Origin of the sequence: Phocaeicola coprocola DSM 17136 (assembly GCF_000154845.1) — a bacterium.
GTDB classification, from domain to species: Bacteria; Bacteroidota; Bacteroidia; order Bacteroidales; family Bacteroidaceae; genus Phocaeicola; species Phocaeicola coprocola.
This window is the reverse complement of record NZ_DS981497.1, coordinates 1-57,671: the sequence shown is the minus strand read 5'-3', so window position 1 is coordinate 57,671 and position 57,671 is coordinate 1. Positions and strand designations below refer to the sequence as shown.

At 41.7% G+C, this 57,671-nt stretch carries 57 protein-coding genes and 2 pseudogenes (1 of these 59 running past the window's edge); 40 read left to right on the top strand and 19 right to left on the bottom strand.

Going from position 1 to position 57,671, the window contains the following annotated elements:
* Positions 1-158: the 5' end (the start) of a TrkH family potassium uptake protein gene (locus BACCOP_RS14750; RefSeq protein WP_007570508.1), read on the bottom strand. 1,348 nt of this gene lie to the left of the window's left edge; only the first 158 of its 1,506 coding nucleotides appear in the window; it begins with the start codon at positions 156-158; its stop codon lies beyond the left edge, outside the window.
* A 164-nt stretch (positions 159-322) separates the two neighbouring features.
* On the opposite strand from BACCOP_RS14750, the gene BACCOP_RS14745 reads away from it, so the two are divergent.
* Positions 323-2,413 carry a coiled-coil domain-containing protein gene (locus BACCOP_RS14745; protein WP_007570506.1) on the top strand — a complete coding sequence of 697 codons (2,091 nt, stop codon included), beginning with the start codon at positions 323-325 and terminating at the stop codon, positions 2,411-2,413.
* Here BACCOP_RS14745 and BACCOP_RS14740 read toward each other — a convergent pair.
* From BACCOP_RS14740 to BACCOP_RS14730, 3 genes are read right to left on the bottom strand one after another with little or no spacing between them, the layout of a single operon-like run.
* Complete coding sequence (locus tag BACCOP_RS14740) at positions 2,410-3,000, bottom strand: aminotransferase class IV family protein (protein ID WP_007570504.1); 591 nt, start codon at positions 2,998-3,000, stop codon at positions 2,410-2,412. The genes BACCOP_RS14745 and BACCOP_RS14740 overlap by 4 nt on opposite strands.
* Positions 2,984-3,976, bottom strand: a complete 993-nt coding sequence (locus BACCOP_RS14735) for an aminodeoxychorismate synthase component I (protein ID WP_007570502.1) — start codon at positions 3,974-3,976, stop codon at positions 2,984-2,986. The genes BACCOP_RS14740 and BACCOP_RS14735 overlap by 17 nt, the downstream gene beginning before the upstream one ends.
* Complete coding sequence (locus BACCOP_RS14730; protein ID WP_007570500.1) at positions 3,973-4,338, bottom strand: YbaN family protein; 366 nt, start codon at positions 4,336-4,338, stop codon at positions 3,973-3,975. The genes BACCOP_RS14735 and BACCOP_RS14730 overlap by 4 nt, the downstream gene beginning before the upstream one ends.
* A 116-nt stretch (positions 4,339-4,454) precedes the next feature.
* Between BACCOP_RS14730 and yihA the strand changes: the two genes are divergently transcribed.
* The gene (gene yihA / locus BACCOP_RS14725; RefSeq protein WP_040312137.1) at positions 4,455-5,057 is read left to right on the top strand and encodes a ribosome biogenesis GTP-binding protein YihA/YsxC; all 603 of its coding nucleotides are present in this window, start codon (positions 4,455-4,457) and stop codon (positions 5,055-5,057) included.
* Positions 5,058-5,246: 189 nt separating this feature from the next.
* Here yihA and abc-f read toward each other — a convergent pair whose 3' ends face one another.
* From abc-f to BACCOP_RS14695, 6 genes are all read right to left on the bottom strand, one after another.
* Positions 5,247-7,112, bottom strand: a complete 1,866-nt coding sequence (abc-f, locus tag BACCOP_RS14720; RefSeq protein ID WP_007570496.1) for a ribosomal protection-like ABC-F family protein — start codon at positions 7,110-7,112, stop codon at positions 5,247-5,249.
* Between the two features lie 35 nt (positions 7,113-7,147).
* Complete coding sequence (locus tag BACCOP_RS14715; protein ID WP_040312136.1) at positions 7,148-7,969, bottom strand: DUF3805 domain-containing protein; 822 nt, start codon at positions 7,967-7,969, stop codon at positions 7,148-7,150.
* Positions 7,970-8,032: 63 nt separating this feature from the next.
* Positions 8,033-8,410: a VOC family protein gene (locus BACCOP_RS14710; RefSeq protein ID WP_007570492.1), complete on the bottom strand. Its 378-nt coding sequence runs from the start codon at positions 8,408-8,410 to the stop codon at positions 8,033-8,035.
* Between the two features lie 22 nt (positions 8,411-8,432).
* The gene (locus BACCOP_RS14705) at positions 8,433-9,152 is read right to left on the bottom strand and encodes an MBL fold metallo-hydrolase (protein WP_007570490.1); all 720 of its coding nucleotides are present in this window, start codon (positions 9,150-9,152) and stop codon (positions 8,433-8,435) included.
* Positions 9,153-9,164: 12 nt separating this feature from the next.
* Positions 9,165-10,370: a hypothetical protein gene (locus BACCOP_RS14700; RefSeq protein ID WP_007570488.1), complete on the bottom strand. Its 1,206-nt coding sequence runs from the start codon at positions 10,368-10,370 to the stop codon at positions 9,165-9,167.
* Positions 10,371-10,452: 82 nt separating this feature from the next.
* Positions 10,453-10,830 (bottom strand): RidA family protein, encoded by a 378-nt coding sequence (locus BACCOP_RS14695; RefSeq protein WP_007570487.1) that lies wholly within the window; start codon positions 10,828-10,830, stop codon positions 10,453-10,455.
* A 300-nt stretch (positions 10,831-11,130) separates the two neighbouring features.
* Here BACCOP_RS14695 and rho point away from each other — a divergent pair, with 300 nt between their 5' ends.
* On the top strand, positions 11,131-13,158 hold the full coding sequence (rho, locus tag BACCOP_RS14690) for a transcription termination factor Rho (protein ID WP_007570486.1): 2,028 nt from the start codon (positions 11,131-11,133) through the stop codon (positions 13,156-13,158).
* A 41-nt stretch (positions 13,159-13,199) separates the two neighbouring features.
* On the opposite strand, the gene BACCOP_RS14685 is transcribed toward rho, so the two are convergent.
* Positions 13,200-14,417, bottom strand: a complete 1,218-nt coding sequence (locus BACCOP_RS14685; protein WP_007566665.1) for a transposase — start codon at positions 14,415-14,417, stop codon at positions 13,200-13,202.
* Positions 14,418-14,655: 238 nt separating this feature from the next.
* On the opposite strand from BACCOP_RS14685, the gene BACCOP_RS14680 reads away from it, so the two are divergent.
* The 11 genes from BACCOP_RS14680 to BACCOP_RS14625 all read left to right on the top strand — a co-directional run bounded on the left by BACCOP_RS14680 (position 14,656) and on the right by BACCOP_RS14625 (position 24,504).
* On the top strand, positions 14,656-15,300 hold the full coding sequence (locus BACCOP_RS14680) for an ATP-binding cassette domain-containing protein (RefSeq protein WP_007570485.1): 645 nt from the start codon (positions 14,656-14,658) through the stop codon (positions 15,298-15,300).
* Positions 15,301-15,311: 11 nt separating this feature from the next.
* Complete coding sequence (locus tag BACCOP_RS14675) at positions 15,312-16,499, top strand: hypothetical protein (RefSeq protein WP_007570484.1); 1,188 nt, start codon at positions 15,312-15,314, stop codon at positions 16,497-16,499.
* A 14-nt stretch (positions 16,500-16,513) separates the two neighbouring features.
* Positions 16,514-16,924: a secondary thiamine-phosphate synthase enzyme YjbQ gene (locus tag BACCOP_RS14670; RefSeq protein WP_040312135.1), complete on the top strand. Its 411-nt coding sequence runs from the start codon at positions 16,514-16,516 to the stop codon at positions 16,922-16,924.
* A 313-nt stretch (positions 16,925-17,237) separates the two neighbouring features.
* Entirely contained in the window at positions 17,238-18,764 is a 1,527-nt protein-coding gene (gene atpD, locus BACCOP_RS14665) for a F0F1 ATP synthase subunit beta (protein WP_007570482.1), read from the top strand.
* Positions 18,765-18,781: 17 nt separating this feature from the next.
* On the top strand, positions 18,782-19,027 hold the full coding sequence (gene atpC / locus BACCOP_RS14660; RefSeq protein WP_007570480.1) for an ATP synthase F1 subunit epsilon: 246 nt from the start codon (positions 18,782-18,784) through the stop codon (positions 19,025-19,027).
* A 474-nt stretch (positions 19,028-19,501) separates the two neighbouring features.
* Entirely contained in the window at positions 19,502-20,593 is a 1,092-nt protein-coding gene (atpB, locus tag BACCOP_RS14650) for a F0F1 ATP synthase subunit A (RefSeq protein ID WP_040312131.1), read from the top strand.
* Between the two features lie 51 nt (positions 20,594-20,644).
* Positions 20,645-20,899 (top strand): ATP synthase F0 subunit C, encoded by a 255-nt coding sequence (gene atpE / locus BACCOP_RS14645; protein ID WP_007558852.1) that lies wholly within the window; start codon positions 20,645-20,647, stop codon positions 20,897-20,899.
* 12 nt (positions 20,900-20,911) lie between these two features.
* Positions 20,912-21,415, top strand: coding sequence for a F0F1 ATP synthase subunit B (gene atpF / locus BACCOP_RS14640; RefSeq protein ID WP_007570474.1), 504 nt, complete (start codon positions 20,912-20,914; stop codon positions 21,413-21,415).
* A gap of 6 nt (positions 21,416-21,421) precedes the next feature.
* Positions 21,422-21,976, top strand: coding sequence for a F0F1 ATP synthase subunit delta (locus BACCOP_RS14635; protein ID WP_007570472.1), 555 nt, complete (start codon positions 21,422-21,424; stop codon positions 21,974-21,976).
* 51 nt (positions 21,977-22,027) lie between these two features.
* On the top strand, positions 22,028-23,620 hold the full coding sequence (gene atpA, locus BACCOP_RS14630) for a F0F1 ATP synthase subunit alpha (RefSeq protein ID WP_007570470.1): 1,593 nt from the start codon (positions 22,028-22,030) through the stop codon (positions 23,618-23,620).
* 5 nt (positions 23,621-23,625) lie between these two features.
* Entirely contained in the window at positions 23,626-24,504 is an 879-nt protein-coding gene (locus BACCOP_RS14625; RefSeq protein ID WP_007570468.1) for a F0F1 ATP synthase subunit gamma, read from the top strand.
* 73 nt (positions 24,505-24,577) lie between these two features.
* On the opposite strand, the gene gcvP is transcribed toward BACCOP_RS14625, so the two are convergent.
* The 4 genes from gcvP to BACCOP_RS14605 all read right to left on the bottom strand — a co-directional run bounded on the left by gcvP (position 24,578) and on the right by BACCOP_RS14605 (position 29,673).
* Positions 24,578-27,427 (bottom strand): aminomethyl-transferring glycine dehydrogenase, encoded by a 2,850-nt coding sequence (gcvP, locus tag BACCOP_RS14620; protein ID WP_007570465.1) that lies wholly within the window; start codon positions 27,425-27,427, stop codon positions 24,578-24,580.
* 102 nt (positions 27,428-27,529) lie between these two features.
* Positions 27,530-28,168: an MBL fold metallo-hydrolase gene (locus tag BACCOP_RS14615; RefSeq protein WP_007570463.1), complete on the bottom strand. Its 639-nt coding sequence runs from the start codon at positions 28,166-28,168 to the stop codon at positions 27,530-27,532.
* 17 nt (positions 28,169-28,185) lie between these two features.
* Positions 28,186-28,812: a 16S rRNA (guanine(527)-N(7))-methyltransferase RsmG gene (gene rsmG / locus BACCOP_RS14610; protein ID WP_007570461.1), complete on the bottom strand. Its 627-nt coding sequence runs from the start codon at positions 28,810-28,812 to the stop codon at positions 28,186-28,188.
* A 12-nt stretch (positions 28,813-28,824) separates the two neighbouring features.
* Positions 28,825-29,673 carry a DUF3298 and DUF4163 domain-containing protein gene (locus BACCOP_RS14605; RefSeq protein WP_007570459.1) on the bottom strand — a complete coding sequence of 283 codons (849 nt, stop codon included), beginning with the start codon at positions 29,671-29,673 and terminating at the stop codon, positions 28,825-28,827.
* Between the two features lie 169 nt (positions 29,674-29,842).
* Here BACCOP_RS14605 and lipB point away from each other — a divergent pair, with 169 nt between their 5' ends.
* Entirely contained in the window at positions 29,843-30,538 is a 696-nt protein-coding gene (gene lipB / locus BACCOP_RS14600; RefSeq protein ID WP_007570457.1) for a lipoyl(octanoyl) transferase LipB, read from the top strand.
* Positions 30,539-30,887: 349 nt separating this feature from the next.
* Positions 30,888-31,175: pseudogene (locus BACCOP_RS21175) on the top strand (site-specific integrase); the annotation flags it as partial.
* A 708-nt stretch (positions 31,176-31,883) separates the two neighbouring features.
* Here the strand turns inward: BACCOP_RS21175 and BACCOP_RS14590 are convergent.
* The 4 genes from BACCOP_RS14590 to BACCOP_RS21170 are packed head-to-tail and all read right to left on the bottom strand — an operon-like array spanning position 31,884 to position 33,920.
* Positions 31,884-32,462 carry a hypothetical protein gene (locus BACCOP_RS14590; protein ID WP_007570453.1) on the bottom strand — a complete coding sequence of 193 codons (579 nt, stop codon included), beginning with the start codon at positions 32,460-32,462 and terminating at the stop codon, positions 31,884-31,886.
* 28 nt (positions 32,463-32,490) lie between these two features.
* Positions 32,491-33,078 carry a hypothetical protein gene (locus BACCOP_RS14585; RefSeq protein ID WP_007570451.1) on the bottom strand — a complete coding sequence of 196 codons (588 nt, stop codon included), beginning with the start codon at positions 33,076-33,078 and terminating at the stop codon, positions 32,491-32,493.
* 26 nt (positions 33,079-33,104) lie between these two features.
* On the bottom strand, positions 33,105-33,668 hold the full coding sequence (locus BACCOP_RS14580; RefSeq protein WP_148315594.1) for a hypothetical protein: 564 nt from the start codon (positions 33,666-33,668) through the stop codon (positions 33,105-33,107).
* A gap of 48 nt (positions 33,669-33,716) precedes the next feature.
* On the bottom strand, positions 33,717-33,920 hold the full coding sequence (locus BACCOP_RS21170; RefSeq protein ID WP_007570447.1) for a hypothetical protein: 204 nt from the start codon (positions 33,918-33,920) through the stop codon (positions 33,717-33,719).
* Between the two features lie 65 nt (positions 33,921-33,985).
* Here BACCOP_RS21170 and BACCOP_RS21165 point away from each other — a divergent pair, with 65 nt between their 5' ends.
* The 24 genes and pseudogenes from BACCOP_RS21165 to BACCOP_RS14465 form a co-directional block, all read left to right on the top strand.
* Positions 33,986-34,270 carry a hypothetical protein gene (locus tag BACCOP_RS21165; RefSeq protein ID WP_007570445.1) on the top strand — a complete coding sequence of 95 codons (285 nt, stop codon included), beginning with the start codon at positions 33,986-33,988 and terminating at the stop codon, positions 34,268-34,270.
* 1,040 nt (positions 34,271-35,310) lie between these two features.
* Positions 35,311-37,320, top strand: a complete 2,010-nt coding sequence (locus BACCOP_RS14570) for an energy transducer TonB (RefSeq protein ID WP_007570439.1) — start codon at positions 35,311-35,313, stop codon at positions 37,318-37,320.
* Positions 37,321-37,345: 25 nt separating this feature from the next.
* Positions 37,346-38,932, top strand: coding sequence for an energy transducer TonB (locus tag BACCOP_RS14565; RefSeq protein WP_007570438.1), 1,587 nt, complete (start codon positions 37,346-37,348; stop codon positions 38,930-38,932).
* An 8-nt stretch (positions 38,933-38,940) separates the two neighbouring features.
* The gene (locus BACCOP_RS14560) at positions 38,941-39,591 is read left to right on the top strand and encodes a hypothetical protein (RefSeq protein ID WP_040312129.1); all 651 of its coding nucleotides are present in this window, start codon (positions 38,941-38,943) and stop codon (positions 39,589-39,591) included.
* Positions 39,588-40,838, top strand: coding sequence for a TPM domain-containing protein (locus BACCOP_RS14555; RefSeq protein ID WP_007570436.1), 1,251 nt, complete (start codon positions 39,588-39,590; stop codon positions 40,836-40,838). Before BACCOP_RS14560 ends, BACCOP_RS14555 begins: the two co-directional genes overlap by 4 nt.
* Before the next feature lie 35 nt (positions 40,839-40,873).
* Positions 40,874-41,017, top strand: coding sequence for a hypothetical protein (locus BACCOP_RS20500; RefSeq protein ID WP_227994609.1), 144 nt, complete (start codon positions 40,874-40,876; stop codon positions 41,015-41,017).
* A 12-nt stretch (positions 41,018-41,029) separates the two neighbouring features.
* On the top strand, positions 41,030-41,899 hold the full coding sequence (locus BACCOP_RS14550) for a helix-turn-helix domain-containing protein (protein WP_007570434.1): 870 nt from the start codon (positions 41,030-41,032) through the stop codon (positions 41,897-41,899).
* Between the two features lie 24 nt (positions 41,900-41,923).
* Entirely contained in the window at positions 41,924-42,985 is a 1,062-nt protein-coding gene (locus BACCOP_RS14545; RefSeq protein WP_007570433.1) for a hypothetical protein, read from the top strand.
* A gap of 84 nt (positions 42,986-43,069) precedes the next feature.
* Positions 43,070-43,768, top strand: coding sequence for a hypothetical protein (locus BACCOP_RS14540; RefSeq protein WP_007570431.1), 699 nt, complete (start codon positions 43,070-43,072; stop codon positions 43,766-43,768).
* 201 nt (positions 43,769-43,969) lie between these two features.
* Positions 43,970-44,632 carry a hypothetical protein gene (locus BACCOP_RS14535; protein WP_227994608.1) on the top strand — a complete coding sequence of 221 codons (663 nt, stop codon included), beginning with the start codon at positions 43,970-43,972 and terminating at the stop codon, positions 44,630-44,632.
* A complete protein-coding gene (locus BACCOP_RS14530) occupies positions 44,629-45,282 on the top strand; it encodes a hypothetical protein (RefSeq protein WP_007570426.1) in 654 nt (217 codons plus the stop codon). The genes BACCOP_RS14535 and BACCOP_RS14530 overlap by 4 nt, the downstream gene beginning before the upstream one ends.
* Before the next feature lie 292 nt (positions 45,283-45,574).
* Positions 45,575-46,516, top strand: a complete 942-nt coding sequence (locus BACCOP_RS14525; protein ID WP_227994607.1) for a hypothetical protein — start codon at positions 45,575-45,577, stop codon at positions 46,514-46,516.
* A gap of 71 nt (positions 46,517-46,587) precedes the next feature.
* Entirely contained in the window at positions 46,588-48,162 is a 1,575-nt protein-coding gene (locus BACCOP_RS20710) for a hypothetical protein (RefSeq protein ID WP_007570422.1), read from the top strand.
* 233 nt (positions 48,163-48,395) lie between these two features.
* Positions 48,396-49,301: an FmdB family zinc ribbon protein gene (locus BACCOP_RS14515; RefSeq protein WP_227994606.1), complete on the top strand. Its 906-nt coding sequence runs from the start codon at positions 48,396-48,398 to the stop codon at positions 49,299-49,301.
* 50 nt (positions 49,302-49,351) lie between these two features.
* Entirely contained in the window at positions 49,352-50,188 is an 837-nt protein-coding gene (locus BACCOP_RS14510; protein ID WP_235776969.1) for a DUF7738 domain-containing protein, read from the top strand.
* 111 nt (positions 50,189-50,299) lie between these two features.
* A complete protein-coding gene (locus tag BACCOP_RS14505) occupies positions 50,300-50,881 on the top strand; it encodes a hypothetical protein (RefSeq protein WP_007570416.1) in 582 nt (193 codons plus the stop codon).
* A 334-nt stretch (positions 50,882-51,215) separates the two neighbouring features.
* Positions 51,216-51,476 carry a hypothetical protein gene (locus BACCOP_RS14500; RefSeq protein WP_227994603.1) on the top strand — a complete coding sequence of 87 codons (261 nt, stop codon included), beginning with the start codon at positions 51,216-51,218 and terminating at the stop codon, positions 51,474-51,476.
* A 60-nt stretch (positions 51,477-51,536) separates the two neighbouring features.
* Positions 51,537-52,514 carry a hypothetical protein gene (locus tag BACCOP_RS14495; protein WP_007570412.1) on the top strand — a complete coding sequence of 326 codons (978 nt, stop codon included), beginning with the start codon at positions 51,537-51,539 and terminating at the stop codon, positions 52,512-52,514.
* Positions 52,515-52,659: 145 nt separating this feature from the next.
* Positions 52,660-53,634, top strand: a complete 975-nt coding sequence (locus BACCOP_RS14490; protein WP_007570411.1) for a hypothetical protein — start codon at positions 52,660-52,662, stop codon at positions 53,632-53,634.
* A gap of 73 nt (positions 53,635-53,707) precedes the next feature.
* Entirely contained in the window at positions 53,708-54,544 is an 837-nt protein-coding gene (locus BACCOP_RS14485; protein WP_085960434.1) for a DUF7738 domain-containing protein, read from the top strand.
* Positions 54,545-54,587: 43 nt separating this feature from the next.
* Positions 54,588-55,538, top strand: a complete 951-nt coding sequence (locus BACCOP_RS14480; protein WP_007570407.1) for a hypothetical protein — start codon at positions 54,588-54,590, stop codon at positions 55,536-55,538.
* Positions 55,539-55,598: 60 nt separating this feature from the next.
* Entirely contained in the window at positions 55,599-56,432 is an 834-nt protein-coding gene (locus BACCOP_RS14475) for a DUF7738 domain-containing protein (RefSeq protein WP_148315593.1), read from the top strand.
* Positions 56,433-56,444: 12 nt separating this feature from the next.
* Positions 56,445-57,176: a DUF7738 domain-containing protein gene (locus BACCOP_RS14470; RefSeq protein ID WP_007570403.1), complete on the top strand. Its 732-nt coding sequence runs from the start codon at positions 56,445-56,447 to the stop codon at positions 57,174-57,176.
* 284 nt (positions 57,177-57,460) lie between these two features.
* A pseudogene (locus BACCOP_RS14465) lies at positions 57,461-57,671 on the top strand (hypothetical protein); the annotation flags it as partial.

Sequence of the window (57,671 nt, the reverse complement as noted above, 5' to 3'; positions counted from 1 at the left end):
TGTTCCTGATAGCACAGGGAAACACCTGCACATAATAAAAACAGCCCACCTTCTATAAACAATAAAATACCCAATATACGGAATATCATTTTGCGATTAATCAAACTATTCGCCCGATTTCCAGTTAAATATTCATTGTGTGTTATAAAGTCTTGCATTTTTCTTATTTTTCTAAAATGAAGTACAAAACTAATGATAAAGATTGAAATAGATTGGATTTTTCATGCAAAAAGATACAATTTAAACCGCATTTATACTGAACATTCAGAAATATTTACGTAATTTGCAACATTCATTAACCAAATTATCTTTTTACACAGTTATGGGTAAATTCACTTTTCATCTGATCAAAAAGCTGACAGGCATTGATATTGAACAATTACAAAACGACAACGAAGCTTTATTAATAAAGAATCAGCAACTTTCATTTGAAGTCAAAGATGCTAATAAAGAGGCAACTTATAAACGTACTCAGCTAACCGAAACACAGGAAGAGTTATCACTTGCACAAACTGAACTCACCCAATTACAAACCTCAATTGCAGAACATCAGAAAGAGATTTCACTTCTCCAAACTGAAATATCCAGACTTCAATCCGACAAAGCAACCGGATTGGAGAAAATGCAATATTCTGAACAGGAAATTGTTTCACGAGATAATGATATTCAACAATTAAAAAATCAGCTAGCCGATTCTGAAAGACAGAAAGAAGTTCTAGCTACTGATAAGAAAGAACTGGAAGCAAAACTGGCTGAATCAGATAAACAGAAAGAGACTATTGCTGCCGGTAAGAAAGAACTGGAAGAAAAACTGACTGAAGCAGAAAAACAGAAAGAAATTATCACTGCCAGCAAGAAAGAGCTGGAAGAAAAACTGACCGAAGCAGAAAAGCAGAAAGAAACCATCGCTGCCAGCAAGAAAGAGCTGGAAGAAAAGCTAACTGAAGCGGGAAAGCAGATAGAAACCATCGCTGCCAGTAAGAAAGAACTAGAAGAAAAACTGACCGAAGCGGAAAAGCAGAAAGAAACTATCACCGCCAGTAAGAAAGAACTGGAAGCAAGACTAACTGAAGCGGCAAAGCAAAAAGAAACTATCACCGCCAGCAAGAAAGAGCTGGAAGAAAAACTGGCTGAAGTAGAAAAACAAAAAGAAATCCTCGAGGCTAATAAAAAGGAACTGGAAGAACAATCTGAAAAATCTTCACAAGATCTTGCAAAAAACTATACAGCCTTGCAAAGAGAACTTTCCGAAACTCAGGAAAAATTAGATGCTATCCAATCTGAGAATTCAACTTTGAAAGCCAACCTTTCAGAATTGCAGAAAAAGATGCATCTTTTACTAGAGGAAAAGGAACAACTGATTCATGAAAAGGAACAGATGCAAACCGCTCAGCCAGAATCAGACAAGGAAGAACAACCTCTTCCTCAACCTGAGAATGAAAAAGTAACGGCCGAACCGGAAACTCCTCAAAAGGAAGAAGAGCAACAGCCTCATTCTTCGGATATACTGGAAGCTTATCAGGAAATGAAAGCACGGCTGGAAGAAAGTACCTTGCACTATCCATATACTCGAATCACTTCAGAAACAAACGGTTGTCAGTATATTTACGAATCACGTACGCTGCAATTAAAAGCAGAGTTGTTCACCTGGGGAGTAGAAGGGAAAGAAGTGGTGCTAGAAGAAAATCACTTTATCCCATACAACGAGATAGCAAAAATAGAAGGTCTGGAAACACCTTTCGCTACAGACGTCATGACATGCGATTTCTCGGAAGAAGGTAATGGAGAAGAAGTTGCAGAAGCATTGCTTATGGCTATTTGCTGCTATCACCCTATTCACATCACATATCGGGACAAAAACGGACGAATCTCAGAACGCAATTTATACTGGATTTGCTTCCAACCGCAAGGCATATCCAGTGTCAGACTGCCTTATGAAAAAATATTCCGTGATATGTTCGATGGTGAAATAGATACTGACCACATCATGGCCATGTGCGCACACACTCCCGTTCCACGGATATTTATTATCAACCAGATATTAAGCATTCAGATTTATGATGCTTTTGTCACGACACGCAAGGGAATTGATACACAAATAGACGGTATGTATTATGCCGTACTGGCTTCGCAGTCGGAAGCTGCCGATATGATTTATAAATGTCTGCCCGAACAGTTTAAGAAGCTGCCTGCCGTTATCAGTTACCGGGCACATTACTGGATGCTGGAAGGTAACTATCAGAAAGCGATGAAATTATATCTTTCGTTTGCTCCAGACACAGAAGTGGAAAAAGGCAAGACTTGGGCTGCTATGAACATCGCAAACTTCGATAAATTTATCGACAACGATGTGGAAGCCGAAAGATTTTTACAACTGAAAGAAGCGCTGAAAGAAGAAGGTTGGCCTATCTAATAGTCCAACTCCTCACAACCGAGCGTTATCTCTCCAAAGGGAATCATGGCGTTAAACAGACATATCCGGGAATACGAAGAAAGGTTTTCTACGGATATGTCTGTTTCTATTATCTGCTTTCTGTCAAGTAAAAACTGACGCTGCGTTCCTTTCAGCAACGGAAAAGAAGGAGTATGCCATTCTGTTCCGTTCCAGAGGGCGACATTGGCAATCGATGTATCGGTAATCCTGCCATTCTTCACAATCAGTATATCATCTTTCTCCCCACGCAAGGCAAAAAGTTTGTCCAGCATGCTACGGTCTGCACTTTTCAGTTCGTATGCGATATCATCACAGGACACCAGTTTCAAGCTAGAAACCTGCCTTATCGTATATGGAATATATACGACCTCCTCTATGTTCTCTCCATATACTACCCGGCAGCGTGTCCGTTCCTGCCAAGGTTCTGGCTTCAGAATATCCTCCAAAGAAAGTGCGGGACAATTGCCCCACACCCTTTTTCGGGTTGTATTCATACGGGCATTATGACAGGACAGATTCCACACCTTTCCACCTTCTATACGAATTGTTTCAATAAATCGGCACATATATTTTCTGTATCATTTCTTCATATTCACTTCGGGCCGTACTGCGGAATGTAATTCCTCCCCCACTTTTATACACGAATCCACCATCTGTGTGTTCCAGAAAACGGATCATGACAGCACTATCCAGATTCTTACCATCAAAATATCCCATGACTCCGGTATAAAAACCTCTGTCGTATGTTTCTGCCTCACGGATTATCTCCACCGTTTTCTTCTTGGGAGCACCGGTAATAGAACCGGCAGGAAGGAGTTCGAAGAACAACGACCCCAACTTTTCGTGATAGTTTTCAGGTAAACGCCCTCTGATTTCAGAACTCATCTGAAGCAACCTTCCACAATGAGTATGCAGTTCGTCCAGATAGCGGTAGCGCGTAACCGTCACTTCACTAGCCACCCGGCTCAAATCGTTTCGTATCAGATCTGTAATCGTAGCATGCTCTGCCGCTTCTTTTTCATCCCTCAGCAATACTTCCTTCGCATCGGGCAACGAAGCGTCAATTGTTCCTTTCATCGGGAACGAATAAATATAGCCCTCTTTTATACGGACAAAAGTTTCAGGTGAAAACACAACAAAGCGATCATCATACCAAAGCTTATATCGTGCCGTAGCGTGAAGAAATACTTGATATAAAGAAAGATTCGTTTCAACCGGAGTGGCACACGTTAAATTTGTCAGAAATGAATTTCCCGCATACAAATTACGATGTACAATATCAAATGAACGCAAGTATTCTTCATACGATTGCGGATAAGCTTTCCATAAAATATTTTCAGGTTTCAATTCTGATACAGAACATACATTCGCTACCTCAGGAAAAATAAAAGCCAGTTGCCCGGCAGGGATATCATCCAGTTTTGAGACCAGACATTCCGTTTCATCAAAATTAATCAGAAAGAAAAATCGGGTTCTTTCCTTTCCCAACCGGTTCATGCGGGCTATAGCCTCATTGCGGTTACAAAAAGTTAATTTGTTCATCGGGGAGAACGGGTTTTAAAAGACAAAATATAAATAGTAACACCAATAGTCACTACGGCCATTATTCCTTTGAGCCACCAATATGGAAATAAAAAAAGCACACAGTGAATAGCTGTAATCCAAAGTAATGAAACAGAGATAATTTTAGCCCGGAGCGGAATGGCTCTGTCCTCACGAAAACTGCGGATATACGGTCCCAAATACTTATGTTCCAGCAGCCAGGTGTATAAACGTGGCGAGCCTCTGAAAAACAATGCGGCAGAAAGCAGCAAGAAAGGCGTAGTAGGCAGTATTGGAAGAAATATTCCTATAACTCCCAGCACTAAAGATATGGAACCAATGGCAACATAAATATATTTCATTGTACAAATATACGGAGAATGCGGCATATTTCACTGAAAAGACGACTAAATACATCTATATTTTCATTTTGCTTCTTTTTATTCTATCTTTGCAGAGAGTAAAAAAACAAATTAATATGGAAATAACCAGTGCCGAATTTGTAGTCAGTAATTCAAGAGCAGACATGTGCCCTCAGACTAATCTGCCGGAATATGCCTTTATAGGACGCTCTAACGTAGGAAAGTCCAGCCTCATCAACATGCTGACCAAACAGCCAAAATTGGCTATGACATCTGCAACACCCGGAAAGACATTGCTCATCAACCATTTTTTAGTCAATAAGGAATGGTATTTGGTAGACCTCCCAGGATACGGCTACGCACAGCGGGGTAAAAAAATGATGGACAAGATACAAAAGCTTATAGAATATTATGTGCTTGAACGTGAACAGATGACCTGTCTGTTTGTACTGGTAGACAGCCGTCTGGAGTCTCAGAAAATCGATCTGGAATTTATGGAGTGGCTGGGTGAAAACGGTGTACCTTTTGCTATCATTTTTACTAAATCCGACAAACAAAGCAGTGGCAAAACCAAATTCAATGTCAACCGATATATGGAGGTTTTGAAAGAACAATGGGAAGAGCTTCCACCGTATTTCATATCTTCATCGGAAAAGAAAACCGGACGAAAAGAAATTCTGGATTATATAGAGTCTATCAATAATTCACTGCAAAAATAAGTTCCGAAAAACATACCTTCAGATAGTACTAAATTTGTCTGCATGTTTACAAAAAAAATTCTCGATGTTTTTTTTAAATTTGTACGAATTTTAGAAAAACATCGAGAATTTTTTTTCTACTTTTCACCTTTTATTTGGCTAAGCATAAAGACAAAATTATCTCACTGATTTACAAGTATATATAGAAAGCTATGCCTCTATTTCACTCAATTCAAGCCAACGCATTGTTTTCTCGTCAAGTTCATCATTCAGCATCGGAAGACGTTTTGACTTTTCTGTCAGTTCCTCCACACTAAGTGAACCGCTGCATAAAGCCTCCTCCAGTTGTTTCTTTTCTGCTTCCAGATCGGCAATTTCTTTCTCCAGCTGTTCAAACTCTTTTCTTTCCTTAAAAGTCATTCTACGCTTGTCGTTCAAGCGCACACGCTGCGTCTTTTCTTCTTTCGGTTTTACAGCTTCTTTTTCGTGCTCAGCCTTAGCCAGTTTCCAGTCGCGATAGTCTGAATAGTTTCCCGGGAAATCACGTATATCTCCCTGTCCCTTAAATACTAACAGATGGTCTACAACCTTATCCATAAAATAGCGGTCGTGACTGACTACAATTACGCAGCCCTTAAAGCTTTGTAAATATTCCTCCAGCACCTGAAGCGTTACTATATCCAAGTCATTGGTAGGCTCGTCCAGCACCAGGAAATTAGGATTTTTCATCAGCACAGTACACAGATACAAACGGCGGCGTTCTCCTCCACTCAGTTTATAAACATAACTATGCTGCGTTTCGGGAGTAAACAGGAAATGCTGCAAGAACTGAGATGCCGTCAAACGCTTTCCGTTGCCTAGTTCGATAACCTCAGCAATATCTGTTATCACATCTATTACCTTCATCTGTTCATCAAACTGCAGTCCCTCCTGCGAATAATAACCAAAGCGGACGGTTTCACCAATATCGAGCGTACCACTGTCCGGCTTTTCCAGTCCCATCAGGATTTTTATAAAAGTAGATTTTCCTGTTCCGTTATTACCCACAATACCCATCTTCTCATAACGGGCAAAGATATACGAGAAATCGTCCAGAATCTTGATATCGCCAAAGCTCTTGCACAAATGGTCTGCTTCAAAAATCTTCGAACCAATGTACGAAGCTTTCACATCAAGCTTTACATTCGCATCATAAGAACGCTGTTTGGCTACCTTCTCCAGCTCATAAAAAGCTTCCTCACGATAGCGGGCCTTATGGCCACGTGCCTGAGGCATCCGGCGCATCCACTCCAGCTCGGTACGATACAGATTATTGGCACGTGCTATTTCGGCATTAGTAGCATCAATACGTTCCTGACGTTTTTCCAGATAATAACTGTAATTTCCCTTATATGAATAAATCTGCTTTTTGTCTATTTCAATGATTTCCGAACAGACACGGTCGAGGAAATAACGGTCGTGTGTTACCATCAGCAAACTCAGGTTGGCACGATTCAGGTATTCCTCCAGCCACTCAGTCATATCCAGATCAAGATGGTTGGTCGGCTCGTCCAATATCAGCAAATCGGGTTCATTTATCAGCACATTTGCCAAAGCTACACGTTTCAGCTGCCCTCCGGAAAGATGTTTGATTTTCTGATCGAAATGACGGATTTTCAGCTGTGAGAGAATCTGCTTGGCACGGCGCTCATAGTCCCACGCCTTTTCATGCTCCATGCGGGCCAGCAAATCCTCCAATCCCGGATTGCCGGGAGTTTCCATGCACTTTTCGTATTCTTTTATCAGCTCTACCGTACTATTGCCATGATGAAAACAAGCCTCCAGAACAGTAAGTTCTTCGGGATAAGAAGGGCTCTGCTCCAGATATCCTACACGAAGATCACGACGAAACGTAATATTCCCTTCATCGTGCCCTTCCTTGCCTGCCAGAATATTCAACAATGTTGTTTTTCCACTTCCATTCTTAGCAATAAGTCCGATACGCTGTCCCTGTGCAATACCAAATGATATTTCATGAAACAACACCAAATCTCCAAACGACTTTGTCAGATTTTCGACTTGTAAATATGGAATCATTCTTTTTCTTCTAAAATATTAATTGTATAATTTAATTACCAAAGTACAGCTTCTACTTCAGAGCGAATCCGTTCATACTCAGCTTTCAGGTTGCACGGCTGACCATTTTTCACCTTATTCCAAATCAGTCGGGAAGGATACACCATCACATCAGTCTGGGCAAAACGCAAAGCCGGATACTCTTCTTTGCCGTCTATTACAGTTACCCAGTCCATTCCGTCCATTTCATTCACAAGAATAGCACCGAAAGCAAAACCGAAATTCTCCCACGCCGAGCGCTGATTTGCATTAAAGCGTCCGCTATCTATCACTTTCTGTATGCTTTCTATATCAGCCTCACTGGAAGTAAAATCTTTAGTCAGCTGTTTTTTTATGGTAGATACAGCCCAGTCGTATGCTTCATTGATCGCATTAATCTCGAGTACACGTACCGGAATAATTTCTTTCCATGGTTTATCCTTTGCACCACGCACATTCAGCGAAGCTATTATCTGCTCTGCGACTTTGATATTTTCTCCTTTAGGCACAGTAAACGAACATTCAATCGAAATATTTTCTTTACCCGTCACCCAAATGTGGGAAGTATACCACACACCGTTCTCCTGAAAACTTTCCGTCAGATATGCACAACTCCATTTGCCTACCTTGACCAATTTCACTCCACGGCTTTGCTGCATTTCATAATCAATACACTCTTGTGCATATGTATGACTTTCTCCCTGATAAGCTGATATACGGAAATTTCCCATCCATTTATCAGGATTATAAAACAAGAAGCTATCTTCTGTGTCTTCAAACTCACGCCAATCGGACGGATACTCCAATGAGAACCATGAACCGGGGGATATATATTTCATCATAACTGTTTGCTATTTTTACTGTACTACGTATAATTTTCGCTGTGAGGTTTTATCTCGGAATTACTTTACCGGCAGAATTTCAATCCAATAATCATCCGGATCATTGATAAAGTAAAGTCCCATTTTTTCATTTTCGAAACATACACAACCCATCTCTTTATGGAATTTGCGTACTTCATCGTAATCACCTTCTACACGCAGGCAAAGATGGCTTTCATTTTCTCCTAGCTCATAAGCTTCTGTATGGTCGCGCAACCAAGTAAGCTCGAGCAAGAAGTTCGAATGGTCATCAGCCATATACACTAAAATGAATGAACCGTCACTTGCTTCCTTACGATGTGATTCGTGTAATCCCAATGCTGTTTCATAAAACTTGATACTCTTTTCCAGATCAGTTACATTGATATTAAAATGGTCAAATCTTCCTTTTACTTGCATATTGTATATATTTTTTATTAAACTATAAATCTATTTCTCGCCCTCTCGAACGAAGCATAGGCATAGAAGCGCCGTTTTTCTGAGCTATCGGCAGGAAAGCTGCTGCCTTATCGTATGCTTCATCAAAATGCATCGGTACAAAGATAGACGTTTTTATCTGTTCTACAAACTGACGCGCACCACGCATATATTCTGTACCCAAACGAGGATCAACAGGAAACATCACGACATCCATATTGCGAGTATAACTACAGATACAATCCAGTTCAAAAAGAAAATCCCGCTCATATCCTTTCCATTCAACTTCACTGCTTTCATCCATCCAGTGCCAATTATTCAAGTCACCGGCATGAAATATTTTTTTGCCTTCCGCCTCAACAAGAAAAGATATACCCACATCTGTAGACCCGAAAGCATGCACCCGCAATACATCATCTGCATAGCAATCTCCCTTCTTCAACCATACAGCATCCGTTGAAAGAAGTTTCTCCTCATGCAAAATATCCTGCGAGAATATATACACTATATCAGGATGTTTTTCACGAAAGGTTAGTACCTCTTTATTAAAATGATCCGCATGACTGTGACTGGAAAGTACATATAATCTGCCGGGACGCTGCAACAATTCATTATGTACGATGCCACTTGACGGAGAGGCAGAATCTTCAAAGTAATCGAAAATAATGGTATATCCTTCACCTAATAAGGCAAATCCACTATGATATAAGTATATAAGCTTCATAAATATAAAGATTTACTTTCCGATAGGCTGTATATATGCACGGGTAGCCTTATCTATCTCCAAAAACATATAATTTACCTTTCCCGAATGTATCAGTTCTTCATTTTCTTTATAGATACGGGTAGCATATTCCTTCGACTTGTCAAACATAAACCGGGAAATACTTTCCTGCGATTTTCCGGCTACAGTGGAATCCAGTTTTTCTTCCGGAAAGAAATCATCCAGGTTCACATCACCTATCATCGAAGTTTCCAGAAAATGAATATTTTTATGCATGCGATCAGTATAATATCCTACAAACATATGTCCGGGGACACGCACCAGTATCGGATTTATATTGATTGCTTTCAGTAAAGATGCAAAAAGCACACTGCCATCTACACAATTAATTTGCGCCGACTGCAAAGCATCATCAAAAGTGCGGACACGTTGAGTAAAAACAACATTCGAAGACAAACTACTGTTACTGATGGAGCTATATTTGAAGTTTCTTTTCTGCAAAACATACCACAATGCATATACCTGCTTGTCGACAACCTCTTCGCTCTTGCCTTGATACCCCCAAAAACGATTGACGATACGAGCGTTCAACGCTTCACGTAAAATCTGGTCTATTTTAGGATTATCTTCATTCACATAAGCGGCAAAAAAATCTCCTGTATCGTGAAATTTCATGCGGCTGTCTATATATCCCAATAGGCATTCATTTATGCTCCGCACCGAAAATGTGTGCACCCTGCTACCCAATTCGCGTTTATTCAGTTTTAAATGCACAGAAACACTGACTGGAACAGCCTGTTCGTTTTCACGCAAAGCGTTATAATTCCATACAATATCCGGGAAAACCAAATATTCCTTTCCCGATTCGGGTAAAATAAACTCAGATACGGAACGTGAAAAAAAAGGTGTTTCGTCGACCTCTATTCTTAGCTTGCTATTGGTATAAGCACTTTTCACACGAACAGCGATGCACGATTTGGGATTACCCAAATAATTGGTATCAGCCGGAAGAATGAGATTCGCATCGGTTGTTGCCGTTGACAAAATCGTTACAGGAAATATATTCCCTCCCAATTCGTCGGAAATCTCAAAACCAGAACGAAATGGTTCATACCGATAAATATATATTCCCGTAACCAATAATATCACTACCGCCAACAGATAGGTAGAAAATTTCCACTTGTTGCCAATATGAGAAAAGAATTTTACTCCAATCATATTACTATATTTAAAATAATGTCATCCAGGAGAAGCATCAGCAACATCCTGAATGACAATACATTCAATGTAAATACTCAGATTATCTGACAGCAATACATTCAATTTCCACTAAAGCTCCCTTCGGCAAAGCCTTTACAGCAACAGCAGAACGAGCAGGGAAATCACCGTCAAAATATTTAGCATATACTCCATTCATTTCTGCAAACAATGACATATCTGCCAAAAAAACAGTAGTCTTTACAATATTTGCAGTAGTCAAACCAGCTTCTGCTAAAATATTCTTAATATTCTCGAATGACTGAGCAGTCTGTTCTGCTACCCCACCAGGAGCAAATTCACCAGTTGCAGGATCAACAGGAAGCTGACCTGACAAGAATACCATACCGTTTGCCTCGATAGCCTGGCTATACGGACCGATAGCAACAGGAGCTTTTTCTGTAAAAATTACTTTCTTCATGTTGTTTTGTTTAGTTTTTAGTATAATAACTCAATGAATCAAATTCAACGCTAAAATAACACTTTTCTTACAAACTGAAGAAAAAAATAAAAAAAAAGGCAAGTCTATTGGATAATATCAGAAAAAGACGTAATTTTGTCAATGTAAAAACTTCTTTTTACTTACATCAAACTAAAAACAATCATTATAATCTGTAATTACTGATAGACGCATAGATAACGGCATATCCCGATTATTTGCCTGTGCGCAATCCTGCGTGCTGCGCTTTCAGATACTTACAAAATTCATTACAACATATTTATGTATAACATCATTCAACTAAATGACAAAGATTTGTCTGAATTGCAGCAGATTGCCAAAGAGTTGGGACTGAAAAAAACCAGTACGTTACGCAAGGAGGAACTGGTATACCGCATTCTGGACGAACAAGCTATCGTCGGTGCAACCAAAAAGGCGGCAGCTGCCAAAACAAACGAAGAACGCAAAGAAGGACAGCCGCGCAAACGCTCACGCATCAGCGTAAAAAAAGAAGGCGACAAAGTGTACACAGCAACTAAAGACAAAGCACAAAAACTAGAAGCAAACACTCCTCCTTTGCCTGCACCTGCTCCAATATTCAAAGACGAAATATCTCAACCCGCAGAAGTTCAAACAGAAACAACAAATGCTGATACTGTTGCAGAAAAGCCTAAAGCAAAACGTGGCCGTAAGCCCGGCAGCAAAAACAAGACGACATTAGAAAAAGAACAACTATCAGCTCCTAAAGAAACAGAAAAACAGACTCCGGCAGTTCCAGCTCCCGTTCCTGTACCTATGGAAAACGATGATATGGAACTTCCAGCATTAAATCTCACAGGTGGTGATGATTTTATTCCAATCGAAGATCTTCCTTCAGAAAAAATAGAACTTCCTACTGAATTGCTGGGTAAATTTGAAGCTACAAAAATGGATACAGCTGCACCTGTACCTGCCGAAAAACCTGAAAAGGAAAACAAGCCTAACAACAATAAGTATCAAGCCCGTCAGCAGCGTTATAACAACAATAACAACCGCAACAACAATAACAATCAGGCAGGACGTCAACAGCAACAACATCAAAATACCAATCATCCAGCTCCTCAGAATACAACCGCTAATCTTCCTGCTCCACAGTCAGTCGTAGCAGAACAGGTTGTCCAACAGCCAAAACCGGTTGAGAAGCCTTATGAATTTGATGATATTTTATCGGGAACCGGAGTGCTGGAAATCATGCCTGATGGATATGGCTTCCTCCGTTCTTCAGACTATAATTATCTTTCTTCTCCTGATGACGTTTATGTATCTCAGTCGCAAATCAAATTATTCGGACTGAAGACTGGTGACGTAGTAGAAGGTACGATCCGTCCACCCAAAGAAGGAGAAAAATATTTCCCTTTGGTCAAAGTTTCAAAAATAAACGGACTGGACCCCGGATTGGTACGTGACCGTGTTCCATTCGACCATCTGACTCCACTCTTCCCTGATGAGAAATTCAAACTTTGCAAAGGATATGATGACAATTTATCAGCCCGTGTAGTTGATCTTTTTGCTCCAATCGGAAAAGGACAGCGTGCACTTATCGTTGCACAACCTAAAACGGGTAAAACTATATTGATGAAAGATATAGCCAATGCAATAGCTGCCAATCATCCGGAAGTATACATGATTATGCTGCTCATCGATGAACGTCCGGAAGAAGTTACAGACATGGCTCGTAGCGTAAATGCAGAAGTTATAGCCTCAACATTCGACGAACCTGCAGAACGTCACGTAAAGATTGCTGGTATCGTACTGGAAAAAGCAAAACGCATGGTAGAATGCGGACATGACGTAGTTATTTTCCTGGACTCTATTACTCGTCTGGCTCGTGCCTACAATACAGTATCTCCTGCATCTGGTAAAGTTTTGTCGGGTGGTGTTGATGCAAATGCCCTTCATAAACCGAAACGTTTCTTCGGTGCTGCGCGCAATATCGAAGGTGGCGGTTCACTGACCATCATTGCTACTGCTCTGATTGATACCGGATCGAAGATGGATGAAGTAATTTTTGAAGAATTCAAGGGAACAGGTAATATGGAACTTCAGCTCGATCGCAATTTGAGCAACAAGCGTATTTTCCCAGCAGTCAACATCACAGCATCAAGTACACGCCGTGACGACTTATTGCTTGACAAGACAACATTAGACCGCATGTGGATTTTACGTAAATATCTTGCCGATATGAATCCAATAGAAGCTATGGATTTTGTAAAGGAACGTCTGGAAAGAGCCAAAGACAATGAAGAGTTTCTTATGAGCATGAATTCTTAACAAAACTGTTATATCAATAGTTCGTTAAAAATTCGCCAAGCCTAAGCGGCTCTGGCAGTAAATAAAATGAGTTCTTTGAAAAGTTTGTCAATAACTTGCGGGTCTGGGCTAATCCCAAACACGCAAATAAATCGTTCAAGCATATAAGCATTGTGTATGAAAGACTTGCAGGAGGATATGGAATAGGTTATTCCGAGCCTCTTACATGCCGCTTTGGCCAAGTTGACAGCAGCAAGCGATGCATTGAAGTGAAAATCCAATTTCCTGAAGTCGGTAGACTGGCAGCTGGTGATTCCTGCATGCTGCTTGCCATCTCTAAAGCAAAATTCCAGTTGGAACCTGGTTCTGTAATAATCCAGCACCTCACGTCCATCCATGGAATCGTCTGTAGAGAAGTAAAGCTGCCACTTGTCTGTCCTCCCGTCCATCGGATACCAGATGGCTAAGGAAACATACCTTTTGAGAGCTTTTGCATATACCCTCAATCCGTATAGCTTTCCCTTGTTCACCTCGTATTCCTTGCACCGGGTCAAATCCAGATTGGCAAAGTCAATCCTGCCGTCAAACCACTTGGGATGGCCACGTTTTCCTGTTTTCTGTTCCAATGTCGGATAGTACAGGATTACGTCATTCCGAAAGCGGCTGATGACATGGAAATCGTTCTCACACATAGGTGTTACGAAAGTTTCCTTGGAAAAGAATGCGTCTGCAACCACCGTTTTGGATATGCTTTGCAGCTTGTCTTTTCTGCTGATAAGATAGCAGCTGTACCAGTCAACAAGGTTCTTGTCCATATTATCCAAGGTCTTACAATCCGGCGTCTGAATGGAACCTAAAGTCATGCATTCATGGTTGTCGATGTCAATGACACCGATGCCCATGATTTCCAGTCCACGCTTGTATTCTCCTGCACAACCGGACCAGAAGTAACCTATCCAAGGTGTCTTCTTGCCTGATTTGGGAATATAGGAAGGATCGATGGCGATGGCTTTTCTTTTGCCTGTGAGATACTTGCTGATGATAGATCCGTTGAACGCAAACCAGTCGAAAGTTTCATGCTCAAAAAGGTTGCGATAAGTCTGTTCTGAGAAACAGCCATATCTGCCCAATTGAAGGAAATTTATACGATCCGGGATGGCCATGAATAATTTCATGGTGTCCATGAATGCTTTTTCAAAAGGTTTGTGTATATTCGCTACTGATTTGAGAGCCGACAGGCACTCGGATTGGTATTGCATAAGGAGTGTTTCTTTAGTCATAATCAGAAGAGTTCAGAGACTTCTAATTTACTAATAAATAACGAATTATGCAATACTTTCCTCCTTTATTATCAGCAGGTTAGCTCTCTTTTTTCAGCACATTTCTTCATGCTTAACCATTCGTTTTTGACAACATTTCAATGACCTCTTTAGTGTTTCCGAACCAGCTTTTGCCGGTTCTGTTGTTTAACTTTTAATCTTTCGGTAAAAATTTACCGAAGTATTGAATTAATGAAAAATGGAAACAATTGAATTACAACAAACTCTGCCGGAGGTATTTGCCGGCAGAGATAGTATCATTTCCGATGTTTGGCATCGGCAAGTTGCGTTTCAGAGGGGGAAGACTTATCTGGTAGAAGCCGTTTCGGGCACAGGTAAATCTTCCCTTTGCAGTTTTATTTATGGATATAGAAAGGACTATCAGGGCATTATCTGTTTTGACGGTGAAAATGTGAAGAATTTCTCTGTCAGCCGGTGGGTAGAAATCAGAAAACGCTCGTTGAGCATGTTGTTTCAGGAATTGCGTTTGTTCCCGGAACTGACAGCATGGGAAAACGTACAGCTGAAGAATTCACTGACGGGATATTGCAAACGCAAGCAGATAGAAGATTGGTTCTCATGTTTAGGTATTTCAGACAAATGGGACCAGCAGATTGGAAAGATGTCTTTTGGACAGCAGCAGCGTGTTGCTTTTGTTCGTGCTTTGTGCCAGCCTTTTGATTTTATTTTTTTAGATGAACCGGTCAGTCATTTGGATGATGGCAATGGGAAGATTATGGCAGATATCTTGCATGAGGAAGCTGAAAAGCAGGGAGCAGGTATAATAGTAACGTCTATCGGAAAACATATTCCGTTGAATTATGACAGGGTACTTTCTTTGTAAATACAGATATTATGATTTGGAAGTTATTAAGACAGCATATTAGTGTGTCGCAGCTTGCAGGATTTTTCCTGGCTAATTTATTTGGTATGATTATCGTCTTGCTGGGAGTTCAGTTTTATCGGGATGTATTACCTATATTTACTCAGGGCGATAGCTTTATAAAAAAAGATTTTGTAATTCTCAGCAAGAAAGTTAGTACGTTGGGAACTCTTGTTGGAAAAAGTAATACATTTTCTGCGGGTGATATTGCGGAAATAAAGGAGCAGCCGTTTACTAAGAGTGTAGGTGGATTCCTTCCGTCGCAATTTAAGGTATCTGCTGGCATGGGAATGCAAGGAATACGTATGTCGACTGATATGTTTTTTGAGTCGGTTCCAGATGAATTTGTTGATGTGAAGTTAGATAAATGGAGTTTTAATCCGGCATCGGATATTGTTCCAATCATTATTCCACGTAATTATCTGAATTTGTATAATTTCGGTTTTGCACAAAGCCGTAACCTTCCTCAGCTTTCGGAAGGAGTAATGGGCATGGTGAATCTGGACATCCGGATAATGGGGAATGGGCAAGTGAAGCAGATGAAAGGGAATATTGTCGGCTTTTCAAACAGACTCAATACTATTCTGGTTCCCGAATCATTTATGAATTGGGCAAATGAAGCCTATGGCGCAGGAGAAAAAGCTGAACCTTCGAGGCTGATTGTAGAAGTTAACAACCCGGCAGATGAACGGATTGCTAAGTTTTTCCAACAGAAAGGGTATGAAACAGAAGGTAACGGTTTGGATGCCGGCAAGGCAACTTGGTTCTTGAAAATCGTTATCGGTATTGTATTGTCTGTTGGTTTGCTAATCAGTGTGCTTTCATTCTATATTTTGATATTAAGTATATATCTGTTGCTGCAGAAGAATTCTACAAGACTCGAAAATTTACTATTGATAGGTTATAGTCCTGCCCGGGTAGCACGTCCGTATCAGTTGCTTACTGTTATTCTTAATTTGGCGGTATTGTTACTAGGCTGTGTTGTTGTTATGTCTGTAAGATCTCTTTATCTTGATACGATAATGAATCTTTATCCAGGTGCAGGAGGGGGAAGTATGATTCTTTCTCTGGTTGCCGGATGTATTATTTTTATAGGAGTGTCTGTACTGAATATTGTGATTATACGTCGTAAAATAAATGCTATCTGGTTGCGAAAATAAAAAGGCTAATGAATATGATACAACAAATAGAATTTTCTTTAAAACCTCGTCGAAGAGGTTTCCATTTGATTACAGAGGAAGTGATGTTGCACTTATCTGCATTGCCTGCAACCGGACTGGTAAATCTTTTTGTGAAACATACTAGTTGTGCACTCAGTATTAATGAAAATTATGATCCTTCAGTGCGTAGTGATATGGAACAGATTTATAATCGTTTAGTTCGTGAAAATGAAAGTTATTATCAGCATACAGATGAGGGAAGTGACGATATGCCCAGTCATGCAAAATGTAGTTTGACTGGGGTTTCGCTTACTATTCCTGTTACTGAAGGGAAACTGAATCTGGGAACTTGGCAGGGTATTTATCTTTGTGAGTTTCGTGATTATGGCGGTCCTCGTCGGATTGTAGCTACAATTATGGGATAGGAGTGTTCGGATATAGTTCGTTTGTTTACTAATTATCGGGAAACAAAGAAAAACTTATTGGTATGCCTGTGTGTGAATAAATGTTTATAGATGTCTTATACTGTAAAATGATATGTTCAAAAACGCTTGATTTGTGTCAGGAAACATAGTTTTACGGCTAAAAAATGTTACATAGGAGTACACTGTTGGCAGATTATTGTATAAATTTGCCATACCGAATAGTTAAACATTAAACTATTTTGATAAAGACTAAAAAGTAGATTTTTCAGGACTATTAAAAGAACTTTTAATTATACAATAAAAGATTAAGCTTATGTCAAAAATCGTTGGACACATTTCGCAGGTAATCGGTCCGGTTGTCGATGTTCGGTTTAAATTCGACGGTGTGGATGCAGAACATGCTTTGCCGAAAATTCACGATGCTATGACCATTAAAAGACATGATGGTCGTATCTTGGTAGTGGAGGTTCAGCAACATATCGGTGAAGATACTGTGCGTACCGTTGCGATGGACAGTACAGACGGGTTGCAGCGCGGAATGGAAGTCATGCTTACCGGACAGGCTATTACAATGCCTGTTGGTCCTCAAATTAAAGGACGAGTAATGAACGTTGTCGGTGAAACGATAGACGGTATGAAGGAACTGGATAAGACAGGAGGTTTTCCTATCCACCGCGAACCGCCTAAATTTGAAGATCTGGCTACTACGCAGGAAGTCCTTTTTACGGGTATTAAGGTTATCGACCTTTTGGAACCTTATCTGAAAGGAGGTAAAATTGGATTGTTTGGTGGTGCGGGAGTTGGAAAAACCGTACTTATCAAAGAGTTGATTAACAATATTGCCAAAAAGCACAACGGTTTCTCAGTCTTTGCCGGTGTAGGAGAACGTACTCGTGAGGGTAACGACCTGCTTCGTGAAATGATTGAATCTGGAGTTATCCGCTACGGCGATGAGTTTCTGAAGAGCATGGAAGAAGGAAACTGGGACTTGTCGAAAGTAGATTATTCTGAAGTAGAGAAATCGCAGGTTGCAATGGTGTTCGGACAGATGAATGAACCTCCTGGCGCACGTCAGTCTGTTGCATTGTCTGGATTGACACTTGCAGAATCTTTCCGTGACCGCCAGACTGGTGAGAATGGTCCACGTGATATTCTTTTCTTTATTGACAATATATTCCGTTTTACTCAGGCTGGTTCTGAGGTTTCAGCTTTGCTTGGACGTATGCCGTCGGCCGTAGGTTATCAGCCTACACTGGCTACAGAAATGGGACAGATGCAGGAACGAATCACCTCTACCAAGAATGGTTCTATTACTTCTGTTCAGGCTGTATATGTTCCTGCCGATGACTTGACCGACCCTGCGCCGGCTACTACCTTTACACACTTGGATGCTACTACTGTATTGAGCCGTAAGATTACAGAGCTGGGAATATATCCGGCAGTAGATCCGTTGGAATCGACTTCTCGTATTCTGGATCCGTTAATTGTCGGTAAAGACCATTACGAAACAGCTCAGCGTGTAAAGCAGATTCTTCAGCGTAATAAGGAGTTGCAGGATATTATTTCTATTTTGGGTATGGATGAACTTTCGGATGAAGATCGTCTGACTGTGAACCGTGCTCGTCGAGTACAGCGATTCCTTTCTCAACCGTTTGCCGTAGCCGAACAGTTTACAGGAGTTCCGGGAGTTATGGTTTCTATAGAAGATACTATCAAGGGATTCAAGATGATTCTGGACGGTGAGGTTGACTATCTGCCTGAACAGGCCTTCCTGAATGTAGGTACGATAGAAGACGCAATCGAGAAAGGAAAGAAATTGCTTGAAGCTGCCAAAGGGTAAAGAAAACTCAACGAATTATGAAGGAAATGCATTTAGTTATCGTTTCACCCGAACGCATGTTGTTCGACGGAAAAGTTTCGCAAGTAACTCTTCCGGGAGAAATGGGGGAATTTCAGGTGTTGACAAATCATGCACCTATTATTTCTTCACTTGTAGCGGGTAAAATAAGTTATACGTCAGGGGCAGAAACTCAGTCATTACAAATTGCAGGAGGATTTGCCGACATAAACAATAATCAGATTTCAGTCTGTGTGGAACTTTGAGAAAAGTAATACAGGCGTAGAACTTAAACGTTTTTGGTAGTTTTTTAGAAAAACTGCACTATACTATGTTTTTGTTAACCATCAGAAAAAAGTTTATCAGAGAGTTGACTCTAATTGGGGTCGTGTTAACGGCTTTAGTAGCTGTAGTGTATCATATGTTCATACCAGACAGGTATTTTCTATGGTTCCCTTCAATCCCGATATTCTTTTATCTGTTTGGCTTATTTTACATAGCTATGTTTTCGTTCTACTATCGCATGGGACTGGAAAAACTGGTAATGTGTTATTTGTCATGCAAAGTTTTGAAATTTATCTTAAGTGCCTTGGTACTGATAGCATATGCTTTCTTTATCGGACATGAAGTTGTTGCTTTTATGTTGACTTATGTATTTTTCTTCTTTGCATTTCTGATATTTGAAACTCGCTTTTTCCTTTGGTTTGAAATGAAACTGAAAAATAGTAAAAAGGTAAACAATGAAAAAAATACGGTACATAGCACTGTTTCTGCTTCTGTTGATGGGAACAACAGGAATGTTGATGGCGCAAAATGCTGATTCAACGGCGGTAGCTGCTTCTTCCGAACAGAACCAGACGGAAGATATAAGTGTTAACGAACTGGTTTTCGGACATATCGGCGATGCTTATGAATGGCATATTGCTACATTGGGCAATACTGTTGTCAGTATTCCGTTGCCGGTTATCGTACATAGCAGTACGGGATGGCATGTTTTCTCTTCTTCTCGTCTGGAAGAAGGAGAATATGAAGGACTGTATATAGCACGTGGCGGAGCATACGATGGAAAGATCGTAGAACGCAATGAAGCTGGTGAGGAAGTTCGTCCGTTGGACATTTCTATTACTAAAAATGTAATGGGATTATTTATCAACAGTGCAGTTTTGCTTGTCATCATGATGAGTTGTGTGCGTTGGTACAAGAAACATCCGGTAGAACAGGGAGCTCCCAAAGGAGGAGTTGGGATGATAGAAGCACTTGTTTTAATGATATATGATGATGTCATAAAAGGATGTATCGGTGAAGACTATAAACGTTATGCACCTTACTTGCTGACAGCATTTTTCTTTGTACTGGTAAATAACCTGATGGGATTGATTCCTGTCTTCCCAGGTGGAGCAAATGTTACAGGTAATATTGCCATAACGCTTGTGCTGGCAGTTATAACATTTTTGTTTACCAATATTTTTGGTACAAAGGAGTATTGGAAAGAAATATTTTGGCCGGATGTTCCCACTTGGTTGAAGGCTCCGGTTCCGATGATGCCTTTGATTGAATTCTTTGGTATCTTTACAAAACCGTTTGCACTGATGATTCGTCTTTTTGCCAATATTATGGCTGGACATGCTGCTATTTTAAGTTTGATAGCAATCATCTTTATTACCGTAAAGGTAGGACCTGTCATTAATGGTTCCATGACGGTAGTTGCCGTAGCATTCGGTATTTTTATGGATGCATTGGAAATTCTGGTTGCATTCATCCAGGCGTATGTGTTTACGATGCTGTCGGCAGTCTTTATCGGATTGTCGCGTGTAAAAGGACACGAAGCCTGATTATAGAATAAAAAAGTAAATAAAAGTATAACCATTTAAATTTTGAAGATTATGTTATTGTCAGTTTTATTGCAGGCTGCTGCAGGAGTTGGTATTAGTAAATTAGGTGCTGCTATTGGTGCAGGTATTGCTGTATTGGGTGCGGGTATTGGTATTGGTAAAATTGGTAGCTCGGCTATGGAAGGTATTGCTCGTCAGCCGGAAGCTTCAGGTGACCTGCGTATGAACATGATTATTGCAGCTGCATTGGTAGAAGGTGTTGCCTTGATTGCCATCGTAGTTTGTTTATTGACATTATTCTTATAATAATATTAGCCTATGGGATTATTAACTCCGGATCCGGGGCTACTGTTTTGGATGATTATCGTTTTTGGAGTCGTATTTTTTATTCTTGCCAAATACGGCTTCCCGGTAATCATCAAAATGGTAGAGGACCGGAAAGCATATATTGATAACTCGCTGAAAGCTGCGTGTGAGGCTAATGAGCAATTAGCAAATGTGAAGGCCGAAGGAGAAAAAATCCTTGCTCAGGCACACGAAGAACAGGCTCGTATTCTAGCCGAAGCTGCTGCTACACGCGATCGCATTATAAAGGATGCTCAGAATCGTGCTATCAGTGAAGGAGATCGTTTGATGATTGAAATCAAAAAACAGATTGAAACTGAAAAAGAAAGTGCGATTCGTGACATACGCCGTCAGGTAGCGGTACTTTCTGTCGGTATTGCAGAAAAGATTATGCGTAATAAACTTGCAGATGCCAAGGAACAGGAAGAGCTTATTGACCGTATGCTTGACGAAATGATAGAATCTTCTAAAAAATAACATACCATGAATACAGGAGTTGTTTCTATGCGCTATGCTAAAGCTTTATTAGCTTATGCTAAGGCGCAAAAAGGAGAAGATCGGGTCTATAAAGAAGTAAAAACACTTGCCGGACATTATGTAAGTCTCCCTGATTTACGCCGTGCGATAGAAAATCCAGTGCTCGACATGCAGAGTAAATGTGATTTGTTACGTGAGGCTTCGGGAGGAAAGGATGTCAGTCAGGAATTGATGCGCTTCTTCAATCTGGTACTCGATGAAAGAAGAGAAAAATTCTTGCAATTCATGTTGTGGTCGTATATTGACTTGTATCGCGAAGATAAAAATATCCTTGTTGGTAAACTTACTACAGCTATAGAATCCAAACGCTTGGAAGAGCATTTGGTGGATTTGGTAGGAAGCCGTACTCAGGGAAAGGTAGAAATGGAAACACATATCGATCCTGAGTTGATTGGAGGATATATCATTGAGCTGGAAGGTTATCGTCTTGATGCGAGTGTTGCTAATCAGCTGAAACGCATAAAGCAACAGTTTATTGCGAGAAACAGAAGAATTGTTTAAATAAGTGAAGAGGACAAATCCTGCTTTATTTATCATTTTAATTAAAAAATTATGCCAGAAAATACAATAAAACCCAGCGAAGTATCAGAAGTACTGCTGCGTCAGTTGCAAGGTATCGACAACTCACTGAAGTTCGACGAGGTGGGAACGGTATTGCAAGTCAGCGATGGTGTGGCACGTATTTACGGCTTGCGCAATGCAGAAGCTAATGAACTTTTGCAGTTTGAAAACGGTATCATGGGTACTGTTATGAATCTGGAAGAGGACAATGTGGGAGCGGTGCTTCTAGGTCCTACAGACCAGATTAAGGAGGGGATGATTGTAAAGCGTACCAAACGTATCGCATCTATCAATGTAGGTGAGAGCATGTTGGGGCGTGTTATAGACCCTCTGGGTGTACCTCTTGACGGACGCGGTGAGATAGGGGGTGAATTGTTTGAAATGCCTCTGGAACGTAAGGCACCGGGAGTAATCTTCCGTCAGCCTGTAACAGAGCCTTTACAAACAGGTCTGAAAGCTATTGATGCGATGATTCCTATCGGACGTGGACAGCGTGAGTTGATTATCGGTGATCGTCAGACTGGAAAAACCGCTATTGCCATCGATACAATTATCAACCAGCGTGCCAATTATGAAGCAGGAAATCCGGTATACTGTATCTATGTAGCCGTAGGACAGAAAGGTTCTACTGTTGCCAGCCTTGTAAATGCATTGCGTGAAAAGGGAGCAATGGATTATACCGTAGTTGTTGCTGCAACAGCTTCCGATCCTGCTGCCATGCAGTATTTTGCACCATTTGCGGGAGCTGCTATCGGAGAATATTTCCGTGATACCGGTCGTCATGCTTTGGTTGTATACGATGACCTTTCAAAACAGGCTGTTGCATACCGCGAAGTTTCTTTGATTCTTCGTCGTCCGTCTGGACGTGAAGCATATCCGGGTGATATCTTCTATCTGCACTCTCGTTTGCTGGAGCGTGCTGCAAAAATTATCAGCCAGCAGGAAGTTGCCGAACAGATGAACGACCTTCCTCCTAGCTTGAAGGGAAAAGTTAAAGCCGGAGGTTCACTTACAGCGTTACCTATTATCGAAACACAGGCAGGAGACGTTTCCGCTTATATTCCGACAAACGTAATTTCTATTACCGACGGACAGATATTCTTGGAAACCGACTTGTTCAACCAGGGATTCCGTCCTGCAATTAACGTTGGTATTTCGGTATCTCGTGTTGGTGGTAGTGCACAGATCAAGAGTATGAAGAAGGTTGCCGGAACATTAAAGATTGACCAGGCACAGTACCGTGAACTGGAAGCTTTCTCAAAATTCAGCAGCGATATGGACCCGGTAACTGCAATGGCTATCGACCGTGGACGTAAAAACAACCAGTTGCTTATCCAGCCTCAGTATTCACCTATGCCGGTTGGTGAGCAGATTGCCATCCTGTATTGTGGTACTCACAGCTTGATGCGTGATATTCCTATCAGCAAGGTACGTGCGTTCCAGGATACGTTCCTGACCAATATGCGTGCTAATCATCAGGCTGATGTACTCGATGTACTGGCAAGCGGTAAGATTAACGATGAAGTAACAGCATTGATTGAAAAAGTTGCGGCAGAAACAGCCGGACAATATAAAGAAAGATAATCGTCATGGCATCACTGAAAGAAGTAAAAGGAAGAATAAACTCCATAAACGGAACGCTGAAAATTACGTCGGCGATGAAAATGGTTGCCTCTTCGAAGCTGCATAAAGCTCAGGAGGCAATAGAGAACATGCTTCCTTACGAACGAAGACTGCATCACATGCTTACTAACTTTCTGAGCTCGGAGCTTAGTGTGGAGTCACCTTTCGTCGTGAAACGTGATGTGAAGAAGATTGCCATTGTTGTATTTGCATCGAACAGTAGCTTATGCGGCGGCTTTAATGCCAATGTTATCCGTCACTTGTCTGGAATGATAGAAGAATATGTCCAGCAGGTAGGGAAAGATAATATTTTAGTCTATCCGATAGGACGTAAAGTTGCCGATGCAGTAAAGAAGTTAGGTCTGACTCCGATGGGAGACTATCAGCATATGAGCGGAAAGCCTAATTACAAAGAAGCTTCCGAACTGGCTTCCGAACTGATGAAGCGCTTTCTCAACGATGAAATACAGCAAGTAGAAATGTTGTACAATCATTTTAAATCGACGTCTACCCAGATTCTGACACGTGAAACGTACCTGCCTATCAATTTCTCTCAGGCATCTGCTACAGATGAAGAAGATAAGGGTAAGCAAGTCGATTACATTGTAGAACCGTCAGCAGAAAAGGTGATGCAGGAATTGTTGCCCAAAGTATTGCGTATGAAGATGTATACGGCATTGCTTGATTCGAATGCGGCAGAACATGCTGCCCGTACGATGGCAATGCAGATTGCGACCGATAATGCAAATGAGTTGATTCAGGATCTTACGCTGATATACAATAAAAGTCGTCAGCAAGCCATTACCAACGAATTGCTCGATATTATCGGCGGTACGATGGCGTAACGGTCAAAGCATAAATAAAAAAATATCGGGACCATCCTTTCGGACGATCCCGATATTTTTTTATGTAGCCGGATCAGTCAAAACTTCCGTAACGGGTAGGCAACAGTTTACGGTCGCCCAGCGTATTATCTACACGTGCTACGTTTATCCAGAATTTATTTTCGCGTACACTTTCCATCGGATATACCGCCTTTTCGCGGCTGTATGTATGCTGCCAGTTGTCACTTACTGCCTCATATTCCGGATGTGGAGCATTTATCAGTACATTGTCTTCTTTCGAAGCTTTACCATCTTTCACTTCCTCTATTTCGTGCCAGATACTGAGCATGGTGTCAATAAAGTTATCCAGTTCGTATAAGCTTTCGCTTTCTGTAGGCTCAATCATCAGTGTGCCGTGTACAGGGAATGAGAGAGTAGGAGCATGATATCCATAATCCATCAGTCGTTTGGCAATATCATTTTCGGTAATTCCACTTTCCTCGTGAACCTTCCGGCATTCCAGAATCATTTCATGTCCTACAAATCCGTTTGTTCCGCGGTATACCGTACCGTATGTATCGTTCAGCGAAGCAGCAAGATAATTGGCATTCAGTATAGCTGTCTTGGTGGCTCTTTCCAGTCCTTCAGCTCCCATCATGCAAATATAGGCATAGGTAATAGGCAAGATACCGGCACTGCCGTAAGGAGCAGCAGAAACCTCATTCTGTTCATTTCCGAAAAGATTATGTCCCGGCAAGAAAGGAATCAGATGCTTGGCTACACAAACCGGTCCTACACCTGGACCGCCACCACCGTGAGGGCTGGCAAACGTCTTGTGCAAGTTAAGATGGCACACATCCGCACCAATTGTTCCCGGATTTGTCAGTCCTACCTGTGCATTCATATTTGCGCCGTCCATATATACCTGAGCGCCGCATCGGTGAATGATTTTACATATTTCGGCAATATCACTTTCGAAGATACCGTGAGTGGAAGGATAAGTAATCATCAGAGCGGCAAGCTGATCCTTATGCTCTTCTGCTTTCTGACGGAGATCTTCCACATCCACATTACCCCGTTCGTCGCAGGCACAAGTCAATGTTTCGTAGCCAGCCTGAACAGCAGAAGCCGGATTTGTTCCGTGTGCCGAAGCTGGGATAAGAATCAGGTTACGATGTCCTTGTCCGATGCTTTCCAGATAGCTGCGGATGATGCGAAGTCCCGTATATTCTCCGGCAGCCCCTGAGTTAGGCTGAAGCGTGATACCTTCGAATCCAGTGATCGTCATAAGCTGCTGCGAGAGATTTTCTATCAGTGTACGGTAGCCTTGTGCCTGATCTTCCGGAACCAGCGGATGCATGTTCATCCACGAAGCATTGCTTAAAGGAAGCATTTCCGAAGCAGTATTCAGTTTCATCGTACACGAGCCCAGTGAAATCATGGAGTGGGCGAGTGAAATATCCTTACGTTCCAGACGTTTGATATAGCGCATCATTTCCGTTTCGGTATGGTAACGGTTGAATATCTCATGAGTCAGATACGACGACCGGCGTCGCAGTTCTCTGTTCAGTGACGACGATTCAGGGATGTCATCTATCTCATGTACAGGCTCTTCGGCAGCAATACCGAAAATCATCAGCAGCAGGTTCGCATCTGCCACGGTAGTAGCTTCGTCAATGCTGAAGCCTACATCTCCATTTTCAAAATACCGCAGATTTACTTCCTTGCTTAATGCTATTGTGCGCAGCTTCTGTGCCGAAACATGATCGGGCAATCCCAGGCGGAGTGTGTCGAAGAACAGCGAGTTACGTTCTATATATCCCAGACGGAGCAACTGTTTGTTGAGCCAGTTGGCAATACTATGAATACGTTTGGCGATATCCTTTATTCCTTCAGCACCGTGGTAGACAGCATAGAAGCCAGCCATGGTAGCCAGCAGAGCCTGTGCCGTACAGATATTCGATGTAGCCTTTTCGCGCTTGATATGCTGTTCGCGAGTCTGCAAAGCCATACGGTAACAAATCTTTCCGTATTTATCCTTTGACAGTCCTATGATACGTCCCGGTATGTTCCGTTTATATTCATCACGCGTTGCGAAATAAGCGGCCGAAGGACCACCGTAGAACATCGGAATACCGAGGCGCTGTGTGCCTCCGAATACGATATCAGCTCCCCATTCGCCGGGAGGAACCAATAACGCAAGGCTCATGATATCCGCGTCTACCGCAACTTTACAACCGGCAGCATGGGCACGTTCCGTAAACTCACGGTAATCTTCTATATTACCGCTGTTGTTCGGGTATTGTACGATACAGCCAAACACGTCGGGTGTAAATTCCAGTTCCTTATAGTCACCCACTTTCACCTCTATTCCCTGAGGAATAGCACGTGTACGTATTACTGCAAGGTTTTGAGGGAATATCTCACGGTCGACAAACAGTGTGTTGGCTCCCGCTTTCTGTTGTGCACGGCTTCTCAGTGCCAGCATCATTGTAGCGGCTTCGGCAGCGGCCGTTGCTTCGTCCAGCAGCGAGCAGTTTGCCAGCGGCATAGCGGTAAGGTCGCTTACTACCGTCTGGAAATTAAGCAAAGCCTCCAGACGTCCCTGCGATATTTCTGTCTGATAAGGAGTGTATGAAGTGTACCATACCGGATTCTCGAAAACATTGCGTTGGATGACAGCCGGAGTAATCGAATCGTACCAGCCAGTACCGATATACGATTTATATATCTTGTTCATAGAAGCCAGTTTCCCGATATGTTCGGCAAACTTCCGTTCTGTCATGGCAGGAGGCAGATTCAACTGAGCTTTTAGCCGGATTTTCTCAGGAATGGTCTTATCAATCAATTCGTCTAATGTCTTTACTCCTATTCTTTCCAGCATTTTGGGAAGATCGTTCTCGGTAATGCCAATATGGCGATTGGCAAAAACATCTGTTTTCATGATTTTAAGGTATTAATAAAGGTAAAAGTATTCAGGTTCGAAAACGTACCGCATTTGTAGTAAAATGCCGGTACGTTTTTTATGTTATTCAGGATAATGTTTCTATTTGAAGAACGGATTTTCCATTTTTTCTTTTCCGATACTAGTCGGTTCTCCGTGTCCCGGATACACCAGTGTTTCATCCGGCAGAGTCAGCAACCGGCACGAAATCTGTTCTATCAGTTCGTTGAAATCTCCTCCTTCCAAATCGGCACGTCCTATGCTTCCCTGAAACAGTACGTCACCGCTGAACAGGCAAGCATCTGCCTTACAGTAATATACCATGCCTCCGGGTGAATGTCCCGGAACATGTATGGCTTGTAATTCCGTATGTCCGAAGCGTATTATTTCTCCGTCTTCGATGTAGTGTCCCAGTCCTACCGGGGCTTCATTCGGGCTGAAGCCGAACATGCGGCACTGGTCGGGCAATTTTGCCAGCAGAAACTCGTCGAGTTGGCACGCTTCGGCTTTCAATCCAAATTCACGCAGAATGAAAGGATTGCCAAAAACGTGGTCCAGATGCAGATGAGTATTCAGCAAATGCTTTACTGTCAACTTGTTGTCGGCAATATACTGTTTCAGCATCTGTTGCTCTTCCGGAAAAAAACAGCCGGCATCTATGATTGCAGCTTCCCCTGTTTCGTCGGAAATAACGTAACAGTTTACGGGAAACATATTAAATTCGAAGCGTTTTATTTTCATTTGTCCTTATGTGTTAATCAGTTGTTTACAGTGACATATACTACCTTCTTCGTTTCAAAAAACTCTTCCGAGAAGAAATCTTTCAGTTCGGTTACCATTGTCTGATGCTTTACCGGAAAAACCTCTTTTTCAAGTTCTCCTCCCTTCAGGCAAACCAGTCCGTTGGGAAATGCGTTATGCTGTTCCTTGCTGATGTTCTTGCGGATAATCTTCAACAGATCGGTCAGTGGCATTACAGCACGGCTCACTACAAAGTCGAACATTTGTTTTTCCTCTTCAGCGCGGCAGTGGCGTGTCGTAACGTTTTTCAGTCCGATGGCATTGGCAATTTCGGTTGCAACCCTGACTTTCTTTCCGATGCTGTCTACCAGATGAAACGTTGAGTCGGGGAATAAAATGGCAAGCGGTATGCCCGGAAAACCACCTCCCGTGCCCAGGTCCATGATACGTGTTCCCGGCTTGAACTGGATAAACTTGGCAATGCCCAGCGAGTGAAGCACATGATGTTCGTACAAGTTTGTGATATCCTTGCGTGATATGACATTGATTTTGCTGTTCCAGTCAGTGTACAAGTCGTACAGCGCGCCAAACTGTTCTTTTTGCGTTTCGGTTAAATCAGGAAAATATTTCAGTATAATATCCATGTATGCAAATGGTTATTTTAAGTAAACATTAATGTCATCGTAGGGAACGGTCAGGCTGAAGTCACCTGCCGAATAAGGAGCTATTTCATAACGGTTATAATAGAATGTGACCCCGTCTTTGCCCAGCATAAAGTTTTCCGGAATATAAATATCCGTATCCAGCAATATACCTACCGACTGAAGCCCTTCTATGCTAGAAATGGTATCGGTCTCCATCTTTTTGTTGACTTCCTTTATCAGCTCCTTCATGATCAGTGAGCAGATTTTTGCATTATCTTCCTTGCGGAATACATCATCGGCAGTAATAAGCTTACCGGTCTGAGCATTGATATTCATATATTTGGCAAGCGTATTGGGATGTGCTCCTCCGGTATACTGGAAGTTTACGACAGAATAATTCCATACGGTACTGTCTTTTCCGGCTTCCAGTGCAGTCTTTATCTGATATTCATAATTATACCATGCCGGAACATCTTCGGCCTTCATGCCGTTATGTATATCAGCTTCAAACAATTCTTTGACATCCGTATTATAATTTTTAATGAAATCATTAGCCAGTGCCGATACAAGTCCTTCGGGAGTCAGTTTGACATATTGTTTGCCGAAAGCTTCTTCCTGTATTTTTTCATTGATAAGCCGTGATATGGAATCTTTCTCCGATGCCGGTTTCAGATAAGCATAACTGATGCTGATTTTGCATGACGGAGTTTCCTTTCCTTCCTGCAAGTACACTGTTGTGTCTTTTTGCAGCATGTCTGGTTCGGCAGCAGCTGTTTGTTTCTGTTCGATACATCCTGTAAGTGCAAACCCGCCCGCAATGCCGAATATGAGTGACGGCAGTAAAATTCTGGTTGATTTCATGATACTATTTTTTAGTCTGTTGATTTTTGCATTCTCATACGACAAATATAACACAAGTTCTCGAATAAAACATGAAAAAAGAACGTTCTTTCTGTCGTTTTGATAAAGATTTTCGGATAACCGGAAGGCAGGAAATAAAAAAATATGTAAGTTTGTCCGAAAAGGAACAATGTTCATTAACGAAGCAGCTATGAAAACAGAATATTGGGGAACGATTCCCTATCGTGAGGCATGGAGCCGACAGCAAGAATTATTCGATAAACTGGTGCATCAGCGTGGCAGTGGCGAAACCTGTGAAAACCGTCTGATATTTTGTGAGCATCCTCATGTCTATACTTTGGGCAGACATGGTAAAGAAACCAATATGCTTCTGCGTGAAGAGCAACTGAAGCAGATTGGGGCGGAACTATTCCATATAGACCGCGGAGGAGATATCACTTACCACGGTCCGGGACAGCTGGTCTGTTACCCGATACTGAATCTCGAAGATTTCCGGTTGGGACTGAAAGATTATATCCATGCATTGGAAGAAGCGGTCATCAGAGTTTGTGCGTCATACGGTATAGAGTCGGGCAGGGTAGCCGGGGCAACCGGTGTGTGGCTCGACACAGGAACAAAGAACGAACGCAAAATCTGTGCAATAGGTGTACGCAGCAGCCATTTTATTACGATGCACGGACTTGCACTTAACGTGAATACGGATTTACGCTATTTCAGTTATATTCATCCGTGCGGCTTTATAAATAAAGGTGTGACTTCCATTTCCAGAGAACTTGGTCATGAGGTCGCTATGGATGAGGTGCGGGAAAGATTGCAAAACGAACTTCACACCTGTCTGAATGTTCATATGACGCCCTTAAAATAATATCAGGTTGTCTTTTGAAAAAATTGCTGAAGAATTAGTAGAAACATCAGCAATTTTGCTTGAAAGTTCGTACAATTTTTTCAAAAAAATAGCGTAGTTTTCTTTAACCTTTTGATTGTCAAAAGGTAATCGGAGCTTAGAAAATAGGCAGGTAACGATTAGGTGACGAAAATCCATCGCTTACTTGCGCTTTTCTGCATAACCTCAAATAACTCTTCAGTTACAAAAGTGGTTGATATTCTTGACGTTAGCAAATTTCTACAGAAAAAATTTCCCCGATAAAGTTTCTTGGTTTAAATAGTTTTTATCTTGAATCCATTTTCTTTTTTCACGGAAACGGATTTTTTCAACGGTCAAAGAAAACCCCCGCCTTACCACCCTCCGTAACCGACAGGAAGAGGCATATGGGAACCTGCTGAGGAACCAGGGAGTGGTTACGGTCGAACTGCTCAAGACCACTGTATCAGATGCCAATTCCGTGTCGGAATACCTCTTGTAAGCCGAAGAGGTGGAACGCGAACGTCTTAGGAACTGCTCCAAGGAGATTAACTCCACCTACCGCCAGTCGAAAACCACACAGCTCAATCTCAGGCAGTTCATCGAATCCCGCAAAACGAAGGACATCACCTTTTCAGACTATAGTGTAGCCATATTGGTATATAGCCGTATGATGCGCTATCCTGATAATGCTATCACAGAATAGCAATATAGCCGGATATTAAAATAAGGATAGTCGGAGACGAAGGGAACACGCACCCTTTCGGATACAGATATATTAAATTCTCCATTTGCAGATGTGTATAAGTAGCAATCCGTTAATGGAAACGATGAAAAAACAAAAAGGCGTATACAGTTACATGTCCATTTCCCATTTGCAGAAGTGTAGAAATATCAATTCATCAATGGAGACAATGAAGAAAAACCATAAGTCGTACACGGCTATATGCCCGTTCTTCATTTGCAAATGTGTAGAAATAATAATCCATTAACGGAGAATAGGGTATGGAAAGGGCAGATTTCTCGTATATGCGTCCCCTTATTCCTGAACTATGGGCGTAAGTCACATGGTTATGGCAAGACATCCACCTTTTAATGGGGTGAGCTGCTGGTAAATATCTGATGGAAATGTCCCGTAAATCGCAGGAGAATAGCCATACAACGGGCTTGTACACAATAATTATTGGATAAACGTGGTCCGCTCCTGCGGACAGCAAGTTGTGTTTTCGTTAAACGAAAACCAAACGGTTTAACGGCTACCGCCGCCAAACCGTTTACCCCAAGATATGCTCCGGAGTCGCATCAATATATCAATTTGCTAATGAAATATTACAGACTTATATCTTTACTATTTTTCTTTGATAAGGAAATCCACCTTCAAGAGTACATCGTAAAATCTTTTGTGGTCGTGGAAATGCAGGTATATCGAGTCTCCGTCAAGATACTCCCTTATCAGCTCACCGTGCTTTTCCTTAAATATCTCCAGCGGTATGTGTATCGTATCCTTTTTCTCTTCAAGCATAGCCCGGCAATACTCTGATAAGGTTCTTTGCATTGTATCGTTTCCTTCAATTGTATATAATACGTTTCCCTCGAATTTTTTGTATTTATCAGTCAGATATTCGTCATTGTCATTTGCCTCGATTCTGCACTCACCGGTTCCGGGACACAGTTCATCATTCTTCGCAAAGTACGAACTATCAAAATAATATATTTTTCTGCGGACATTCTTTCTGAATTCAAAGGCAAGCGGATATTTCAGGCTGAATATATTTTTCCTTCCTTCTCCTGCCCTTAATACTATGAAGGCTTTGCTTTCCACCTGCCTTACCGACACTGTATCCCTTTCCGAAACACACCCGTACAACAGCAGGACTGCTGCCGCTATTGCATATCCCATATATTTCATGTGAGTTGTTTTCATCATTATTTTGTTATTGTTTTTTTGTATTCTATTATTCTGTCGATAGGAGTTTCTGTCTGAAGTAAACCTTCAGTGGAATATCATGCCACTCTTTACTTTTTCTGAAATGCAGGCACATTGAATCCCCTTCAAAAAAATTATCTATTATATTTCTAAAGTTGTTGTTGAAATATTTCAGTGAAACATGCATAGTATCTTTCTTTTCACTGACCATTCTGTTATAGTATCCTGACAAACATTTTTGTATGATATCATTTTTGTCAATGATATATAGTATAGAACCATCAAATGCTCTGTATGATGAAGTCAGATAATTGTCTTCATCATTTGGTACCAGGTAGCAGGCTGCTGTACCTGAACTAAGTTCCTTGTTACGAAATGAATAAGAGTTCTCTGCATAACAAATGTCTTTTCTGTCGTTCTTCTTGAACATAAAAGTTACAGGATATGATAGGCTGAAAACAGTAGTCTTGTCTTTTTTTATTCTCAATATTATAGGCCTTTCACTCACAACCTGTCTTACTGACACTGTATCCCTTTCCGAAACACACCCATACAACAGCAGGACTACTGCCGTTATTGCATATCCTATATATTTCATGTAAGTTGTCTTCATCATTATTTTGTTATTTTTTTTGTATTCTATTATTCTGTCGATAGGAGCTTCTGGCCGAAGGAGACCTTTAGTGGTATGTTATACAACTCTTTACTTTTTCTGAAATGCAGACATATCGAATCTCCGTCAAAGAAGTTCTTTATCACATCATTAAATTTGTCATCAAAATATTCCAGTGGTATATGGGCAGTATCTTTCCTTTCTGAAAGCATTTTCTTATAATATTTATCCAGCCGTTCCTTTATTGCACCGTTATCTTCTATAATGTATTTTATGACTCCGTCAAAGTTCTTGTACGATTGAGATAGATTCTTATTGCCGTCTTGAGGTGCCAGATAGCATCCTCCGGTTCCGGAACTGAGTCTTATGTCATGAAACATGAATGTATTGTCAAGATAACGAATGTCCATATCCTTGTTTTTTTTCATTTCATAGGACAACGGATACAGCAGGCTGTGGATAGCTGTTTTATCATCGCATAATCTGAGGATTACGGCTTTGTCTGGTCTTTTCACCTGTCGAACTGCTACAATGTCTTTTCCGGACATACAACCGGCAAGAAGCATCAATGTAGAAACATATAAGATTTTCATGCGAATTGATTTTTATACGATATAAGATTTTCCAGATTCATATCTCCATTATTTTCCCATTCCTTCAAATTCAAGGAATTCCATTTTCAAGGGTATATCGTAGAATCTTTTGTGGTCGTGGAAATGCAGGTATATCGAGTCTCCGTCAAGATACTCCCTTATCAGTTCACCGTGCTTTTCCTTAAATATCTCCAGCGGTATGTATATCGTATCCTTCTTCTCTTCGAGCATAACCCGGTAGTATTCCGACATAATATTTTTCAAGGTATCGTCCTTGTCAACGACATACTTTATGGTTCCGCAGAATTTTTTGTACGATGATTTCAGATTCTCGTCCCCGTCATACGGCTTCAGGTAACATCCTGCTGTTCCGGGGCACAGCTCATCATTCTTCGCAAAGTACGAGTTTTCACAATAAAATAGATTTTTTTGACATTCTTCCTGAATTCAAAAGATACCGGGTACAGTATGCTGTGGATGTGCGCTCTGTCATTACGCATTCTCAACACAACATAACTGTCGCTTTCCACCTGCCTGACAGACACTATGTTTCTGTCAGATACACAACCAAAACAGAATATGATTATGAAAAAAAGGAGTAATTTGTTCATATAAGCATAAATTGGTTAAAGAATCAATGGATTTATTCACTCGTCCGAAATTATTGAAGCAATATTGCCATATCCTACTAACGAACATTACAAATATAAAACGAAAAAAATATCTATCAGTATGTGAAAATAAAAAAAGACGAAAACATGTTTATTAACATTGTATTTGTATAAAAAGATACTTTACTGATACACAAGTACAAAAAACACGCACCGAAACTATGGCAACATATACATTTTTTGTACTATGCCTTATGGGAATGATATTCGGATGGAATAGATAATTTTTTTGAATGGGATTCAATATACCTGCATTTCTACGACCACAAAAGATTTTACGATGTACCCTTGAAGGTGGATTTCCTTATCAAAGAAAAATAGTAAAGAAATAAGTCTGTAATATTTCATTAGCAAATTGATATATTGATGCGACTCCGGAGCATATCTGTGTATCATAAATTAAAGAAAATTATTCATCAGGTAAAAAAAAACAGAAAGTGAACAGTTTTCCGATATTTAAATCAGAAATTGTATAGGATTTTTTATGCTTCACTTGTATTTTTGCAAAATAACAGTACCCCGATGCTGCTTATCCGAAAACATTTTCTATCTTTGTACAGTCGTGCAAGCGACTGACATATATAGCTGATGTGTTTCGCTAACACCTTGTATTAGAAATCTGGTAAATTTCAAAATGGAAGCAGGGCTGAGCAGTAACACTTGTCACATGTATCCGTATGCGAATGACATGCGATATAGGTGTGGGGTACTGTTTTCATTTATTTGCTTCCGGGTTTTACCAGAACCTCTAATACAAATAAGTAAACCGGCTCCACACTTTCTTGTCAGATAGTGTGGCATTCAAGTCCGATGGCGAAAATCGGAACAGTCCGAATGTCAATTTTCAATAAGGGAATCCATGTGTGTTGGATAATTGACGGATATGAACAGAAATCCGTAAAATTTATCAGCATTCATAACTCTCATATATAGAATATAGCTATTTTTACGCAGAAAAAACGGATAAGATTATGAAAAACGTAATTGCTATAATAAAAAACGCTTGGGGTGAGAGTCCTCCACCGAAAGTCAAAACCGGCTTTATCCCCAATCTCTGTGATTGGGAGAAGAAAAATTATCTGACGAATCCCGGCTCTTATTACCGGCAAAAGGCATCGGTCGGATATATAGCCATGAAAGGATGGCTTTTCACTATTTTGCGTTTGCCGAACTGTACCTTTGCTAACCAAGTGTTTTCCTACTTCTCTTTTCCATTCTCTATCCTGAATAATCAGATTCTCGCAATATATAAATTATACAATCACCTTTGGAATGATATCAAGGTGTCTTATCCTGTAAAATCTGCTATGAAAAAAACAGCATTCATAGCATTGTTCTCAGGCATGGTATTGTCAGCCGGAGCTCAGAATACGAACCGGATAACCGAAGAGGAGCCTGATATAAAGGTGACAAAGGATACGGTATGGAATATGGCGACTGAAAAGAAAGCGGCATCCAAGGTACAATTCCCACAACCGGGAGACAAAATTGATGTACTGGATCCTATCGTGTACAGTTTATGCTATATCACCGCCTATGATAGGCTCGCCCGAAAATCCGTCAAGGTGAAAACTTACAGGAAAGAGTACGCCCCGTATATCCACGCCGGCTATGACTTTGGCGTAAAGCATTGGAAAGAAATCGTTCTAAAAGACTATTCCTCTCTCCGGAAACAATTGCGGGGCATTGCAGAGAGTACCGGAATGGAAAGGATCTGCTTCCGCAACGGAGCCCTTATGGGAGCATACTCAACAAATCCTTATCCGGAACTGGATTATATCGATGCCGCAATTTCCGATGTGCTGAAACAGGTAAGGAAGCATATCGCTTCTGAAAATGAGATATCCCGGCACTATTACACCTTATCTGATAAATGGTTTTCTTTTTTCGATGGAGAGAAAGAACGCTATTACGACATCGCAAATCACAACAGACCTTATTTCCTGTGTCAAGAGCATGCCGACGATGCCCTTATTCTTCCAGAGTGGATAGATACCGCCACAGCAAGCAATGACATCACCCAATCAGAAGCCCTGGCTTCGGCAATTGCAAAATTTGATTCTCCTGCGGCCCCGGACGGCATCCACAAACTGAAAGACAACATGAAGCTTACACCCGACGAACGGAATGCCTTGCTGGCACCTAATGATATGATTTCGTATGCAGTGGGAGTAGCACAGGCTGGCTGGATTATGGAATATAAGTGGTTTATAGGAGAAACTCACAGAGAGGAGTTTGATGCAATGCTACTTTCCCGGGGTAACAGTCCTGCCATCATGGCCGCTTTTGGAGACGGACTGAGGAGTGCCATGGATATAACGGAACGTTTTAAAAATGCGATTCTGTGTCAGGACTGCGACTCGATATGTCTTATGAACAAAGCCATCAAAGCAGAATTGAACAAAGCATACAGACAAAATGTAGTTTATGGTTATGTCTTTATGAACGGAATGGATGCCGTTGAAATATACAGGGCCGGTGCCGAGTGGGATATTCCTGAAAAACAAACGGCCAGCGGATTGCGGCTTGATAAGGACCGGGTGCTTGAAGGTTTCAGGGATTATCTGGAGGGACATTTGAAAATGGGTGTCGAATATGCCCGGACACTGACCAAGGGGCGCAATGCCATTGACTGGCATTTATATGAAAAAGATACGGAGACAATAGACTTGTCCGAAACCGGATTCCAGCCTGCCATTCCGCTTAATATAGAAACTGGCTCTCAAAGTGAATTAAGTGCCGAACTGTCGCAGATGCTTACACTCCCACAAGAAGTTGCCGGGCAGAACATTACGGGTAAGGTGATGGCTACGGTGGTAATTGAGGCAGATGGTGCTGTCAGCAAAGTGGAAATTACAAGTTCGCCGCATCCGGCTTTGAGCGAAATTGTAACGGATTGCATCTACCGCATGCGGTTCATGCCGGCAAAATATGACGGAAAATGCGTCGCATCCGTTGCCATTATTCCTGTATTATTCTAATGAAAACACAATATCACCATTCACCATGAAAAGATTATTATCAACCGTCCTGCTAGCATGTTTCGTACTGGGAGCATGGGCACAAAACAAGACGAAAATGACAGAAGAAGAGAAAAAAAAGACCATGGAAGGACTTGAAGCGCTCTATCAGTTAGAGACAGGAGCGGCATTCGGCGAACTTGATTCATTGACAGAAAGCCAAGAGTTCAAACAGGATAGGCTCCCTTGGGAAAAATGGGCGGACAAATTCAAACACAAGAGCTTTAAAAAGAGCCTGTCAAGACTGTTCATGTGCTTTGACAAGGCATTCATAGAGCCGAACAAGGATTCTCCTATCTTTTTCAACCTTATGCTAAGGGGCAAAGACGAAGATGTATCTTCATATTTCGGTGGTCGACAAGGATCCGGCCTGTGGGAAAAGTATTATCACGAGGATGAGAACGGGAACTTCACGGGGTTCTGCAAAGAACTTTTCTTCGACCTGGAGACTGATTTGCAGCTTCATCTGGCGGATAAACAGGGCAAACCGGTCTATATACACCCGGATGAAGATATCTATCTGCTTGAGGGCGGCGACTATGCCCAAAACAAAGACATGTTGAATATATGGTTCGGATTGCAGATACCGCTGACTGTCCCTTATCAGGAAATTGCAGGCGGACACATCTCCTTGTCTTTCTATATGCCTGAGAAATACGACCGCATCACAGTACCCATAAAGGATTTTGGAGACAAACCGGTGCAGGTGACTTGGGGCAACAAGACTTTTTCCATAGAAAAGGTTGACAGCAACGGCTTCATCATCTCCGCAGACGCAGAGACTCTCGACAAACTGAAAGGCATGAAGCGCCTTTATCACAGGGACGGGAACTGGTACGAGCCGTCCTCTTCAACATCTACAACAGGAGATTTGGACAAGATTCTGAAAAATAGTACAAGGAAAATCACGTTTGAAGAGTGGTTGAAAGAAGAAGGCATCGACCTGAACAACCTGGAAGAGACCTTGAAACACTTTATGGAAGATGAAGCTTCAGAGGAAAATGACGATACAGACGCTGCCGGAATGATGGGAAAACACTACAGGACAGCCTTGCAGGGGGATAGTCTATTGCTCTACATGCCGGACGAAAAGAGACGGGAAATTGCCGAGATAACCGTATTTGCCCCATCGGAAGGCGAAGCATCGCGGTTAATAATCAACCGCGAGCGATGCAACGAACTTATCGAATGGTTGTGCACAGAAAAATCACCGGACAATACAAAGCAGACCGAACCGGAAGAAATGGAGGAAGTGGATTATTTCAGTCCTGATTTCCAGCCAGCCAAGCCCATCAACCCGCAGACAGGAATGCCGGACGAATGGAACATAATCTTGGCACAATTGCTCAGGAGGCCGGAAGAGGCAGTCGAGCAAGGAATTACAGGAAGAATGACGGCGGAAATAACCATCGGAACCGACGGAGTTGCCAGCAACGTAAAAATAAACGGAGACCCCCATCCGCTATTGGAAAAAGCGGTGTGCGACTGCCTCTACGGCATAAAGTATGTCCCGGCAAAATGGAAGGGAAAAGCGATCTCCTTTGTCACCACTCTCCCCGTCATTTTTAAGTGACCGAGCCTATGGAAGGATATATCCTGATTGTACTACAGATTCTGATAACCGGACTGATTATCTGGAGAAGGAAGCAGGACTCCAAAGAGCCGTCAGGCTGTCTGGCAGCGGGTTTTATTTTCATGATTGTATTTGCTCTGACCACCGTACTGTTCAGTCTGGGGCATCTTATCATCAATGAAGGACTGTTTGCCAATATCTTTGCAGAGAGCAGAGGGTCGCTCGCCGCCGCTTCTCCTGTGGAATGGCTGATGGCTGGATTTATCTGCCTGATAATGATACTAGTACCTGCCACCGCTTGCTCTTTAGTTGGCTATGCTGTCACAGGCCGTCACCCCAAATTCTGCAAACTGATATGGAAAACACTGGCAATAATCCTGCTGTTTCCCGTCATGGCATTGGGAATATTGGTTGCGGCATTTGGGTTTGCCTATATTATCTGCATGAGGTTTGCCTCACCCATGTTTGACGATATCGGCTGGGGCTGGATGCTTCTGCTCTTATTTTTCAGTGTGATGTGCCTGCTTGGATTTTCCGGATTCGTCGTTTACCTGTTGGAAATGAACAGCGAGAAATTAAAAAAATACGATGAAAAGGACAGCAGACGTTCTTTCAGACCGGTCGATATGAATAACCATGAGAAAGGAGGCACTATATGATACGAAAACTTATAATCTGCATAGCCGTTCTGGTGGGTTTCTGCCCGATGGCATGGGGAACGGTCGATGATGTACCTAATCCCAAGACATACGATGCGGACAATTGGGTATCCGACCCTGACCATATATTGGACAGTGAAACGAAGAATAAAATCAACGATATATTGCAACAACTGGAGGACTCACTGACCATAGAAGTGGCAGTTGTCGCCTTGAACAGCATCGGAGAAGAGGAACCGCATGAATTTGCCGTTACGCTGTTCAACCGGTGGGGTGTCGGCAAGGCGGAAGATGACAACGGACTGCTGATTCTGCTGACCCGGGATATACGGGATATCACCTTCAAGACCGGGTATGGCCTGGAAGAAGTATTGCCGGATGCCATTTGCAAAAGAATACAGATGGAAACCATGGTGCCGCATCTTCGGGAAAATGACTGGAATACAGGAATGCTTGAAGGTGTCAAGGCGGTGGCGGCAGTTCTGTACGGAAGTGACTATCAGGCAGCACCGCCGGAAGCATGGATAAAAAAGTTCCGGCGTACCACCCCTTCCCTGGTCTTTATCGTGTTTGCCCTGATGCTGATACTTATAAACTGGTTTGTCTGGAAATCGGCGGTACACAGGATGACGCCCAAAGACGAAGGGACGGAAGCCGCACTGACCTTGCTGGCGACCCGAAAACCCTTTACTGTACGCACCCTGCTCGGACTGTGCTGGCTAGTGCCGGTGTGGCCCGCCATGCTGGGTATTGCCTGCTGGTATTTCGGCAGACAGAAACAAAAGACCCTCAGGCGCAGCCGGACATGCCCGAAATGCAACCGGGAAACCCTCCGGGAGATTCCTTTGCACGAGTTGATACAGGATACGAAACGGCTGACTGAAAGCGAACGCAAAGAAACAGAACTGAAGACGGCATACATCCGCATCTACCGGTGCTCCGCTTGCAGCGAAGAGGTGAAAATCCGGATACCGCTTGAAAAGGACGGCTATGAATGCTGCCCCTCCTGCGGGCACATGACGCTGCACAAGGAAGAAAAATATCGGACTATTATTAAAGCCACCACTTCATCAGAAGGACTGATGGAGGCTCGCCATCGATGTATGCATTGCGATGCCGAATACATGGTAGGCTATACAATACCGAAAATCAACACCTCTTCCAGACGTTCGGGAGGCTCAGGCGGTGGCGGAGGCAGTTTCGGAGGAGGATCGTCCGGAGGCGGAGGTTCATCCAGCCGTTTCTAATACAGTATATCAATATTAACAAAAACATGCAAATCATGAAAACTATTTTTATCATGGGAATCTTGAGTTTCTTTTGCGACATCAGTGCCGCACAGCCTCAATACTGGGGTGAGGAAACATACGATTTGGAAAATGTGGCATTCCGCATGACGGTGGCCCTCAGGTTTGAAAACCGATAAATTTTCTCTGCTATGGACAAAGACTTTTCAATAAACGGTCATCTCCTTTCATGCCTGCAACCGGACGATTTCCGGGAAGCACGTCTGCGTATGCTTTGTGTGACCATATCCAAGGATATGCCGGAGGAGAGAAGAGAGCGGCAACTGCGTCCCTTTGCATCGGACATGGAATTCATGAATATGATTGCCGGATGGATGAACGGGCTTCCCGAAGCAATTAGCCATGAACAGCCGGACTTTGAGAGATGGCTGGAGCTGTTCATGACTGCCGGTGAAGCAGAATCCACCCGTTATGTCATGCGTTTGCAAATATGGTACACGCATTATTGCTGCGTAGAAGAGTTACTGACCTTATGCCGGTTGCTGCAAAGGCATCGTGAAGAACATCTGGAAGCCATCTACCACAGAATGCTCTACTACTTCCGCGAAGCGAGAATACAATGCGGAATGCCTTCCACTTCCGAGCCGGCAGAAGGCATTGAGGTATCATTCAAACTGCTCGATGCCTCCTACGAACATATCAACCGTAAAGTCGTTTTGCAAGCGGAAGAACTGCTCGGTATCCATACCGACCATTCTTTCATTCAGAAAGTGATGGAATGCCATACTGAAGCGAAGACAGCAGAAGAACTGGCGGAACTATGCGGAGCAAACAGTACCGTTACCTTCCGTCGGACATTCCTGAGATTGTTTAACTGTCCTGTAGCCCAGTGGCTTCGGCAAAAACGTGCCGAGCAGGTGCTGAAACTGTTGAGGACTACACACCTTCCCTTATCGGAGATTGCCGAACAATGCGGGTTTGCGAACCAGTCTTACCTGTCTGATTTCTGCAAGCGGAATCTCGGTGATACACCGGTTAATATCCGGAGAGACAGGAGCTGACCATTTATTATAAAATGAACGAATATGAAAATTAAAACACTTATCATTATGGGACTATTAAGTACAACAGGTTCAAATTTATCTGCACAAGACGAAAAATTGACAAAAGAAGAGATTCAAGAGTTGAAGGAATATTTCAATTGGGAACAATCCACATTTAAAAATCCGATCATAAATCCCCAATATAATAATTCCGAAAATCTTAAAGCGGTGGATAAAAAAAAGCCATGGGAAGAACAAGTTTCCGTTCCTTTGGATGTATATGACAAAATTTTAAGCACTGTTTCACTGTCAACTTCCTCCAATGAAGATGACAACCATGAAATCAAAGTAAACCTGCATTATGACTTCCCTTCGGCATGGACAAACCAAAACGACTTTACAGGCTACCAAAGCGGTTCATATAAATATGAGGAATGGCCTAAAAACAATGGTTTTGACCCTGCTATTGGTATCCAGGCAGAGCGAAACGATGGTGTAAAAATCAGATTCATCTCACGAATGACCGACAACGAAAACAAGCCCATGTTATTGGGAAACAGCCTCCACTATGACCGTAAACCGATAAGAGATGACCAAGGACGCCAAAAAGGTACTGATGAAACCTATACATTGCGCACAGAACAACCATTATCGCAAGTGAAAGGGGATTTATCGGTCTGTATCCTTCAAACAGAATGGAAAAAGGTCAAAATCACCGATGCAGACATAAACAAGGAATTTACTCTTGACGGAATACCTTTTGAACTGCTGTCTTTCAAAAACGGAGTCATAGTCATTGCGTTTGATTACAAGCATTATGACAAAGTACGTGATAAATGGAAATACATCGGAATGAAAGGCGGTGTGTGGTGGAAAAACAACAGGGCCGAGAGATCCATTACTTCTTATACAATATATAACAACATCATCAATAATCCCGATTATTCTTTCCAAGACTGGATGAAGCATATAGATAATGAGGATTCAGAACATAGGGCTGTATGCGCATTTGTTTCCTATGCTTCGATAGATGAAGTATATTTTTATATTGACCCGAAATATTGTGAAACGATTTTATTGGAAAAAGTTTTAAAAGTAAAGTAACTACAAAAAATATAAATTACCGGAGAGCATTTCCTATTAAGAATTGCGACCCAGTAATTTGCAGCAGTGGAAAATACAAGGAATATGAAAATTAAAACACTTATCATCATTGGATTGACAGCATTTTTATGCTTATTCGGCGCAACAGCCCATGCACAATCAGACAAACAGATTATCAACATGGATAACCCGGACTATGACATCGATGTGGAACGTTTTTGCTCTCCATATATTGATTTCGATAATCCCAAAGAGACCCGCAAAGAAGTAAACTATCGCTATGTGAAATACACAAAAGACATGTATGTTTCGCGGACTGAGAAATATCCGATTTTAGTATATTATATAAGTATGGACAGTCTTGCTACCAAGAAAACAACTTTTTGTGATACCGATTTTGGAAAACTGAATTTGATAACCAATGCACAAAGCAAATTAATATCGATGGCCTGCGAAACGAAGATGAATAAAACAGGCTTCGAAAAACTGGTAGAAACTGCCAGGCAGAAATATGGTAAACCTGCCCTGCAGAAAGCAGAAACAGGTAAAGACGAACTTAAAAAGATTCTGATAAACTCGATGGTATCAAAGGGCAAGGACATACCCGTGTATCTTTGGAAACCAGATGACGAATATATCGGACTGTTCATGGAAGGCGAGGATGTCGTAAAGCTCTTCCGGGCAAAAAAAGAATTTGAAGATTTACTCATCAAAGTAGATGGCCCTTACATTGAGGCAACAATGGAGTTGCAAAAATTGGAGAGAAAAATGTTCAAGAAATAAGAAACAGGCTATAATAAGCTAATTTTAAATCACATGAAAATGACAAAAATGTGGGATACGAGAACACCGCGAGAAAGCAAGTTCAAACATATTCTACAACACATTCCGGTGAAAATAAATCCATCTATAAGCATACTAAAGAATCATTCTCTATATTTGCCACATCACCAATCGGCAACAAGCCATTAAAAACACATGCCTATGGAACAACAAACAATGACCGGTTCGGGGCTCTATATCCTTATAGCTGTCCAGCTGCTGTTCTCCATGCTGATACTGTTGCGGATACGCCAGTACCGCAAAAAGCCGACAGGCTGCCTGCCGTCCGTTCTCGTCATCCTCTCCACAGCAGGCTTCATCTCTGTGCTGTATTACTTATGGCAAATCGTATGTGATGAAAACAACCGTTGGACAGACCTCGGCGGAATGCTTGCCGCAGGATCCTGGCAGGAGTGGGTGGCATGGGCATTTTTCGGACTGTTCGTTGTGCTGTTCACCGCTGCAGGCTGCTCCCTCTTCGGGTTTGCCCTCACCGGTCATCACCCCAAGTTCTGCAAAGAAATGTGGCGGAGCCTCATAGGAATGATGCTCATCCCATTCCTTACACTCGCCCTGCTGGCTGCATCCACCCTGTGCATCAGCCTTTCAGGGATGACACTTTTCACTTGGTTGTTTTCCGAAGCAGCGTTCAGCGACGTGGCGATGCTGGTACTGAGTGCTGCCCTGTTCACCTTCGGATATATGGGACTTCTGGCCTTCCTGTTCAAGTTCAACGGCAGTAAGCTGGACGCATACATTTTAGAAGACATAGAGCGTTCTTACAGACGCATCGAAGAAACCAACGAGAAAGGAGGCAAACAATGACCACACTACCTTTGCTTATATTGGGAAGCCTTTCCCTTCTTTCCCTTCTTCTCCTCAACTGGCTGACATGGAAAGGACTGAAAAATTACCTGCAACCCAAAGGCAAAACGGCATCCACTGCTTTGGAACAGCAACTCACGGAGCAGGCATTTGCCTGGCGCACCCTCATCGGTCTGCTGTGGCTGGTTCCCGTATGGCCTGCCATTGCAGCTGTGATGCTATGGTACAGACTGAGATTACGCAAACAGATACTCAGCCAGAGCCGCACTTGCCCGAAATGCGGAAAAGAGACCCTGCGCGAGATGTCGGCACAGGAGATAAAGAAAGATGCCCGGCTCTTCACCCCACAGGAACGAATGGAACTCAATCTGCAAACCGTCTGCATCCATGTGTACACCTGCACCGACTGCGGAGAAAAGGTGAAAGTGCGCATCCCTCTTGCAACAGGTCTCTATGAATATTGTCCGGATTGCCAAGGTATCACCTTACACCGGAAAGAAGCATACACTGTGGTGAAATCTCCTACTGAATTCTCCGAAGGACTGAAGGAAGCGCGTCATGAATGTAAATACTGCGGTGCTAAATACATCGTAGGGCATAAGATTCACCGTACACATACATCTTACCGCCACAACTCTTTTGATTTTTGAACAATTTGTACATAAATGTAGATGTAGAATGAAAACGGAAAGAGATATGGAACCAAAAACAGACATTAACAGACCCTCTACAATCAGAATTATAGCCGGAATCTTAGTTCTATTATGCACATTTCCAATTTCTGGAATATGTCTTTCCGGAATAGATTATCTTATCAAACATTACCCTGCCCGGAAATTCCTGTTTTTTGAATATTTATGGGGAAAACTATTAATAGTGTTTATATCAGGAACAATTTTTTTGGCACTATTGGGAGTTATAACTATATTCTTATTAATAGCAATGAGAATATGGAGTGGGAAAAGAGAAAAAGTAAAACATATCATATATCCGTTCCCAGCCGTATTGACAACTGAAATTGCCGATTTCTACAAGGTGGAAAGGGCAGATGACCAATTTCTTATTTTCACTACACCTTCTGAAATACGCGGATTTCTGATAGGTATCGGAGCAGCTATTTTATGCACTGGGCTATTCTTGTTCTGCAAAGAAATAGACAACCCGTACAGTGAAATTTACTGGCCTCCATTCAGTGGAGCATTTATTTTAGCTCCATTTATTCTGCTGGTCAGCCAAGTATTTGCACATAAGCGTAGATTTGTACTGGACAGGATGAACGGTACTGTAACATTTCCACGCCATCTGTTCTTTCCTCGTTGTACTGTTCCTTTCTCGGAGGTCATTCCGGGATATTCAAAAGGTACTATGAACCTTGCATTTAGGTTTTGTTTTTTACATCCGCGAACTAAAGCAGCCATACCTGTTCTTGCAGAATATGATTCCGATTGGTGGCCATTCTATGTACTCTATATGGACAAGAATCGCCCGCTGCCGCAAGGCGAAGCGTTCGACCCCTACCGCGAGAAAGACTTCCTGCGCAGAAAGGCGGCAGGTTTCCCAAAACCGATATATCCCAGTATATCCCTTGTAACAGACGCTTATATGGGATATATATACGGTACGGATGAATTTAAGCAAAGACTGACAAAAATGAAGCACGGAATAATACATTGTTACACAAGAGTATCATGGTATTGTCAGAAGAATGAAATAAAATATGAAAATCCAAACGATTTAGTATTAGTCGGTCTTTGGAAAAAACAGTTTGTGTTCAAACTCTTCGCTCCGGAAAACGTAGAATACATCGTAATCCCGGACAATACGGTATTGACCGACTGTTTCCTATGCGACAGTGAAACGGATGAGGTAAAATATATCAAATGAATTAAAGCTTCCCAAAATTAAAAAATGGGAAATTAGTAAAATAGAAACTACTCAAAAACATAACAAAATAGATGAAACTGAAAACACTTATCATTATGGCACTATTGAGCGTGTCCGCATTGGGAAGCTGCCAGACGGGGCGGAACTCCAACGTAACGGAACTTACCAAAGAACAGAAAGACAACTTGAAGTATTTGTACAAATGGTATCAAGCTTTCACCGACATAAAGCCCGGCATTCCGGAAGGCAAGGAGGCGAAAGAAAGAACCGAACCCCTGCCGTGGGAGGAAACCGGAGGCGAGTTCGACCCGGCTCCCCTGAAAGACTGGATGACCCATGCCCGGCTGGGGGAGGACGAGACTTATGCGGTTTCCGGCAGGCTGGCGCTTGACGGAGTATATGACCCGGATGAGAACTGGAACCAAGCAGACGAAATCCCGGACAACCTCTCCTCCGACAATCCCTACGAGCAGAAGATTGCCTCCATCAAGATGTTCGGAAACATGCGGTTCAACCTCTTGTCCCGCCTGCGGAACACGGAAGGAGATACGCTGAAATTGCTCGGCTCTGCCATGCTCTACATGTCCCCGCTAGAAAAGAAGTTCTCTCTGTCGTTCCGCACCAACAAATCGCGCTCTGCCGACATCGAAGGAAGCATCGAAGCGGAACTGCTTCCGCCCCTGCGCTGGAAGTACATCCGCATCCCGCTGCTGCCCGAAGGAAAGGAATACGAGTTCGATGGCGTGAAGTTCAAACTGTTCAAGTCTGCGCCCGGCGATGTGATACTCGAATACGACATGAAGTATAACAAGCAGATAGGCAAGCTGGAAATCATCCCGATAAAGGGACAAAAGCCGATGAGCTGGAGAGGGGGATATGCGTTCGGCGGCAAAGGACTGCTGCAATGGTACCGGAATCCGCACATGGGCTTCGGAGAATGGTGCATCACGTATAAGGAAGAGAACTGCGACTCGCTCGGCATCACGCCTCAAGCGCTGGAGCTTGCCGCCCGCCCGCACTACCAGCCTACGGAAGAAGAGCTGCGGCACTTCCACGAAACGGCAGGCGAGTTAGTGGGGCGCCGGCTGGAGGACGAACTGAAGGACGCCAACTCAAAGAACTACAAGGAGCTGTACCGCGAATGGGTGAAGAAGGGATACGAAGCTGCTGTAGAGTTCAAGGGCGATTATCTGGAAGCAATGACCTGCTTTCACGACCGCTACGGCGATGATGTCGTGTCGTATGTCGCTTTCCTGAGCGGCGCAGGAATCGGCAGCCTGTATGTCAAGGCAGACATGAAGCCCGATTGGGAGACAATAGACCGTTGCGCCACAGCCCTGATGGACCGCTACACCGACGCCGCCGCCGACTCCCTGAGCAACGAATTGGACAAGCACGTGGAGGAATACATCGACTCCCTCGTAGAGCGGCGGGAATTTCTGTCCTTCCTCACCGATGAAGACATCCGGCAGTTGTCGAAACCCGTAGAGCCGGACGACAGTCCCCTCATGTACCGCTGGTACAAGACCTACACGGAAGCCGACGCCCTGTACATCTACCTCCCCGACACCGCTGCCGACCGTCCGCTCCTCAAGGTGCGTTATCCGATGGGCGGCGGAAAACCCGAAGTACTCTTCTCCCGGTAGTCCGCCCCTTTGGTGGTCCGCTCTCCGTGAAACATCCGATGTGAAACCAAAAACTAAATCACCTCATGAAACAGAATACAGATATTCCATCCGCCCATTCAAGTCTGTGGAAACGGTGTTGGCGTTTCGTAAAAAACGCCCATCTGCCGGAGTTTTTTCTCTATGCAATCGTACTGCCTTGCTTTGCCCTGCAAGTGTCGGTAGTGGCAGGCATCTTTCTCCTTCTCGGCGATATGTCGGTTACGGGCATAGGTTGTACCTACGACCCGGCAGGGTTCGTGCTGCTCGCCTTGTTCGCCCTCATCGCCATAGCGGTCTTTTCGGCATTACTGCTCCTGCTGCTGAAGGTAAACAGCAGCAAGACGAGCCGTTATCGGGAAGATAACCCCCAACGCTCTTACCGCCGGATAGCGGGCGTACTTCTGTTTCTGTTGATGGCAGGTGTATCTCATTCTTCTACAACGGCACCGGAACATCGGGAAGGAATTATCCTTCCACAGAAATCGTGGCTGGAAGAGACTGCGATACCCGTTTACCTTTCCATCTTCGATTCACGGACAGGACGGATTACACTTTTATTGATAAACCTTGCTACCTTTGGAGTAATGCGTCGCAAACTATGTCTCAAATCCGATACTTCGGAAGCCGCCCTCGAACTGCTCGCCACCCGTCGTCCGTTTACGGTACGCACATTAGTGGCCATGCTATGGCTCTTCCCCGTATGGCCCGCCGTGCTGGCGGCAATACACTACCATCGTTTGCAGAAAATCAGACTGCTGCGCCGCCACTATCCCTGCCCCAACTGTATGGGAAGGAAAGTACACTCCATGCCCCTGCCTGTTGGAGAAGAGAATCTGCCGCTCCTCACCGACGGCGAGCGGCTCGAACTCAAACTGAAAACAGCCTATATCCTCGTCTGCGAGTGTCCGGACTGTGGCGAACGGTTCAAGCTGCGTATGCCTCTCACCAAAGAAGGCTACGAGCTTTGTCCCGAATGTCACCACCTCACTCTGCACCGCACAGAAGATTATCATATGGTAAAGCCGGCCACCGGCTCGGGCGAAGGCTTGCACGAGGCACGCCACCAGTGCCGCTTCTGTGGAGCAGAATACATGGTAGGTTACCAAATGCCGAGATGATAAACAATAGGCTTTGCGGGAATATATACAAAATTTTAAATCACAATAATATGAACAAGCATCCATTCCTCCCCGCTCCGACAGCCGTTGCCCTATTCTTCGGACTGCTTTGCCTGTCCGCGCTCAGCTCCTGTACAGGGTGCAGCTACAACCACGAAAAGGCGATGGGAAGCATAGATAACATTTTGGGAAAAGTAGATACACTGATGAAAAAAACAGACCGATTTTTGGAAGAACATCTGCCGGAAGAACCGCCTATAGACTACGAAAAAGAGGGGGTGAATAGGAAGCACCTGTTTGTATTTACAGATACGACAATGACCTACAACGGCAAGCCGTTCATGCCGGGAATGACAATAGGAGAACTGTGTGAGATATTCGGACATTACGAGCGTCTTGCGGAACCCGGAATATTTATATGGGATTCTATGGGAATCACTATGGTATCAGACGATGAAAGCGGAAAAAACAGTGCCCCTGTAAGCAGGATGCTGATTGACTGGAATATAGATTTATACGGAGCTATAAGCGAGGACAATATAAAATGGCTAAAGAACCGTTGTCCACGCCAGTATTTTACTGGTAAAATAGTTGTCGGTGGAGCGGTTTTGGGTAGAAGTATGCACATTGATGATTTTCTGAAAAAAACAAATCTGAAATTCAATAACAATCCGTTCCCTCTACTTTACTATTGTCATTTGCATGACTGGGACTACACCAAAGCGCCTATACACCGCAGAGAAGAATATTATACCTATAAAATCAAGAAGTCTGATGACGGTAATGATATATCACACTTTGATATTGCCATTAACTCACGAGGTTTTGGTGACCCACCGTACGAAGGTCCTGAATATGAAAAGTACATAAATATAGAAAACCAATAATACACATAATATGAAATCAATGATTCTTGTCCTGCTCGTTGCAATGTTAGGTTTCAACGGCTATGCACAAACAGATACGAAAAAAATAGAATAATAAAAACGAATTTGAGTATGAAACTGAAAACACTTTTAATTCTTGTATTAATAACTTTGCCAGGAATATTCAATAGTTTCAAAGCCCAATTTGTCTATTCAAATAAGTATAATAATTTTGTTATGGCTGCTTATAATGAAGAAATCTTCGACAGACAATACCGCGACTTGGAGAGCAGGATAATTACCTATGATTTGTCTGAAAAGCTGATGTTTTTATCTTCATTTTCGCCGTGTGCAGTCAGGAGTAAGATAGACACGTTGTATTATAAAAATGACACCATATCTCAAGAACTCATAATCAGAAAAATTGATGACAGAAGAATATATTTTGCCTTGTCCTCGCAAAAGATTCACCAAAAGCAAAAAGAAAAATGTGAAGGTTACGCTTCTATATCTGATTATATTGACCTTGCTTCAGAAACAGACTTCGCTGAGGATGGAGCGTTGTATCCAGTCATTGAATATTGGTGTGAAGATTTCCCTTTATCAATGTCAATAAGAATCAGTCATGATTATAGTATAGCGACAATTTCATTCGCAAAAGAACTGTCTTTACCGTTTATTTATCCTCTAAAGAAAGGAAAATATATAAGATGAAAAATATAGGATTATATTGCTATAATTCAATGTAATTTGATACCTTTATCCAGTAAATTATCAAGAAATAACACTAAATAACATAGCGTATGAACAACAAGATTTTAACATTAGGACTGTTATCGCTGACTTTCAAAGTGTCTGGATGTAAGAATACAAGCAGACAAGCCCTTCTGTTGTAAAATGTCAGATTTCCTGTTCATAGAATCCATCGTAATCCCGGACAATACGGTATTGACCGACTGTTTCCTATGCGACAGTGAAACGGATGAGGTAAAATATATCAAGTAAACTAAAAATCAACAGAAATGAAACAATGAAAATGAATTTTAATATGAAACTGAAAATACTGGTTATCATAGGACTTGTCTGTTTATCTTGCGGTTACCATGCGGAAGGCAGGGTGAATCCGGGTGTAACAGAACTTACCAGAGAACAGAAAGAAGACTTAAAGAAAATGTACGGAAGGTACCAGCTTTTCACCACGACTTCCGGTATTCCGGAATACTCCGTGGCTAAGGCAAGAACAGAACCTCTTCCGTGGGTAAAAGCGGAAAGGGAGTTTGACCCGACTCCGGAAGCACCGTCTGAGTAATGCATAGCTTTTTATAGAGAGAGTTAATTAAAAAATATTGCGAAAATTCAAATATCAAATATGAGAACAATTATGGATATTACAACACTTTTGATTATGGGATTACTTAGTTTTGGGCTTGGCGGATGCTCCAATGCTCAAAATAAGCAAGAGCACTCGAATGTCAAGGAGATTGGTAATGTACCCAAAGAAAATGTGGACTCTTATGTTTACAAAAATGAAAGCAGACCTGTGTACTATGCCAAATATGGTAATCGGGGTTGCTTATTTGAATTGAGAGTAAATGATATATTGATGACAGAAATAACCTATCCGACTAATATAGGTGAAGCTCTGATAACCGTTAATCCTGCAATATTTAAATCAGGGAAGCAAACTATTGAAGTCCATTTGTCGCCCATAAAAGGAGAAGAAGTCATAAGTAATAAAAAGCCGTTTCGCTTGGAAATTGGTTATTATGATTTTGCAGAAGAAGTAGATGAGTCGGGAGAAAGAATTTGGCATACAGTTTTTACTCTTCCAGATATTGAAATACCGGAAAAAGGGTTGCCATATATTGATATGAAGGGCGAGTTCGAAGCAAATGTACCATATCAATATACTTACTGGGATGATTGCGTTGATTTAAGAACAATACCTAATATTGAGCAAAAAATCGTCAAAGAGTATGAATATGTCAGAAAATTAATAGCGCAGAAAGATTCAGAGCAGCTAAAGAAATATTTTATGCCCTCCTATCAAGAATTTGCAATTACCATATATCAAACAAAAGAAGATATTGAGACAAGTTGGAAAAGTACCCATAATATTATAAAGGAATACGCTACAAGTGGGCTTCAGTCAATAGAAGATTATCGCATCGTATATTCCAGTAATGGTCGGAGCGTATCTTTACGATCAAATAAATATGGTGGATTCCCAAGTGTTTTGCTTTTTCTCCAAAAAGTAAACAATGGAATTGAATTTGAATATGGATATATTGAGTTACATCTTGGGATGAAAAAAGGGACTGATAAACTGATTCCTCTTATGATATAAATTCTATTTTATGAGCACTCAAGGTTAAAAAACGGATGCTACTTTATTTCTACTTTGAACGGTTAGCAAAGAATAATCGGAAAACGAAAAAGGGAGTTTAGGGGTGGCGGTATAACTTTGAAGCAGCAACTAAAAAATTAAAGATATGAAAATGAAAAGCAGTATGAAACTAAAAGCGATAATGATTATAACGATGCTGGGCATGAACCTTGCAGGATGCGCTCAAGCACAAAAGAAAGACGGTACATTCGCTCCTGAATCAGGTATGGAAATACAGGTGGACTCTATGGTTTACAAAAATGAAAGTAGACCTGTTTATTATGCGAGATACGGAAACAGAGGGTGTCTGTTCGAACTAAGAATAAACGATAATATATCAGCAGAAGTTACAGAACCTGTAAATATCGGCGAAACATCCATAGCTATAAATCCGGTAATATTCAAATCCGGCAAGCAGAGTATATCAATCAGTCTGAAACCATTTCCGGGTAGGAAAACTATAGTTAATGATAAACCTTTCAGACTGGAAATTGGATATTATGATTTTACAGAGAAACTGGATAGTATGGGTAACAGAATATGGCATAAGGTATTTGAATTACCAGAAATAGAGATTCCCGAAGAAGGGTTACCGCAGATTGAAATAGAAAAAGAGTTTGATGCACAAGTGCCATACGAAATCACAACATGGGACGAGTATGTCGATTTGCGTGAAATACCCAATATAGAACAGAAAGTGGTAGAAGAATATAAGCGAGTAAGACAAATGATTGCCGAAAAAAAGATAAACGAATTGAAGGAATATTTTTGGCCTACTTACCAAGAAATAGGTGTTACTTTGTATCAATCTCAAAAAGACATAGAGAGAGACTGGAAAGGTAATGTTGATGTTATTAATAAGTACTCTGTAAATGAATTACAACCGATTGAAGAATATAGAATGGTATTCTCAACTGACGGAAAAAGTATTTCTTTAAAATCGAAAAAACATGGTGGCTTTCCCGCTGCTTTGCTATTTTTAAGAGATGAAAAAAATAGTTCATACATAAAATATGGATATATAGAACTTCATTTAAGCATGAAAAAAGGAACAAATAAATTGATTCCCGTTATGATTTAAAGTATATCAATAGATAAACGATGGTTTCTTTGTATTGAATAATCATTTCTTAAACCAACGATCAAAGAATAATATGAACAAACATCCATTCCTCCCCGCTTCGGCAGCCGTTGCCCTATGCTTCGGGCTGCTTTGCCTGTCCGCACTCAGCTCGTGTACAGGGTGCAGCTACAACCACCAAAAGGCGATGGGAAGCATAGATAACATTTTGGGCAAAGTAGATACACTGATGAAAAAAACAGACCGGTTTTTGGAAGAACATCTGCCGGAAGAACCGCCTATAGACTACGAAAAAGAGGGGGTGAACAGGAAGCACCTGTTTGTATTTACAGATACGACAATGACCTACAACGGCAAGCCGTTCATGCCGGGAATGACAATAGGAGAACTGTGTGAGATATTCGGACATTACGAACGTCTTGCGGAACCCGGAATATTTATATGGGATTCTATGGGAATCATTATGGTATCAGACGATGAAAGCGGAAAAGACAGTGCCCCTGTAAGCAGAATAATGATTAACTGGAATATAGAATTAGATGATTTTCTATCCGAAGAAAACTTGAAATGGCTAAAGAACCGTTGCCCACGCCAGTATTTTGCGGGTAAAATGATTGTCGGTGGAGCGGTTTTGGGCAGAGGCATGCACATTGATGATTTTCTGGAAAAAACAAATCTGAAATTCAATAATAATCCGTTCCCCCTGCTTTACTATTGTCATCTGCATGACTGGGACTACACTAAAGCGCCTATACACCGCAGAGAAGAATATTATACCTATAGAATCAGGAAGTCTGAAGACGGTAATGATATTGAAAACTTTGATATTGCCATTAACTCACGAGGTTTTGGTGACCCACCGTACGAAGGTCCTGAATATGAAAAGTATATAAATGTAGATGTAGAATGAAAACGGAAAGAGATATGGGAAATCAACTAAAACAGATACAATCATGAAATCCGAAAATAATAAAAACTGGCAACATCGCAAGAATATAATAGGAGATACCGGGTGTCAGGAAGCCGAAATGAGAAAAGAGAAATGGCATAAAAGAAAGTGGCAGAGTGTTCTATTTGCATCAGCTTTCTCATGGTCTTTAATTACTTTTCTTATAGCATTCTTTAATTATCATCAAAAGGTTACTTTTATTAATCTGGCACTTGGATTGTTAGCCATTAATATGGTGTTTTGCTTTTGTGTATATATGATTTCAAAAGCTGTTTGGAATCTATATCCTAAGATTTCATTGAAAAATAACATAGAACTTAAATATATAACTATACCAGATTATTGGAAAGATTTAACAGGTAATAAATTTAAATTTGACAAAATTGATGATAAGCAAATTATAATTGATAATGATCATATATTAGAGAGAGTTTTTTCCTTAATAATCTCTCTCTTTATATTATTAATACTTATTTGGGGAGGGGATATTACTCCTTCAAAAGTTTTAACCGAAAATTATGTAATTGCATTATTACTTATTGAATTTGAGATAATTTTAATAACAGTAGGAGTAAATGCCATTTTACAGCCTTGGCAACGAATTGTTTTTAATCGCGAAACTAAAACAGTCACTATATCCAGTAAATTCATATTTCAAAAGAAGAAAATATATCCATATAATCAGCTTGTTGTCACACTCTGTGGGAACTATTATGCGAAGACTTTCAGCGGAAAAGGACAAGAAGAAATAGTAATAGCCAACCCTCAACGTACATTAGGCAGAATATCTTTGGGTATTGCAGGCGGTATAAACGCTGCCAGACAATTCGCCCGCTTCATTCAACTATATATGGAGGAGGAAGAATTGCAGAATATACCAAATTTTGAGAAATACAAGAACAATGACAAACAGGAAGCAGATCAGGACAGAATGGAAGATATCAATACTTGGTAAATTGGTCTAAAAATAAGAACTTTCAGAAATAATAAATGTAAAACTATAAATCACAATAATATGAACAAGCATCCATTCCTCCCCGCTTCGGCAGCCGTTACCCTATTCTTCGGACTGCTTTGCCTGTCCGCGCTCAGCTCCTGTACAGGGTGCAGCTACAACCACCAAAAGACGATGGGAAGCATAGATAACATTTTGGGCAAAGTAGATACGCTGATGGCCAAGACAAACAGTTTTTTGGAAGAACATCTGCCGGAAGAACCGCCTATAGACTACGAAAAAGAGGGGGTGAATATGAAGCACTTGTTTGTATTTACAGATACGACAATGACCTACAACGGCAAGCCGTTCACGCCGGGAATGACAATAGGAGAACTGTGTGAGATATTCGGACATTACGAACGTCTTGCGGAACCCGGAATATTTATATGGGATTCTATGGGAATCACTATGGTATCAGACGATGAAAGCGGAAAAAACAGTGCCCCTGTAAGCAGGATGCTGATTGACTGGAATATAGATTTATACGGAGCTATAAGCGAGGACAATATAAAATGGCTAAAGAACCGTTGTCCACGCCAGTATTTTACTGGTAAAATAGTTGTCGGTGGAGCGGTTTTGGGTAGAAGTATGCACATTGATGATTTTCTGAAAAAAACAAATCTGAAATTCAATAACAATCCGTTCCCTCTACTTTACTATTGTCATTTGCATGACTGGGACTACACCAAAGCGCCTATACACCGCAGAGAAAAATATTATACCTATAAAATCAAAAAGTCTGATGACGGAAATGATATATCACACTTTGATATTGCCATTAGTTCACGAGGTTTTGGTGACCCACCGTACGAAGGTCCTGAATATGAAAAGTACATAAGCCACCTTGATTAAAACATAGTTGTCATGAAAATACAAATCAACCTGTCAGTGTATCTTATAGTATTGTTCTTCACGCTAACAGCCTGTGGAGAAAGAACGGACGGTCTGTATGGCACTCGCTACAGCCGCTCGGAACTGGAAGAAATGGGGGTAAACACCGAGCATCTGTTTATTTTCGACGGCGATAAAATATCGTATAACGGCAAAGAGTTCTGGCCGGGAATGAATATTGAAGAGGTGACGGAGATCTTCGGTGAACCTTATACACGTACGTATAAAGGAAAGGCTTTCTTTCATGAGTATATAACTTACTTCTGGGATGACTGGGGAGTAATGGTCAGTACCCAATTGAGGGATGGCATTCAAACAGTGATGATGGTGGATATTCGTTGGAATTTGACAATTGGCAAAGCACTGGAACTTGCAAATGACGATGATTTGCGAGATTTAGTAAAAAGTATGAAAGAAGATAATCCCAAGACTTATTTTAAAGGCAATATTCTGGTTGGAGGTGTGCCATTGGGAAGGATGACAAATGTAAAGAAGGATTTTATGGAAGAAAATGAACTCCTTTTTTTTGAACGATTTGAAGGAGAAGGGATTGTAGAATATATGGTTATGGATTCTTATGATTATACCAAACTTAAAAATTTTAATATAGAGGATCGATATATATTTTACTATACTATCTTGATGTCTACGGATTATACAAAAACAGAGAGTTTTATGTGTATACTTAATAAGTACTACCTGTGATTATTGAAGCATCAATGATACAAATTTTATTTGATATATTACTAAAAAGTATTTAATACAATACTTCGGTAAATTTTTACCGAAAGATTAAAAGTTAAACAACAGAACCGGCAAAAGCTGGTTCGGAAACACTAAAGAGGTCATTGAAATGTTGTCAAAAACGAATGGTTAAGCATGAAGAAATGTGCTGAAAAAGGAGAGCTAACATGCTGATAATAAAGGATGAAAGTATTGCATGATTCGTTATTTCTTAGTAAATTAGAAGTCTCTGAACTCTTCTGATTATGACTAAAGAAACACTCCTTATGCAATACCAATCCGAGTGCCTGTCGGCTCTCAAATCAGTAGCGAATATACAAAAACCTTTTGAAAAAACGTTCATGGACACCATGAAATTATTCATGGCCATCCCGGATCGTATAAACTTCCTCCAATTGGGCAGATATGGCTGTTTCTCAGAACAGACTTATCGTAACCTTTTTGAGCATGAAACTT

Bases quoted from the DNA above. Each gene is read 5' to 3' on its own strand.
- BACCOP_RS14570 (WP_007570439.1), top strand. From the start codon at position 35,311: ATGAAAAACGTAATTGCTATAATAAAAAACGCTTGGGGTGAGAGTCCT.
- abc-f (WP_007570496.1), bottom strand. From the start codon at position 7,112: ATGATTCCATATTTACAAGTCGAAAATCTGACAAAGTCGTTTGGAGAT.
- BACCOP_RS14475 (WP_148315593.1), top strand. From the start codon at position 55,599: ATGAACAAGCATCCATTCCTCCCCGCTTCGGCAGCCGTTACCCTATTC.
- BACCOP_RS14585 (WP_007570451.1), bottom strand. From the start codon at position 33,078: ATGATGAAGACAACTTACATGAAATATATAGGATATGCAATAACGGCA.
- atpE (WP_007558852.1), top strand. From the start codon at position 20,645: ATGTTATTGTCAGTTTTATTGCAGGCTGCTGCAGGAGTTGGTATTAGT.
- BACCOP_RS14505 (WP_007570416.1), top strand. From the start codon at position 50,300: ATGAAACTGAAAACACTTTTAATTCTTGTATTAATAACTTTGCCAGGA.
- yihA (WP_040312137.1), top strand. From the start codon at position 4,455: ATGGAAATAACCAGTGCCGAATTTGTAGTCAGTAATTCAAGAGCAGAC.
- BACCOP_RS14680 (WP_007570485.1), top strand. From the start codon at position 14,656: ATGGAAACAATTGAATTACAACAAACTCTGCCGGAGGTATTTGCCGGC.
- BACCOP_RS20500 (WP_227994609.1), top strand. From the start codon at position 40,874: ATGAAAACTATTTTTATCATGGGAATCTTGAGTTTCTTTTGCGACATC.
- BACCOP_RS14530 (WP_007570426.1), top strand. From the start codon at position 44,629: ATGACCACACTACCTTTGCTTATATTGGGAAGCCTTTCCCTTCTTTCC.
- BACCOP_RS14565 (WP_007570438.1), top strand. From the start codon at position 37,346: ATGAAAAGATTATTATCAACCGTCCTGCTAGCATGTTTCGTACTGGGA.
- BACCOP_RS14715 (WP_040312136.1), bottom strand. From the start codon at position 7,969: ATGAAATATATATCCCCCGGTTCATGGTTCTCATTGGAGTATCCGTCC.
- atpD (WP_007570482.1), top strand. From the start codon at position 17,238: ATGTCAAAAATCGTTGGACACATTTCGCAGGTAATCGGTCCGGTTGTC.
- BACCOP_RS14625 (WP_007570468.1), top strand. From the start codon at position 23,626: ATGGCATCACTGAAAGAAGTAAAAGGAAGAATAAACTCCATAAACGGA.
- BACCOP_RS14615 (WP_007570463.1), bottom strand. From the start codon at position 28,168: ATGAAAATAAAACGCTTCGAATTTAATATGTTTCCCGTAAACTGTTAC.
- BACCOP_RS14550 (WP_007570434.1), top strand. From the start codon at position 41,030: ATGGACAAAGACTTTTCAATAAACGGTCATCTCCTTTCATGCCTGCAA.
- BACCOP_RS14700 (WP_007570488.1), bottom strand. From the start codon at position 10,370: ATGATTGGAGTAAAATTCTTTTCTCATATTGGCAACAAGTGGAAATTT.
- BACCOP_RS14480 (WP_007570407.1), top strand. From the start codon at position 54,588: ATGAAATCCGAAAATAATAAAAACTGGCAACATCGCAAGAATATAATA.
- BACCOP_RS21170 (WP_007570447.1), bottom strand. From the start codon at position 33,920: ATGTCGGAATACTACCGGGTTATGCTCGAAGAGAAGAAGGATACGATA.
- BACCOP_RS14510 (WP_235776969.1), top strand. From the start codon at position 49,352: ATGAACAAGCATCCATTCCTCCCCGCTCCGACAGCCGTTGCCCTATTC.
- atpA (WP_007570470.1), top strand. From the start codon at position 22,028: ATGCCAGAAAATACAATAAAACCCAGCGAAGTATCAGAAGTACTGCTG.
- BACCOP_RS14705 (WP_007570490.1), bottom strand. From the start codon at position 9,152: ATGAAGCTTATATACTTATATCATAGTGGATTTGCCTTATTAGGTGAA.
- rho (WP_007570486.1), top strand. From the start codon at position 11,131: ATGTATAACATCATTCAACTAAATGACAAAGATTTGTCTGAATTGCAG.
- BACCOP_RS14545 (WP_007570433.1), top strand. From the start codon at position 41,924: ATGAAAATTAAAACACTTATCATTATGGGACTATTAAGTACAACAGGT.
- BACCOP_RS14470 (WP_007570403.1), top strand. From the start codon at position 56,445: ATGAAAATACAAATCAACCTGTCAGTGTATCTTATAGTATTGTTCTTC.
- BACCOP_RS21165 (WP_007570445.1), top strand. From the start codon at position 33,986: ATGATTTCAGATTCTCGTCCCCGTCATACGGCTTCAGGTAACATCCTG.
- BACCOP_RS14605 (WP_007570459.1), bottom strand. From the start codon at position 29,673: ATGAAATCAACCAGAATTTTACTGCCGTCACTCATATTCGGCATTGCG.
- BACCOP_RS14515 (WP_227994606.1), top strand. From the start codon at position 48,396: ATGTCGGTTACGGGCATAGGTTGTACCTACGACCCGGCAGGGTTCGTG.
- BACCOP_RS14745 (WP_007570506.1), top strand. From the start codon at position 323: ATGGGTAAATTCACTTTTCATCTGATCAAAAAGCTGACAGGCATTGAT.
- BACCOP_RS14730 (WP_007570500.1), bottom strand. From the start codon at position 4,338: ATGAAATATATTTATGTTGCCATTGGTTCCATATCTTTAGTGCTGGGA.
- BACCOP_RS14670 (WP_040312135.1), top strand. From the start codon at position 16,514: ATGATACAACAAATAGAATTTTCTTTAAAACCTCGTCGAAGAGGTTTC.
- BACCOP_RS14695 (WP_007570487.1), bottom strand. From the start codon at position 10,830: ATGAAGAAAGTAATTTTTACAGAAAAAGCTCCTGTTGCTATCGGTCCG.
- atpC (WP_007570480.1), top strand. From the start codon at position 18,782: ATGAAGGAAATGCATTTAGTTATCGTTTCACCCGAACGCATGTTGTTC.
- BACCOP_RS14495 (WP_007570412.1), top strand. From the start codon at position 51,537: ATGAGAACAATTATGGATATTACAACACTTTTGATTATGGGATTACTT.
- BACCOP_RS14685 (WP_007566665.1), bottom strand. From the start codon at position 14,417: ATGACTAAAGAAACACTCCTTATGCAATACCAATCCGAGTGCCTGTCG.
- BACCOP_RS14560 (WP_040312129.1), top strand. From the start codon at position 38,941: ATGGAAGGATATATCCTGATTGTACTACAGATTCTGATAACCGGACTG.
- BACCOP_RS14580 (WP_148315594.1), bottom strand. From the start codon at position 33,668: ATGAAAATCTTATATGTTTCTACATTGATGCTTCTTGCCGGTTGTATG.
- atpF (WP_007570474.1), top strand. From the start codon at position 20,912: ATGGGATTATTAACTCCGGATCCGGGGCTACTGTTTTGGATGATTATC.
- rsmG (WP_007570461.1), bottom strand. From the start codon at position 28,812: ATGGATATTATACTGAAATATTTTCCTGATTTAACCGAAACGCAAAAA.
- BACCOP_RS14740 (WP_007570504.1), bottom strand. From the start codon at position 3,000: ATGTGCCGATTTATTGAAACAATTCGTATAGAAGGTGGAAAGGTGTGG.
- gcvP (WP_007570465.1), bottom strand. From the start codon at position 27,427: ATGAAAACAGATGTTTTTGCCAATCGCCATATTGGCATTACCGAGAAC.
- BACCOP_RS14710 (WP_007570492.1), bottom strand. From the start codon at position 8,410: ATGCAAGTAAAAGGAAGATTTGACCATTTTAATATCAATGTAACTGAT.
- BACCOP_RS14490 (WP_007570411.1), top strand. From the start codon at position 52,660: ATGAAAATGAAAAGCAGTATGAAACTAAAAGCGATAATGATTATAACG.
- BACCOP_RS14555 (WP_007570436.1), top strand. From the start codon at position 39,588: ATGATACGAAAACTTATAATCTGCATAGCCGTTCTGGTGGGTTTCTGC.
- BACCOP_RS14590 (WP_007570453.1), bottom strand. From the start codon at position 32,462: ATGATGAAAACAACTCACATGAAATATATGGGATATGCAATAGCGGCA.
- BACCOP_RS14540 (WP_007570431.1), top strand. From the start codon at position 43,070: ATGAAAATTAAAACACTTATCATCATTGGATTGACAGCATTTTTATGC.
- BACCOP_RS14735 (WP_007570502.1), bottom strand. From the start codon at position 3,976: ATGAACAAATTAACTTTTTGTAACCGCAATGAGGCTATAGCCCGCATG.
- atpB (WP_040312131.1), top strand. From the start codon at position 19,502: ATGAAAAAAATACGGTACATAGCACTGTTTCTGCTTCTGTTGATGGGA.
- BACCOP_RS14485 (WP_085960434.1), top strand. From the start codon at position 53,708: ATGAACAAACATCCATTCCTCCCCGCTTCGGCAGCCGTTGCCCTATGC.
- BACCOP_RS20710 (WP_007570422.1), top strand. From the start codon at position 46,588: ATGAAACTGAAAACACTTATCATTATGGCACTATTGAGCGTGTCCGCA.
- lipB (WP_007570457.1), top strand. From the start codon at position 29,843: ATGTTCATTAACGAAGCAGCTATGAAAACAGAATATTGGGGAACGATT.
- BACCOP_RS14535 (WP_227994608.1), top strand. From the start codon at position 43,970: ATGGAACAACAAACAATGACCGGTTCGGGGCTCTATATCCTTATAGCT.
- BACCOP_RS14525 (WP_227994607.1), top strand. From the start codon at position 45,575: ATGAGAATATGGAGTGGGAAAAGAGAAAAAGTAAAACATATCATATAT.
- BACCOP_RS14500 (WP_227994603.1), top strand. From the start codon at position 51,216: ATGAAACTGAAAATACTGGTTATCATAGGACTTGTCTGTTTATCTTGC.
- BACCOP_RS14635 (WP_007570472.1), top strand. From the start codon at position 21,422: ATGAATACAGGAGTTGTTTCTATGCGCTATGCTAAAGCTTTATTAGCT.
- BACCOP_RS14675 (WP_007570484.1), top strand. From the start codon at position 15,312: ATGATTTGGAAGTTATTAAGACAGCATATTAGTGTGTCGCAGCTTGCA.